Consider the following 56,332-nt stretch of genomic DNA (forward strand, 5'->3'; position numbering starts at 1 on the left):
GGCGCCGACCACATCGACGGTGCCAGCCACTGGCTCGACGGTCATTACGCCGACTCCGCCGACAGCTGGATGGCCGGCGACGGCCTTCACCCCGACGACACCGGGTACGCGCACCTGGCGGAGCAGATGGATGCCGCGCTGGGCGCCCTCGACCCACCCCTATGACGGCAGCGCTCGCGACGACCGCCGTCGACCGAGCGCCCAGACGCCCGTCGCCGCGACGAGAAGCAGGGCCAGGATGCCGACGACGTGCAGCAGGAGCGACGCGAGGCCGCGCTCAGGCAGGAGGAACCCGTAGGGAACCCACCCGTCGGTCGCGCCGCGCACGAGGACGACGGTGATCCAGAGCAGCGGATACGGGAACACCCACCACAGGCGCCGCCACGCGAGCCGGGGTCGGTCGCGAGCCGTCGCGACGTCCGCGACGACGAGCACGGGAAAGACGACGTGCAGCACCACACTCACCCAGGGCGGGGCCGACCCCGTTCCGGGCACCAGAGCGTTGTAGACGACGGCGACCACGATGAGACAGGCGGCGCCGATCGCCCACGCGAGCGTGAGCGCGGAGGGAACGGGGCGGTCCCTCAGGCCGAACGTTCCCACGGCGATCAGCACGAGCGCCGTGAGGATGCTGGTCTGATTCGTGAAGTATCCGAAGAAGTCGAAGGGGTTGGCATCTCCGGCCGCGATCCGCAACACGTCGGCGAAAAGCACCACGGCGATCACGACCGCGCCGACGGTGACGCGCAGCACGGCGCGCGCACGTCGAGGGGGGCCGGGGGACGGGGAGATCACACCGTGACGCTACCGCGAGAGACCCGGACGACCGCTCCGTCAGGCGCCGTTCGCGGTCCGCGCGCGGAACCACACGGTGAGCTCGCGCACGGCGCGGATGCTCGCGTTCTCGTCGTCCGCCTCGAGGTCGTCGAAGGTGTCGCGGAAGCCCTCGGGAGCGGGAACGGTGGGCACGCCGATCGGCTCGTACCCCATCGTCCACTCCGTGAAGCGGCGCTCATCGATGCGCTCCGACAGCAGCACACGGACGCCCGTGTGTCGCGGGTCGCGGCGGATCTTCGTCATGAGCTCGTCGACGGCATCCTGCGGCCCCTCGAGGACCTGGAAGAAGCGGCCGCGGCGATACAGCAGCATGCCGGTGAGGTCGTGCTCGTGATTGGACCGACGGCTCCACGAGAGGAGGTCGTTCAAGCGGTCGTCGTCGAAGGGCTCGGAGGCCGCGCTGACGTACGAGACGGAGACGAGGTCGGAGCTCATGAGGCCTTCCCGCCCTCGATCGAGCGAGGAGCGGGCACACGCACCTCTCGGAGGGTGATCTCGGAATCCTGCGGGGGCTGATCGTTGGTGACCGCAGCCATGGCGGCCGTCAGGGCTTCGAAACGACCGACGAGGCGCGAACGACCGTTGTAGGCGAGGAACGTCCCGCCGGGCTGGCGGTCGATGTAACCGAGGAACACGCCACTCTTACTGCCGACGTGGAAGCCGTCTTCGACGCGAGCCCACACGACTCCGGCGCCGGGGCGGTCATGAGACACCATGGTCGCCGCTCTTTCTGCCCGGGATGGAAACGGGCGAGATCGAAAGTACCCGGCCCCTCCGACATGCAGGCGCCCTTGACAGACCGCGCCCACGGAGCACGCCCCGGCCGCGCGATAGGCGGGGAGCCCCTTCTCCTCAGAGCAGCGCGGTGCGGATCTGCGCGGCATCGTCGGTGCCGCTCGCCTCGACGATCCGACCGCCCTCGATGCGGTACATCGCGAATGAGGCGATGTTCACGCGCCGACGGGTCGGGCCCGCGTGCGCGAACGCCCCCGTGTGCGCTCCCCCGCCCCGGAGGTGCACGGCCAGACGGTCGTCTTCGACGATCAGCTGAATGCGCTTCCACTGCCAATCGGGGAAGCCGCGCAGCAGCTCCGCCAGATCGGCGATCCACGCCTCGGCCCCCGCGGGCAGGTGCGCGCGGCGCACCGCGGGATGCAAGAATCCGCGGACGGCTTCGAGATCGTGCCGGTTGAGGGCGTCGAGGTAGTCGGCGAACCACTCGCGCGTCTCCCAGACCTCCACTCCCCCATTATCGGCGGGATGCCGGAGACCCGACCCGTTCGCCCGGAGCCCCGGCGATGTCGCTGAGGCGGCGGCGGCCGCGACGTCGGCTGGCCGGGGTGCCTCCCGAGCCCGTCGAGTGTCCACAACACCCGGGCGCTGCGAGAAATCGTCCGGGTGTTGTGGACAGTCGAGCGGGGGTCTTCGGCGCGGACGGCGCGGGGGCGACGCGCGCGGCGAGTCCGGCCCGAGGTGTCAGGCGTGCGGCACGCTGTGCACCGCGCTCAGCTGGTCGGCGAGACGCCGAGCCCCGCGCACCGCGATCGCGACGCTCGTCAGGGTCGGGTTCATCGTGTTGGCCGTGGGGATCAGCGCGTTGCCGCCCACGACCAGGTTGTCGAAGCCCCAGACGCGCGAGTACGGATCGGCGACCGAGGTGGCCGGGTCGGTGCCCGTGCGCATCGTCCCCATGAAGTGCAGGCTCGAGCCGAACGGCAGCAGGCGCGGCTCGGCGATGAAGGTTCCGAGCGCGCTCCCCGCCCGGCGCAGCCGCGCGGTGGCCTCGTCGATCTCGCGCTCCTCGTCGGCGTCGAGCGCGTAGTCGATCGTGAAGTTGGGGAGACCGCGGTAATCGAGTTCGTCGTCGCTGAAGGTCGCTCCGTCCTCGACCCGGGGGACCTTGCGCACGCCGTAGCCCATGTTCACGTACCCCCAGCGGTTGCCCGCGGCCGGGTGGTCGGTCGGCAGGGGAAACGGCGGGGTCTCGGCGTACATGATCTGAGCCGAGTACGGGTGGTCGGGCTCCGAGAAGGGGATGCGGTTGACCGCCGCGACCGGATCGGTGGGGTTCTTGGCTCGCCGCGCCAGCTCGCTGCGCAGCTCGTCGTCTGAGACGAGCTCGGCCATGCGGTCTCCGTCGAGCGCGACCGTGCTGATGACGACGTGATGCTCGGTGAGGTAACGGCCGAGGGCGGCGGGACGGATGCCGGAGGCGAAGAGCAACTGCGGCGATCGGAACGCGTCGGCCGCGACCACGACGGCATCCGCTTCGACGAACGTCTGCTCCCGGGTTCGCAGATCCTCGACGACGAGCCCGCGCACGTGCGCTCCGTCGTGCTCGATGCGGCGGACGAGCGTGAGATCGCGCAACTCGAAACGGGCCGCGGTGTCGGTGCCCTCGTCGAGGAGCGGTCCGAGAACCGTGTCGGCACCGGCCCACCGCATCGTGCCGTCGGGCTGGGGATCGCCCGCGACGGGCAGGGTGCTCACGCCGTACCCCTCGGGCAGCTCGTCGCCGAACTCACGCGAGAGGAGTTCGCGGATCGCGGCCCCCACGGGCGAGTCCGAGAACGCGGCGCTCTGCTTGTGCAGCAGCCCCTCGGCGGTGGAGATGAGATCCTCCCATTCGTCGTCGGGGATGAAGCCGAGTTTCTCGGTGAAGGCGGGGCGCGGGATCGCACAGGTCCAGTGGGCCCCCTGGCCGCCGACGTTCGTCGCGGCTGCGGCTGCCGGGAAGCTCGCGGCGTGGGCTGAACCCTCGCCGCCGAAGTCCAGCAGGTGCGTGCCCTGGCGCGCGGTGAACATCCCCTCGACGACCGCCCCCGCCGGGATCCCGAGCGACGCGCGGAACTCCCCGGCCTGGGGCCCCTGAGAGCGCTCACGAGCGCGCGCCTTCTCGTCGGGGTCGACGATGTTGCGGACGCTCTCGCCGGGACGTTCGGTGACCTGCGGGCCCGCCTCGAACATGACGACGCGGGCGCCGGGGAGCGCCTCCAGCAGCAGACGCGCATAGGCGGAGCCGATCGGGCCGCTACCGACGATCGCGACGGTGGGGGTGCCGCTCATGATTTCTCCTTCGTGCTTCACAGCGAGGGGCGGGTACTCAGGCAGGTTGGCGGTCGACCGGCTCGGCGACCGCCGGCGCCATCTCGTCCGACAGGCGCTCCGCGGGCAGGAACAGTGCGACGACCACGCCGCACGCGTAGACGAGCGCGAGCCCCAGGAAGATGGGCGCGAACACGTCGTGGTAGACGAGGCCGATCTCGTCCTGGACGGCTCCGGGGGTCGATCGCACCACCGCAGGTGTGAGGGTGGCGGCATCCAATCCCGCCGGAAGAGCGGCCGCGACCGAGAAGCCGATCACGCCTCCGACGAGCGCGGTTCCGACGGCGGCCCCGACCTGGCGCACGAGGTTCGTCGTCGCGGTGACCGCCCCGAGGTCGTCGAGAGACGCCGCGTTCTGCACGACCGCGAAGATCAGATTCGTGAAGGCCCCCGTGCCGATGCCGACCGCGGCCATGACCGCCATCGGCGCCCACAGCGGCACGCCCGCGGGAAGCACGGCCATCGTGAGCAGGCCGACCGCGGCGAGCGCGGTGCCCGCCACCGGGTAGAGCCGGTATCGACCCGACCGGCTGACGAGCCACCCCGTCAGCAGACTGCTGACGAGCATGCCGAGAACGGTCGCTATCGGGACGAGTCCCGAGACCGTCGCGGTGGTCCGGTACGCCATCTGCACGTAGGTCGGCATGTAGGCGACCACCGAGAACAGGCCGGCGCCGACGACGAGCGAGAGGCCGAGGCATACGAGGATCGTGCGGTTGCGCAGGATCCTCGGCGGCAGGATGGGGGCGTCGGCCCGGCGCTCGATGAGGACGAGGGCCAGGATGCCGGCAGCCGCCGCGACCGCGCACGCGATCGCCGCGGGGCGCAGGGCGTCGTCGCCGATCCACGTGACCGCGAGGATGAGAGCCAGGAGCGAGCCGGTGAACACGAGCGAGCCCGGCACGTCGAAACGGGGGTGGGCGCCGCCCGGGAGGCCCGGAACCGCCGTGAGCGCCAGGGCGAGCGCCACGACGCCCACCGGGATGTTGATCCAGAACACCCAGGGCCAACTCGCGTAGTCGGTGATGAGGCCGCCGACCACCGGACCGACGACGATCGCGACGGGGAAGGCCGCACCGATCACGGCCATGTAGCGCGGTCTCTGACGCGGGGTGGTGACCCGGGCGACGATGGTCTGCGACATGAGCTGCAGCCCGGCGGAGCCGAGCCCCTGCAAGACCCGCGCGGCGAGGAGCCAGCCGAGGTCGGGTGCGAATCCGCACGCGAGCGAAGCGACGAGGAAGAGGACCAGCGAGACGACGAAGACGCGTCTGGGGCCCAGGACGTCTCCGAGCTTGCCGAGGACGGGGAGCATCACGGTGGCGGCGAGGGTGTAGCCGACCATGATCCAGCTCATGTGCTCGAGCGCGCCGAGGTCGCCGGCGATCGTGGCCAGAGAGGTGGAGACGACCGTGTGATCGAGGGCACCGAGGAACGACACCGCGAGCAGGGCCGCGACGAGAACGCGCAAGCGCGTGGGGGAGAGAGTCATGCGTGGGGCGCCGTACGACCGGGCGATCGACGCGACCGTATGTGCCGCTCCGGCTCCCTCACCGGGCGAACGGACCCGAAGGGCCCCGACGTCGTGCCCATCATAGCCCACTTATGTCGAAAATCAACATTAGAGCAGGGCGCGACTGAGCACCGTGGCGGCGCCGGAGAGCGCCTGCCCACCGTCGACACCGATCTCGGCTCCGGTGATGAAAGCCGCGGCATCCGAGAGCAGGAAAACCACGACCCCCGCGAGCTCGTCGACCTCGCCCGCGCGACCGAGCGGGATGATCCGCTCGTTCGCCGCGCGGAAGGCGGGTGGAGCGCTGGCGGTCATGGCCGTGTCGACGAGTCCGGGGTGCACGAGATTGACGCGGATCCCGCGCGGCCCGAGCTCCGTCACGCACGCGTGCGTGAGGCCGCGGAGCGCCCACTTGCTCGCGGTGTACGCCGCCGTGTAGTGCCCCGTGAGTCCGGCGACCGAGCCGATGTTGACGATCGAGGAGCCGGCATCCATCGACGGCAGCAGAGCCTGGACGCCGAGCATGGCGCCCGTCACGTTCACCGCGAAGACGCGGTCCCAGTCGGCGCGCACGAGCGAGCCGATGCGGGCGCGATGGGTGATGCCCGCGTTGTTGACGAGACCGCGCACCCGGCGGCCCTCCAGTGAGGCGGCGAGCGCAGCCCAGCCCGCCTCGGACGACACGTCGAGACGGCGGTAGGCGATCGACCCCTCGGGGGCTGCCGCGAGAAGGTCGGCGGCCCCGTCGGCCAGGTCGACCGCGACGACCTCGGCACCCTGGCGGGCGAGGGCGAGGGCTTCGGCCGCCCCCTGGCCGCCCGCCGCGCCCGTGACGACGAAGAGGTTGCCGGTGACGCCGGACGTGCTCATCGCGACCGTGCCCGCGACCGCTCCCGCGCCCGGGCGACGGGCGGGGCCGCTACCCGCTCCCCCACGACGTTGACGACCTCGCCGACGCCCTCGATCGCCAGGCGCACCTCATCGCCCGGTTCGAGCGGGCGCGGGTCGAGGCCGCCGCGACGACCCCACAGCTCGCCGAGACAGCCGCCGTTGCCGACGGTCCCCGAGCCGAGCACGTCGCCCGGCACGACCACGGAATTGCGCGCGGCGTAGGCCACGAGCTCGGCGAACGGCCAGCCCATGTTCGACACGAGGTCGTGGCCGATCAGCTCGCCGTTGACGAACAGCTCCGCGCGCACGGCGAGGAAGCCGTCTTCGTCGACGAAGGGCTCCATCTCATCGGCCGTGACGATCCACGGCCCGAGGGTCATGGCGAAGTCCTTGCCCTTGGCGGGCCCCAGGCGCACCTTCATCTCGCGGGACTGCAGGTCGCGCGCCGACCAGTCGTTCATCACGGTGTAGCCGAAGATATGGGATGCCGCCGTCGCGGCATCCAGGTTCTCGCCGTCGGAACCCGGCACCGCTCCGATCACGACCGCCAGCTCGAGCTCGACGTCGAGGCGCTGTGTCTCGGGGATCGCGATGACGTCCCCCGTCGCCCGCACGGTGTGCGGGTTGGTGAAGTAGAACGTCGGCGCCTCGTACCACTCGGGCACGACCTCGCTCCTGCCGTCGACCGAGGCGCTCACGCCCTCGACGTGCTCCTCGAAGGCCACGAAATCGCGTATCGAGGCCGGCACGAGAGGGGCGAGCAGGTGCACCTCGGACAGCGACCTCGCGGCGGCGCGATCCCGACGTTCGAAGAGCGCCGACACCACCGACAGCCCCTGCGCCAAGACCTCGGCGACCCGCAGTCCGTCCGGGAACGGCACGACCGCGTCACCGTCGACGAAGCCCTCGCCCACGTCGGCGCCGTCTGTCCAGCGCGCGATCCTCACGCGTGCACCCGCGTGCGCAGCAGTTCGGCGGCGTTCCCGCCCAGGATGCCGGTCGTGTCGGCATCCGTCAGCCCCGCCCCGCGTACGAAGGCGACGGGCTCGTCCAGGCCCATGTCGAAGGGGAAGTCGCTCCCCAGCAGTACCCGGTCCGCTCCCGCCGCCTCGACGAGCCAGCGCAGCGCCCGCTCGTCGTGCACGACGGTGTCGAACCAGATCTTCGAAAGGTACGTCGACGGCGCATGCGCGCAGCCGTGCGCCTCGGGGCGCACCCTCCAGGCCCGGTCGCTCCGCCCGATCGCGGTCGGCAGATATCCGCCCCCGTGCGCGGCGATCAGACGGAGTCCCGGATGCCGGTCCAGCACGCCCGCGAAGATCAGGTGCGACAACGCGACGGCGTTCTCGGTGGGCTGGCCGACCGTGTTGGAGAGGTAGAACCGGTCGAGCCGCTCGTCGAGTGAGCAGCCGAAGGGGTGGAGGAACACCACGGCACGCAATTCGGCCGCCCGCGCCCAGAAGGGCTCGAGACGCTCGTCGCTGAGTTCGACCTCGCCCGCGAACGAGGAGATCTCCACGCCCGCGAGGCCCCGACCGAGCACGGCGTCGTCGAGAGCGTCGACCACGAGGTGCGGGTGCTGCAGGGGCACGGTGCCCAAGCCCACGAGCCGGTCGGGCGCCTGCGCGACGTGCTCCGCGATGAGACGGTTCGCCTCGCCGGTCGCCCAGGTCGCGAGTCCTTCGTTCGCCCACGGGTAGAAGTGGTTCGGAGAGGGGCTTACCCATTGCCGGTCGACGCCCTGCGCGTCCATCGCGGCCAGGCGAGCCTCGACCGAGGTCAGCTTCGGGAAGCGCTCGCCGATCATGCGCCCCGAGGCCTGCAGGCTCGGCAAGCCGTTCCGGCGCAGCTCCAGGTCGGCCGCGGCCTGCACGTCCTCGGGCACCCGACGCTCGACCTCGGCGTGCAGGCCGGGCATCAGGAGGTGGGCGTGGACGTCGGTGACCTCGGGCGCACCCTGCTGCGGGACGCTCATGCGCGGGCCGCCGTCAGCTGCGCGACACCGAACATCAGGCCGCCCATGTCGGCGTCGCGGACGCCGTCGAGCTGCCACTGACCGAGCTGCACCGAGGCGTCGACGATGGCTTTCGCCCGCGCCACTCGGCGTTCGTGGAACTCGTCCCACAGCGTCTGGTCCACGGCATCCCGGTTCACGAGCAGCTCGCTGAGGACCGCCGCGTCTTCCAGTCCCTGGGCCGCGCCCTGAGCGATCGTGGGAGGGCAGCTGTGGGCGGCATCGCCGATGACGACGGCGCGACCGCGATTCCACGGGGCATCGACGAGGTGGCGCGTGAACCACGTGTAGTTGGCGTCGGCGCCGGCCTCGATGTCGGCGCGGATGTGGTTCCACGGGCCGTCGTAGGCGCGCGACTGCTCGACCATGATGCGCCGCGCCTCCTCGGGCGAGGCGCTCGAGCGGTCCTGCGCCGCCTCGACGAGGAACGCATACATGGTGTCGTCACCCGTGGGGGTGTAGCCCGCGATGTACATCGGCCCGCCGTAGTACAGCTCGCTGCGGTCGACCTCGGGAGGCAGCGAGACGAACGTGCGCCAGATTCCCATGCCCGTCTGCTCGGGAGAGACGTGGATGCCGATCATCTCGCGCACCGCCGAGTGCAGGCCATCGGCGCCGACGAGCACATCGAAGGTGCCCGTGGGCAGACCGTCGACCTCGACGGCGACGGCGTCGTCGGTCTGCGAGACGCCCGTCACACGGGTGCCGAAGTGCACGCGCGCGCCGGAGCGCTCGGCCTCGGCGAGCAGGATGCGGGCGAGGTCGGGGCGGGACATGCCCATGGTGGAGGGGTAGTCGGGGCCTCCGGTCTTGAGGTCGGGGAGAGCCGCGACGACGGGCGCCCCGGGGCCGGGGGCGCGGAGGTTCAAGCCCTCGAATGCCTTTCCGGCGGCGGCGATCTCGTCCCAGACGCCGAGCTCGTCGAAAACGCGCAGGGCGTTGCCCTGCAGCGTGATGCCCGAGCCGTGCGTGGACAGCGCGGGCTGGGCGTCGTAGAGGTCGACCTCGACACCGGCCTTGGCGAGGAAGATGGCGGTGGCAAGGCCGGCGACGCCGGCTCCGGCGATCGCGACTTTCTGAACGGCGGTCATGTCAGAACCTCTCTGTTCTGGGACGGGTGAAGGAATTACAGCAGAGCGACGGGGTTCACCGGCGACCCGACGGCCCCGGTGATCGGCAACGGCGGGGCCGAGAGCAGGAACTGCCACCGACCCGCGGCCGCGCAGTGCGAGGCGAGCGCGTCGAGGTTCCACATCTCGCCGATCGTCAGACCCATGTTCGGGATCACGACCTGGTGCAGCGGTTGGAAGGCCGGCACGTCGAACTCGTTCGGACGCACCTCGAAGCCCCAGGTGTCGGTCGCGATCGCGGCGATCTCGGTGCGGTGCAGCCACCCGGCCGTGGTGAGCGAGAGTCCCGGTGCGGGGCCGCCCGCGTAGTCGCCCCAGCCCTCGCGGTGCGCGCGCGTGTAGTGGCCGGTGCGCACGAGCACGATGTCGCCTCGCTCGATCTCGACGCCCTCGGCGTCGGCGCAGGCCTCGAGGTCACCGACCGTGATCGCGTAGCCGTCAGCGAGTTCTCGGGTGTCGGGGGCGAGGTGACGGCCCAGGTCCAGCAGGACGCCCCGCGAGACGATCACGTCGGCCGCGTGTTCGATGCCGGTGACGAGATCGCCGTCGCTCGTGACGACGTCGCCCGCCCGGCGCCCGTTCCAGGCGTACCCGTGGTCGAAGATGTGACCGAGGCCGTCCCACTGCGTCGAGCACTGCAGGGGCATGGCGATGACGTCGTCGGCGCCGCCGATGCCGTGTGGGAAGCCCTGGTTGCCTCGCTCGGCATCCGTGCCCGTGTCGGTCATCGTGTGCACCGGGTTGGTGCGCCGGCGCCAGCCCTTCTGCGGCCCGTCGGTGTCGAAGCGCTGCGAGAGCGAGATCGAGACGCCGTCGCGCACGAGGGCCGCGGCCCGGCGACGCTTGTCGGCGTCGATGAAGTTGAGCGTGCCGAGCACGTCGTCCTCGCCCCAGCGGCCCCAGTTGCGGAACGCCTCGGCGCGCGCGGCGATCTCGGTCTCGGGATTCTGCCGGTCGAGGTCGGCCGGGTCCTCGGACGGGAGGGCCCCCGGAGCCGCGCCCGGTCGTCGCGCCGCGTCCGGTCCCTGAGCTGGTCGGAGGGTCACGACGCCGCCTCCCCCACGCACCGCACGACCTGCGTACCGAGCGCGCCGATGGTGCCCGTCATCACGTCGCCGTCGCGCAGGAACCTCTTCCAGTGCTGACCGTTGCCGGCGGGGCTGCCGGTCAGCAGCAGGTCGCCCGGGAGCAGGGGGTGCGTCTGCGAGGCCGCCGAGACGAGCGCCGGGACGTCGAAGAGAAGGTCGGAGGTGTTGGCATCCTGCATCACCTGCCCGTTCAGTTCGAGACGTACGTCGGTGTCGGCCGGGTCGACGAAACGCGCGGGCACGAGCAGAGGCCCGGTCGGCAGGAACCCGGGGGCGTTCTTCGCCCGGTACCAGTCCGTGCCGATCTCCTTCATGTCCTTTCGGAACACGAGATCGCGCGTCGTGATGTCGTTGACGATCGTGTACCCGGCGACGTGATCGAGAGCGTCCTCGCGCGAGACGCGGAACGCCTCGCGGCCGATCACGACGGCGAGCTCGAGCTCCCAGTCATGCACCTCGCTGTAGGCGGGAAGCACGAGCGGCACGTCGTCGCCGACGACGCACGCGGTGAGCCCGATGAAGAAGTACGGCTCGCCGCTGCGGGCGCGCTCGTCCATCATCTCGGCGGCGAAGGAGTGCGCCTCTTCGGGCGTGCGGTCGGTGTTCTGCGTCAGGCCCGCGGCCACGAGCTGAATGACGTGCTCGCGGTAGTTGGCGCCGGTCTGCAGCACCTGCCGCGGCTCGACGGGCGCCGTGAGAGTGACAGTCGAAAGCGGATGCCACTCCCCCGGCGCTTCGGTCAGGCCTTCGATTCGATCCCAGTCGGGGTCGGCGAGGAACGCGTTCAGACCGCCTCCCAGCTCGGCGTCGCTGAGCGGGCGGATGCGGTCGCCGACCACGAGGCCGACGCGCACGGCATCCCCGTCTCGGAAGCGCGCGAGCGCGAACGGTGCAGTCGTCATGATGGTTCTCACTTTCCCCGACCGGGATCGACCCTCAGCCCCGACCCTCGACGGCGTAGGGGTTGAGCAGGGCGTCCTTGATCTCGTCGGGCACGCCCTCTTCGGTGGCGCTGGGGCCGTCGGCCGGCGGGAACGACTCGGTCATCGACATGGGCATGCGGCCGTTGCGGTAGAAGTTGTTCGACCCCTGCGACGGCTTCCAGGTGTTGGCCTCCCAGTCGGGCACGTAGTTGCGGTAGCCGCCGGTGTTCAGCTCGATGCGCAGGCTCGAGGGCTCGCGGTAGTAGAGGAACGTCTGCTCGCCGATCCCGTGAATGTTGGGGCCGTACTCGATGGGGATGCCGTTCTCCATGAGCGTGTCGGCCGCGATGAGCAGTTCTTCGCGGGTGTCGACCCAGAAGGCGTAGTGGTTGATGCGGCCGGCGCGACTCGAGCCGTCGAGCACGACGCCGAGGTCGTGCGACTTCTCGTTGGTCGTGAGCACCGAGAACACCGAGATGGGGGCTTCGTCGAGCACGGTGCGCGCCATGAAGCGGAACCCGAGCGTGTCGACGTACCACTGCACGAACGCGTCGACGTCCTGCGTGGCGACGGTGACGTGGTCGAGCTGGCGCGGGGCTCCGGCGACGGGGCTGCGCTTCTCGGGGCGGTCGGGGAAGATCGAAGCCGTGTGCGGCTCGGCGCGGTGACGCTCGACGTCCCAGTGCAGGGTCATGTTGTGGCCGAACGGCCCGGTGAAGCGGAAGGCGCGGCCGATGCCGCGGCCCTCGAACCACTCGCCCTCGATACCGGCGGCCTGCACGCGCTTCGCGGCCTCCTCGAGGGCCTCGGCCGACGAGGTCCGCCACGCCATGGTCTCGAGCGAGGGCTCGTCGCCCTGGGCGACGACGACGGAGTACGCGTAGTAGTCGCCCCAGCAGCGGAGGTAGACACGGCCGTCTTCGCGGGCGACCTCGGTCAGCCCCACCTGATTGACGTAGAAGTCCACCGAGGCCTCGACATCAGGAGTCGTGATCGCGACGAACGACAGATGAGAGAGAAGCTTGATCATCTTCGATCCTTTCGGTGAATCGGGTCGTTCCGACTCTTCTTCCACTATCCGACCGAAGTCGATATCAGGGAATCCGATTCTGTGGATGCCGGGCATCGGCGTGAGTTATCCGCTGCTGTAGCGAGCGCGGACGGCTGGGGTGCCCTTCCGCGGACAGTCGGCCCCGCGTCCCACTTATGACGGTGCATGTCCCAGTTGTGGTCACTTGCGGAGCCGGCAACCGACCAAAAGTGGGACATGCTCCGGCGGGAGCGGGACATGACAGGCTCCGGCGGGAGCGGTCGCGCTCATCCGAGGAAGTGCGAGATGGCGGCATCGTCGGCCACCAGCTCCGCGAGGTCGCTCAGCGCCGTGCCCGACTCGACGGCCTCCAGAACCCGGCGTAGCGCGAGACGCTCGGGGGATTCCCGCCGAACGGGCCGGATGCAGCGACCGTCCTCGTCATCGAAGGCCACCTCGCACAGCGGCGATGTGCTGTCGACGCGCACCTCGACCCGTCGCGGCCCGAGCGCCGTGGCGACCAGAGCGCCGCCCACCCCGCCGCCGATCGCGCGGGTGACACTCAGGCCGACGCCGTCCGGACCGCGCAGGGACATCGTCGTCGCCGCCGCTGTGTCGGCGCGACCGACGACGCTCAGCGGGCCGCCGGCGAGCACCCGCGCCCACCCGATCGCGTCGCGGAGGAGGGCCGTGGCATCCGTTCGCCCTCCCCACGCGTCGACCACGATGTGACGAGGGGCGACCGCCTGCGCCGTCGCGTCGGCGAAGACGTCGGGCCGCAGGCGTCGACGGACGACCGCGACCGGAACGCCGATCACCCAGAGCCGCCCGAGGACGGCGGCCGGCAGCGGCTCGGGCTCGTCGACGATGAACGCCGCCGCATCGACCAGCCGTTCCCACCACGCGCCGCGCCCCGCGACGACGCGGACCCCGTCGACGCCGACGCCGAGTCGCACGCGGGGCGCGAGCTCGGCCACCGCGGCGCGGTAGGCGGGGATATCCGTGCGCACCTCGATCGCATTCACCGTCCGACCTCCGCTCGCTCGGCGCCATCCGGCCCGGCCTCCTCGCGCACCGCCCCCGCCCGAACGGCCGCGGCCGCTCCGTCGGCGATCGCCAGCACGAAGACCGCGTCCGCGCGCAACTCGTCGTACTCCATCGCGGCCTCTCCGCGCAGCAGCGCGGCGAGCGCGCGCCACTCCACCTCGTAGCCGTCGCGACGGTCGATCGGGTATACCGTGTGCACCCCCTGGGCATCGCGAACCGTCGTGCGCGCCCCGCCGACGTGCACGAACGGCGGGGGGAATTCGACCTCGACTCGGGCACCCGCGGTGACGACGCTGACGCGCCAGAGCGAATCGGCACCCTCGGGGAGCATCACGGTCGTGAACCGGACGAGCGCGCCGTTCGCTCGCAGCGCCAGATCGAACCCCACGGGCGCCACCGGCCGGGCCCACACCAGGTCGGGCGCGGCCGGCACGAGGTCGCGGACGAGCGGCAGGTCGTGCACCCCGAGCCCGGCCACGAGCTGTCGCACGATCGCCGCGCTCTGCTCGGGATCGTCGAGGTCGAGCGGCGGGCGGTGCACGGGCGCACCAGCGGGAAGCGGCTCGCCCATCGTCACCGCGTGATACCGGTCGTTCGGCGACAGGCAGAGCGTCACCGTCACCGCCGCGATCCGCCCGTCGAGCGCACTCAGGTGGTGCGTCGCCCGCGTCCATGCAGGGTCGAAGAGGTGGTTCGTGCCGACGACGAGCAGCGCACCGACCGCGGCGCACTCGGCGACGAGACGGTCGGCCTCGTCGGCGGTGTCGGCCAGGGGCTTCTCGCAGAAGATCGCCCGTCGCCCCGCAGCCAGAGCAGCACGCACGTGCTCGGTGTGCCGTGCGGGCGGGCTGCAGATCGCCACGACGTCGACCTCGGGATCGGCGAGCAGCTCTTCGACCCCCGACGACGCCCGCGCTCCGAAGCGCTCCGCGATCAGGGCGGCTCGACCGCTACCCGCGTCGCTGACGTGGACGAGCCGGAAGTCACCGTCGGTGCGGGCGAGGGTGGGGGCGTGCAGAGCCGCCACTCCCGGCCCCGCGCCGATGATGCCCACGCCCCACGTCATCCTGGCCCCCTCGCCACTTCGGTGTGAATCACGCTGAAGTTAGAGACAAATGAACCATAGATCTCGCGTTTCCGGCAGTGGGCGGCTTGTCCTGTGTGAGGATCGACCCATGGCGAACGTGTCCACCCTCCGCTTCGGCGCACAGACCGACGAAGTCACGAGCCTGTTGCGCATCGTCAACATGGTGCGATCGGGCGACGCGGTCACCCGACCCGAGATCGGCCGCGTGACCGGGCTCGGTCGAGGAGTCGTCGCGCAGCGCGTTGACCGGGCCGTCGAGATGGGCTTCCTCGAAGATGCGGAATACGCCCCGTCGTCGGGCGGACGTGCTCCGCGCACCCTGCGCTTCCGCGCCGAGCGGGGGCGCATCGTCGTCTGCGCCCTGGGCGGCCAGCACATCCACGTCGGCGTGACCGATCTCGACGGCACGATCCTCGACGAGGCCCACCGCGCCTGGAACATCGCCAGCGGCCCCGAAGAGACCCTCGACACGGCGACCGCCATGGTCGACGACCTGCTCGCGTCCGGTGACGGGACCCCCGTCTGGGCCATCGTGGTCGGCCTCCCCGGCCCCGTCGACTTCGAGACCGGAAGACCGGTCGCCCCGCCGATCATGCCCGGATGGAACGGCTTCGACGTGCGCGGGGCGTTCGAGCAGCGCTACGGCGCGCCCGTCTGGGTCGACAACGACGTCAACCTGCTCGCCGCCGGCGAGCGCGCGCGGCATCGCGACGAGGGCATCGATCTGATCTACTGCAAGGTCGGCACGGGCATCGGCGCGGGCCTCGTCTCGCACGGACGCCTGCACCGCGGCGCGAACGGCGCAGCGGGCGACATGGGCCACGTGCGCGTCCCCGGCGCCGAGCAGGTGTGCCGGTGCGGCAAGATCGGATGCCTCGAGGCCGTGGCCGGCGGGTGGGCCCTCGTGCGTGACGCGCACGAGGCGATCGAGCGGGGCGCCACCGGCGTCCTCGCCGACAGTGCGGCATCCGGGACCGACCTCACTCTCGAGAGCATCACTATTGCGGCCACCCGGGGCGACGCCCTGGCCACCTCCCTCGTGCAGACTTCGGCTCGACAGGTCGGCGAGGCGATCGCCGCCCTCGTGAACATGTTCAACCCGAGTCTCATCGTCATCGGTGGAGCCGTCGCCTCGACAGGCGAGCTGTTCCTCGCCGAGGTCCGCCACCGCGTCTACGAGCTCTCGCTCCCGCTCGCCACACGCGATCTGGTCATCCGCACCAGCGAGAGCGACGCCCGCGAACCGGTGCGCGGCGGCGTCGACCTCGCCCAGGAGCAGCTGTTCGAGGTGAGCCTGCCGCGCTGGTTCGCCGACGGCCGTCCGACGGTGGCGGCGGTGCACGGCCTCTTCGACTAACTTCTTTCTATTTCCGACATTAGTCGGTAGGTTGTGTGCGGAAGCGCTTCGTCCGAGGCGCCGCGACACGAGGACGTGTGCCCGCCATGACCCTTTCGGCTCTCCGCGACGATGCCCTGCGCGGCGTCGACGGCGCGACCCGACTGCGCCTCTCGCTGCCGTGGATCCGCTCGCTGCCCCTGTCGAGTCTGCTCGACCCGATCGTGCAGCTCGACGGCAGGGAGTTCGAGCCCGCGATCATCCTCGGCGAGCGTCGCCTCTCCCCCGATGCCCTGCCGGAGGAGGACGGCTGGTGGTACCTCCAAGACCGCGTCGTCCTCGAGATCCCGGATGCCGTGAGCCCCGGCATCCATCAGGTCTCGGTCTCGTTCCGCCTGGAGATCCCCTACCTGCCCGGCGGGCCCGATGCACCCCTGCGCCTGCCCTTCGCGTTCACCCGCACGCTCGACACGGACGCCGTCGCCGCCGGTGTCGCGCGTGCCGTCGGAGGGACCACATGAGCCTCCCCGTCGGCTGGCAGCTCACCGCCAGCGCCTTCAACCTCACCCCCGAGGTGATCCGCGCCGAGCGGACCGCCCCCGACCTCGCCCTCACCTTGGTCGAGCGGGGCGTGGCCACGGGCATCGAGATCGAGCTCGGCCAGATGTGGCGCGGGTTCCCCGACCCTCCGCACCCCGACGCCCGCGCCTTCCGCGACCAGCTCGCCGCGGCGGGCGGACGCGTCAGCATCGTGGGCGTCAGCATCGACGAGTTCGACCGCGGCCGTCGACGCGCGGATGCCGGGCGCCGGGCGTTCCTCGAGCCGCAGCTGCGCGCCGCAGCCGCGGTCGGCGCCACGGGCGTCCGTCTGCCGATCGGGCAGGCCGGGGCCATCCTCGACGATCTCGTCCCCCTGCTCGAAGAGCTCGACCTCGTGCTCTACGAGGAGGCGCAGGGCCACGAGACGCCCACCGCGCGCCCGGCGGCCTATGACCGGATCGCCCAGCTCGACACCCCGCACGTGCGGCTGCTGCTCGACATCAGCATGCTCATGCCCGCGCTCCCCGTGACCTACCTCGATCGGCTCGAGCGCGGTGGCATCCGCCCCGATCTGCTCCGACGACTGCGCGACGAGTGGCGCGACCCCGCGACCCAGGACGCGGTCGTCGACCTCCTGCGCTCCGGGCAGGTGCCCGGGCCCGTGCACACCCTCTTCATGAACCTGCTCGTGCGCTTCGGACGCGCGCGGGCTTCCGATCTGGCATCCGTCCTCCCTCTTCTCGGCGCCGTGCACCTGAAGTTCTGGGACCTCGACGACGCCGACGACCGGATCTCCGACCCCCTTCGCGACGTGGGCGCCGCCCTCGCCGCGACGGGCTTCACCGGCACGCTCTGCAGCGAGTGGGGCGGCCAGGAGTGGCTCGACGACGACCCGTGGGAGATGACGTCGCGTCATCTCTCGTTGGCCGCCGGCGCCCTCTCCGACCGTCACCCATCCGCATCCCTTCAGAGAGCGAGCACGCAATGATCGACCGACCCATCAAGTGGAGCTACATGGACCACTGGCGGGCCCAGGGCCCCGCCGGCCCCTACGACCAGTGGCAGTCCAAGCTGGCGATGAAGCGCTTCCTGCAGCAGGTCGCCGCCGTCGGCTTCGACGCGATCGACACCTTCGACTTCCGCATCTGGCAGATCTTCGAGCAGTACGGCTCGGTGGCGAACTACCAGGAGTTCGTGCAGGAGCAGGGCCTCGAGCGCATCGTCAACACGTTCCACGGCGTGTACTACTCACCCGATCGCTACGCCCCCGAAGTGCCGGCGACCCACGGCACGATTCTCGAAGACTTCCAGCGCACGCTCGACATGTGGTCGGGCATCCAGCTCGACAACATCATCGTCATGCCCGGATCCCGCTACTTCGACGAGGCCGGCGTGCCCGACGACGGGCTCAAGCACGCGGCCGACATCTGGGGCAAGGTCGGCGAGCTCACGCAGCAGTACGGCGTCAACCTCACCTGCCACCACGAGTTCTACGCCGGCATCCGCACGCGTGATCAGATCGACCGCTTCTATTCGTACGCCGATCCCCGCTACGTGAAGTTCTTCGTCGACACCGCCCAGCACTGCATCGCCGACGTCGACCCGGTCGACGTATACGAGAAGCACCACGAGCGCGTGACGGGCTTCCACTTCAAGGACACCCGCCACAAAGACGTCAACGACGACTATCGGATGTTCCCGGATGCCGAGGTGTCGGCGAAGACGACCGAGAAGTGGTTCTACGAGATGGGCACCGACGAGGGGCTGGTCGACTTCGAGGCCATGATGCGCTCGGTACGCGACAACGGCTACACCGGCTGGATCAGCGTTGAGCACGACAAGGCCGACAAGCTCGGCGGCGACTACGCCGAGAGCACCGCGATCTCGCGGTGGTACGCCAAGAACGTGCTCGACGGCATCTACAACGAGGAGGTCGCGCGATGAGCGACGTGCGCTGGGCCTACGCCATCAACCAGTGGGACACCAATATCGACTCGTTCGTGCGCACGCGCGAGCACGAGAGGGCCTTCAAGACGGCATCCATCAGCGGATTCCCGGGCGTCGAGCTGACCGCCGAGAGCTTCGGCGCGTGGGAACCGCTCGGCACTCCGCAGCAGCTCGCCGACCTCTACGGCTCGGTCGAGAAGTTCGGGGAGTTCCTCTCCTCGTGCGCGATCGAGGCCGTGAGCAGCTACGTCTACGACCCCGCCGTCGGGTTCGAGGTCGAGATGGGCCGCGGGCCCGACCCGCTCGACCCCGCCTCGGTCGAGCAGATCGTCCGCACCGCCCGGTGGTTCGCCGATGCTCTTCGCCGTCTCGGGGGCAGCGTGCTGGTCGTGCGCGCGGCGCCGTCGGCATGGCAGACGGGGGCCCTGTCCGCCGAGCAGATCGACGTGCTCGCGCGCCTGTGGAACGCCGTCGGAGAAGCGATCGCGGCGGACGGCATCGCGCTGGGCCTGCACGTCGACTTCCTCTCGGCGCTGCGGCTCGACGACGGCATCTCGCGCCTCCTCGAGGCGACGGATGCCGAGAAGGTCGGCCTCGCGATCGACACCGCCGAGCTCGCGATCGCGGGCATCGACCCGGTGGCTCTCTACCGCCGCCACGCCGACCGCGTCGTGCACGTGCAGCTGAAGGACGCCCGCGAGACGGTGGACGACGCCGAGGCGTCGACACCCCACGCGGAGCAGTTCATCCGCACCGAGGGCGGCGCGCGCAAGATCCTGCGCTGGTTCTACGAGCCGAGCGACGAACGCGCGCTGGTCGACTTCGAGGGCTTCGTGGGCGCCCTGGCCGAACACGGCTACCGCGGCTGGATCGTCGTGGAGTCCGACCAGAGCCCTCACCCCGCCGAGAGCACGATGGTCGCTGGCTGGTACGTGCAGAAGGTGCTGCGGCCGATCCTGGAGGGCGCCCGCGTCGCCGGCTGACCGGCGATACCCCACCGTCCGTGGATCCCGCGCGCCAGGCGTGCCGTCAGACGGAGTTCGCCCCCGACACGCCGCCGCGCTCGGCGGCAGCGCAGCGTGTCGGTCTTGCACTTCGCCTGACGGCACCCCGCCCGGGCGCACGGCACACGGGCGGCCGCAGTCGACGACGTGCGGGGGCTCTGCGACGAGACGCGGATCGGTCTGCCGCGTGGCATCCCCCGTTCTCGCGCACCCCGCCCGACGACACGTGCGTCAGCGCGGCTCCAGCCCTGCCGCGCGGTAGATCGCGTCGACCACCCGCATCGTTCCCACACCCCGACGCGCGTCGATGAGACTCTCCGACCCGTCGCCGAGCACCACCGCGAGGTGCTCGAGCTGGCGCGCATAGCTGTTCTCGGCGGGATCGGCGGACGACTGGCGCAGCACGGTGCCCTCGGTCGCTGTGACGGTGAGCGTCGCGCCCCACTGCGGAACGATCACACTCGTCGCAAGCAGCGATGCCTCGCTGCCGTCCACGCGCACCCACATCGCGCCGGTGTCGTCACCGAGGAACGAGGCGCGAAGGAGGGCCGGGATGCCACCGGGCAGCCGCAGTTCCGCGTCGGTCTGCAGGTCGATGCGCGGGTCGGCGTCGTACGGCTGCGCGACGGCGGACACGACCTGGGGCTCTCCGAACGCCGCGCGCAGCAGGTCGACGGCATAACAGCCGACGTCCATCACGGCGCCCCCGGCGAGGTCGCCGTCGAGGCGGATGTTGCCGGGCTGGACGACGAAGTGCGGGATGCTGAAGTCGATCTCGACGAGTCTCACCTCGCCGAGAATCCCCGACGCGATGGTCTCGAGAAGGTCGCGGATGAAGCCGTGCAGGCGGAAGTGGAACCCGACGAAGGCGCGGAGCCCCGCGGCATCCGCGGCATCGGCGATGGCCGCCGCGGTGGTGCCGTTGGCCGACAGCGGTTTCTCGCACAGCACATGCTTGCCGGCCGCAAGAGCACGAGAAGCCCACTCGGCGTGCACGATCGGCGGCAGCGCCAGGTAGATCAGGTCGATCCGCGGATCGGACAGCACCGCGTCGTAGTCGCCCCAGGCGGGCACGTCGAGTCGCTCGGCGAACGTGCGTGCCCGCTCGGGGTCACGCGCGCCGATGGCGACGACCTCGACGCCGTCGACACCGTGCGCCGGCTCGACCATCGCGCGCTCGGCGATGCCGCCCGCCCCGAGTATCCCGATCCCGATCATGCCTCGTCTCCCCTCACGCATAAACGCGATCCGCGCGCATAAACGCGGTGTGCCCGTGTTTCCGCGAGCGGATCGCGTTTATGCGTGTCGTGACCCCGGCCGGCGCCCCGCTCCCGGCCCGACCCGCGCGTGAGCCGCACCCGCGAGCGGGCCACCGGCGGGACGGGCATCGGTTCCGCGCCTCAGCCCTCGCCGTTGTAGTACGGCCAGGGGTTGATGCGACGGTCGCCACGGCGGTCGGGTCCGGTCAGCGTCACTTCGCCGGTCGCGGCCCACTCCACGCCCCGCGGGAACATGCGGATGAACTCGATGCGTCGGAACGTGTCGATGTCGTGGCCGATCGTGATCGTGAACGACCGCCCGGCGCCGTACTCGTTGATCCACGCGAGCGGCTGCTCGGTGTTGATCCCGGGCAGCGCTGCGATGCCCTCGGGCGGGATGTCGACCGGGTAGTGCGACATCGGCCACACCGGCGCCTTCTCGTACGCCTCGAGGTCGTCGAAGGTCGTCAGCAACACCTGGGCGCCCTCGTACATCTGCACGCCGACCAGGATGTCGTCGCCGGTGACGGTCCACGTCGCGTTGATGCCCTCGGTGATCGGATGCCGTGGCTCGGTCGTGTGCAGCTGCGCCTCGCCCCACGGGCGGGGGCGGAGGCCCGTCTCCCACGCGCTGAGCTTGGCGCCGCGCATGACGTTGTACTCCTCGGGGTAGCCCCAGCGGTCCTCTTGAGCTGCGGAACCGTGGAACCAGACGATGCCCTTGCCCTCGTCGTGCACGAACCGCAGGATCGCGGCATCCGTCTCCTCGCCGAAGCCGGTCGCCATGTCGTGGTACCCGTCGCGGCCCTCGAAGATGACGATGAGCACGTCGTACTTGTCGATCACGCTCGCCGGCAGTCCCCGCGGGTCCTCGACGACGCGGACCTTGAAGCGCCCGGTGTCTTCGAGCAGCGTCGTGATCCACTGGTTGTGGAGGCGGAAGCTGCGGTGGGCGTTGTCGTGCTCGATGGTCATGTGACCCGAAAGGATGAGAACGTTCAGCACGTCGGTCATGCGTCAGCCTTTCTGAGAGAACGCGGCGTCGAACAGCTGGTGCGGCGGGGTGATCCCGCCGAGTTTGCGTACGAACGCGAGGGCCTCTGGGCCGCCGACGAGGCGGTCCATCCCGGCGTCCTCCCACTCCACGCTCGTGGGTCCGTCGTAGCCGATCGCGTTGAGGGCGCGGAACAGCGGCTCCCACGGCACATCGCCGTGGCCGGTCGAGACGAAGGTCCAGCCGCGGCGCGGGTTGTCCCACGACAGGTGGGATCCGAGCACGCCGTTGCGGCCGTCGAGGTTCGTCGTCGATTCCTTGCAGTGCACGTGGAAGATGTGCTCGGCGAAGTCGAGCACGAACGCAACCGAGTCGAGCTGCTGCCAGACGAAGTGCGAGGGATCGAAGTTAAAGCCGAAGCTCCCCCGGTGCCCGATGGCCTCGAGCGTCTTCTTCGCCGTCCAGTAGTCGTACGCGATCTCGGAGGGGTGCACCTCGAGGGCGAAGCGCACGCCGACTTCCTCGAACACGTCGAGGATCGGATGCCACCGCTCGGCGAAGTCCGCGTATCCGCGTTCGATCATGGCGTCGGAGGCCGGCGGGAACATCGCCACGTACTTCCAGATGCTCGACCCCGTGAAGCCGGTCACGGTCTTCACCCCGAGCTTGGCGGCGAAGCGCGCCGTGTTCTTGAGGTCTTCGGCCGCACGCTGCCGCACACCCTCGGCATCCCCGTCTCCCCACACCCGGGGCGGCACGATGTCGTGGTGGCGCTCGTCGATCGGGTCGTCGCACACGGCCTGGCCGACGAGGTGGTTCGAGATCGTCCACACCTTCAGTCCGTTGCGCTCGAGGATGTCGAGGCGCGACTGCACGTACTCGGCGTCGTCCCAGCGCGAGACGTCGATGTGGTCGCCCCAGCAGGCGATCTCGAGGCCGTCGTAGCCCCACTCCCCCGCGAGGCGGGCGACCTCTTCGAAGGGCAGGTCGGCCCACTGGCCGGTGAACAGGGTGATCGGGCGAGCCATGACGGCGGTCCTTTCCGGGCGAGGAGCGGGAGTCAGAGAGCGGGGATGGGTGCGCCGACGCGGGTCCAGGCGGACTCGGCGGCGCTGCTGCGCTCGACGGCGTCGAGGACGCGCTGCACGCACAGGCCCTCATCGAACGAGGAGTGCGGGTCGGAACCGTCGGCGATCGCGTTGACGAGGTCGACGACCTGGTGGCTGAAGCCGTGCTCGTAACCGAGCAGGTGCCCCGCGGGCCACCACGCCGAGACGTAGGGATGCTGCGACTCGGTGACGAGGATCTGCGTGAACCCCTGCCGACCCTCGGGCGCCGTGCGGTCGTAGAAGCGCAGGCTGTTGAGGTCTTCGAGGTCGAATGCGAGCGCGCCACGATCGCCCGACACCTCGATGGTCAGAGCGTTCTTGCGGCCGGTCGCGAAGCGGGTGGCTTCGAACGAGGCCAGGGCGCCGTTCGCCAGGCGGCCGGTGAAGATCGCGACGTCATCGACGGTCACCGCGCCCTTCTCTGCGGCACCGGCACCCTTCGACAGCCCCATCGATCCGTCGGCGGGAAGGGGTCTCTCCTTCACGATCGTGTCGATCGTGCCCGAGACCCGCTCCACGCCCAGACCGGTGACGAACTGGGTCATGTCGATGATGTGCGCCCCGATGTCGCCGAGCGCGCCCGACCCGGCGTGCTCCTTCTGCAGGCGCCACGCGAGCGGCGTCTCGGGGTCGACGAGCCAGTCCTGCCGATAGGCCGCGCGCACCTGCTGCACCGTGCCGACCGCCCCCTCGGCGATCATGTCGCGCAGCAGCGTGACCGCGGGCACCCGACGGTAGGTGAACCCCACCATCGATCGGATGCCGCGGACCCGAGCCCGCGCGGCGGCTTCGGCCATCGCCTCGGCCTCGGCCACGGTGTTGGCCAGGGGCTTCTCGCACAGGACGTGCTTACCCGCGTCGAGGGCGGCGATCGCGATCTCGGCGTGGGATTCGCCGGGCGTCACGATGTCGACGATGTCGATGTCGTCACGCCCGACGATCTCGCGCCAATCGGTGGCCGACTCGGCCCAGCCCCATTTCGCGGCGGCGGAGGCCACGGCATCCGGATTCCGTCCGACGACCACCGCCATCTCGATCTCGCGCGGCAGGTCGAACATGCGCGGCGCCTGACGCCAGCCGACGGAGTGGGCGGCACCCATGAAGCCGTAGCCGATCATGGCGACGCGCAGAGGACGGGTCATGACAGCACCAGCTCTCGCTCGACCGGAACCCGGTTCGTGACGTACCGCCCGGGGCCGCCGTCGACCCCCGGCATGATCTGCATGTAGAGCAGCCGCATGGTCAGCACGACCTCGACGGTCACCGCCTCGCCCGCCGCGAGCGGGGCCTCGAGGTGGATCAGGACGTCGGGCCGGTCGGCGACGAACCACAGCGTCTCGGACTGCTCGGGCAGTTCCTCGACGCGGTACTCGCGACCCCCGAGCGAGAACCGCAGGTCGTCCTTCGGCACGGCGACACCGTTCACCGTCGCGGCGACGTCGTCGACGGCAGACAGCCAGAGGCTGCGGTACCAGGGCAGCTGCACCGAGACGGCGAGGCCGTCGTCGGTGCGACGGACGTCCTTCTCGGCGAAGAGCGAGTTGTGGGTGGCCATGGGGCTTGTCTCTCAGGCGTAGTTGTCGGAGAAGGTCTGGTGCGCGACGGGAGGCGCGGGCTCGAGCTTCTGCGTGGTCTCGGGGCTGTAGGGGTGGTTCGTGGAGGGCACCGGCTCGTCGGCCTTCGGCATGAAGACGGGCTTGCCGTCGTCGCCGAAGTACATGAGGTCGAGGTCGAACGCGCCCTGGTTCTTCAGGCCGAAGGCGACCCAGTTCTCCTCGAAGGGCGCCCGGGCGAGCTCGTAGCAGCGGAACTTCCAGAACTTCCACTCGCCGTCCTGCTTGAGGAAGTCGATCGCGTACTTGCACCACACCCAGTGGGCCCAGACCTTCTTGCCGAGCACTTCCTCGGGCGAGTACATGTCGGGGAACTCCTCCGCGACCTTCGGGTCGGTCAGCCCCGATTCGGTGCCCGCCATCATCCACACGCCGGTGGCGGTCTTGCCGTCGCCGGCGACCTCGATCACCGGGGTGTTGGTGGCGTGCAGGATGAGCTTGCCCTCGGGGTGGGGACGACCGCGGTGGTAGTCGGTGACGCTCTGCCAGGTCGTGTACTGACCGGCGTTGGTGTAGCGCGCGCGGATGCCCTCGGTGCCCTCCTTCACCCACAGCGGGATGATCTGCTCGTCCTCGAAGGCGTTGTGCAGGTACATGTAGCGGTTGAAGAGGTTCTCGACCTGCCCGCGGTCCTCGGCGCGCTGCGCGAGGGCGTGGGCGGCCTCGACCTGCTCGCGCAGGCGGGTGACCTCGGCGATGAGGTCGGAGACGGATGCCTCGGTGGTGGTGTTCGACATGGTCATTCCTTCGTTGTGGTGGTGGATTGCGCGGGCTGGCGCGCCGCGACGGTGTTCTCGATGGCTGTGCGCATGAGCGCGTGCTGCTTCTTCACGAGATCGACGGGATCGCTCTCGCCGAGGTCGCTGAAGGCGTGGCCCTCCCACTCGCTGGAGAGGTAGCCCTCGTATCCCCCGTCGACGAACTGCGTGACGATGCGGGGGATGTCCATGGCCGGTTCTTCGCCGTCGGCGCCGATGTCGTAGAACTTCGCGTGCACGTGGAAGATCTGCGGCATGATGTCGAGCCACTCCTCCGGCGGCACGAGACCGTGCATGTTGAAGGCCAGACGCGTGAACGGCCCGAAGCGCAGGGGGTCGACGCCCTCGCCCGTGAGGTAGTCCTCGAATCTCTGGTTGCGCACGTGCATGGGCGCGGGCTCGCGCCAGATCTCGTCCATGACCGGGAAGTGCTTCTCGTCCATGCCCATCTGGCCGAGCGTGCGCAGCAGGGTCGGGGAGAGCGAGTGCATGGTCGACGAGAAGTCGGCGGTGAAGCCGAGGCGGTCGCTCCCGAGTTCGTCGTAGACCTCGCGGATCTCGAGCACCTTGGAGTCGTTCGGCCCTGAGGGCGCGTGGATCTCGTACGCGAGTCTCTGGTCGTACTTCTCGGCGAGGGGCAGCAGACGGCGCAGCAGCTCCTTGCCGGCCGAGCGGATGACGACCGTCGTGAAGCCGAGGGTGTGCGCCGACTTCAGCTGACGGGCGAAGAAGTCGTGCTCCTCGTCGGGGGTCATGTCTCGGTCTGCGCGGCGGCCCATGTCGAGGTTGGTCCCCACGGCGCTCGCCTCGAGGCCGTACTTCTCGAGCGAGTCGAACCAGAGCTTCGTGAACTCGGCGTCGACGTCGGGGTACGAGCGCAGGAGCTGCGCGAAGTTGAACTCCACGCCCGGACCGATCCCCTGGTCGTGCACCTCGCGGATCAGCGTCTCAGGGGTGTAGACCCCCGCGGCGAACTCGCTCGTCATCGAGTAGAGGGTGGTACCGAGGCGGATGCCGGTTCCGGCGATGCCGTTCTGCATGACGGAGGTCCTTTCAGGCCCGCACGGCGTGCGACAGGTGGGCATCGAGGGCGCGGCGGGCCTCGACGGCATCCGTGATCATCCGGGAGCCGGCGGCCCCGGCGGCGGTGCGCTGGATGGCCTGCTCGCCGCGGATGATCTCGAAGGGGTTCTGCCAGTGGTTCCAGTGCCAGCCCTCGTACTCGCTCGACACCGCGCCGCTGTAGCCGTTCTCGACCAGCAGGGTGATGAGCTCGGCGACGGGAACCGACGGCTCGTTCCCGTTCTCGTCGATGCCGAAGAACTTGCCGTGCACGTGCTTCACCCACGGCATGATCTCGAGCCAGTCGTCGACGCGCGCGGGGCCGAACAGGCCGGTGCCGTTGATGCCGAAGTCGATGCCGAGGTCGGGGCGGCCGTGCTGATGAGCGAGGCCGATGAACCGACCGAAGCGCTGGCCGTGGTCGGCCTGGTCGGCGGGCGGGCCCTGCTCGTAGTACTCGTCCCACAGGGCGACGACGGCGGACAGCAGCTCCTCCGACGCTCCGCGGCGGCGATACGCCTCGATGAGCGAGGGGGCGAAGCCGGTGACGGTGGCGCCCCAGTCCATCGTGAACCCGAGGAAGGGCGAGCCGACCTTCTCGTACCGGTCACGGAGCGCGAGGATGCGCGGGTGCGAGGCGTACTGGTCGGCGTGCACCTCGAGGGCGAGCGTGACGCCGTACTCCTCGGCGATCGGGGCGAGAGCCTCCATCGAGTCGGGCGTGAGCGAGATCTGCACCCGCGCGATGGGGAACCCGAGCTTCGCGGCCGCTGCGATCTGCTTGCGCATGTAGGCGATCAGCTCGTCCTGGTCCATCAGCCGTTCGGGGCGCAGACCGATGTCTGCGTTCACCGCGAGAGAGGTGCGCACCAGGCCCACCTCGTCGATCAGATCGGAGAAGCGCCCGGCGAAGTGGTCGTCGATCTCGGGGAATCCGCGGAAGCTCGAGAAACCGATGATCTCGAGCCCCGGACCGAAGCCCTCGGCCGCGGTCTTGCGGATCAGCTGGTCGAGGTCGTACTCGCGGCCGTGGAACGCACGGGTGAAGCTGTAGAGCGTGACGCCCTGGATGGGCGTGCCGAGCTCGGTCATGCGCGGGCCTCCTCGACCTGGCGGACGGTCATGGTCTTGGTGTCGTGCTCCTCGATGTGGAGCACCTGGTCGTCGGCGATGATGATGTAGGGGATGAAGAGCTCGAGGTCGACGCGCACCTCGTGCTCCCCGGCATCCACCGTCAGATCTCCCGACAGCACGGCCGAGTCGGTGGGGAACCACCACTGCTCGGTGTTCGTCTTCATATCGACGAACGTGAACTCCTCGCCGTTCATCTGCCAGCGGAGCGAGGCAGCGGGGGCCTCGACGCCGTCGATGGTGAGCCTCGCGCCCGAGATGCACGATGCCGGCAGGGCGCGGTACCAGGGCAGCCGCACGTCCACCGATGTCCGCCCGTCGCGGGCGCTGAGGGTGCCCTGCTCGATGATGCGATCCGGGATCACGATGACCTCCTCGTCGGCGCGACAGGAGTCGCAGACCACTTTGTCATGATTTCTACACTCTAATGTCTGTTTCCTGCATAAGCAAGAGAACTCAGGCGGATGCCGACTTCGTCGCGACCTGCTCGCGAGCGAGAACGGCAGCGATCTTGCGTGCACCCCGCACGGCGAGCGCCACCGACGTCAACGTCGGGTTGCACGCCGTCGCGGTCGGGATCACGCCGTTGCCCGCGACGAAGAGATCGGGCACGCCCCATACCTCGCTGTCGATGTCGCACACGCTCGTTCCGTCGTCGTCGACGCCCATGCGCGTCGAGCCCTGGTAGTGCAGCGACGACCCGAGAGGAAGGGTGAACGGGCGATCGCCGACCGGGTCGCCAATGGCCTCGGCCAGGCGCACGATCTCCTGACGAGCCCGTTCCACCACCTCGCGATCGTGATCGGTGAGGCGGTAGTGGATGCGGGGAGCCGGCATCCCGTAGCCGTCGACGTGCTCCGCATCGAAGGCGACGCGGTCGTCGGCCCGCAGGTCTTTCGCGCAGAACAACCCGAGTCCCACGATCGAGCCCGGAACCACCGGGTCGTCGTCGGCCAGGGGGATCGGCGAGGCGTCGAGCTGCATGATCTGCCCGTGGAACGGCATGTCGTCGGTGAACGGGACCCAGCTCACCCCGCTGTACTCCGCCAGCCCCGCGGTGGGGTCGTCGGTGTCGAGCAGGGGCATGTTCCGCAGCCGCGAGGCGAACACCACCTGCGCCTGGTCGTTCAGGTACCGCCCGAGAGCCTCCGGGCGCACGCCCGACGCCCACAGCAGCTGCGGGGTGCGCAGCGCGTCGGCCGCGACCACCACGAAGCGCGCCGCGATGGTGTGCTCGTCGCCCGAACGTAGGTCGCGCGCGACGACGCCCGATGCGCGGCCGCCCTCCACGAGTACCCGCACAGCCAGGGTCTCGTCGAAGAGCGCGAAGCGCGGGTTCTCGCGCGTGACCTCTCCCAGCACGACGTCCGACCCCGACCAGACCAGGCGACCGTCGTCGCGCCGGTGGGCGGCCAGCGGCATCCGCTGCACCTTCGTCGCATCGACGCGGCCTTCGTCGACCGCGGCCGAGAGGCGCTCGCGCACGATCGCCCCGAAGGGCGCGGAGTCGAAGGCGTTCGTCGTGACACCCAGCAGACGATTGGCCTCGTCGAGGAGCTCGTCGAGGTCGGGAACGAAGGCGATGCGCTCGCTGTCGTTCGGACGCGGGCACGCGCCCGTCCAGTGCGCGGCCATGCCGCCCACGTTGCTCGACATCGCGACGACCGGGAGACCGTCCTCCCCCTCGAACGCGTAACCCTCCTCGAGCAGGAACGTGCCGGGGCGCGCCCCGCGCACGCCGGCCTTGGCGGCGCCGGGGCTGGCGACCTTCTCGCCGCGCTCGCCCGGGCCCTCCGAGGCCACCTGCGCGCGAGCCCGCTCGACCGGGTCGGCGATGTTCTTCACGTGCGCACCGGGAGGATTCGACACCGTCGGGCCGACCTCGAGCATCGCGATCGTCGCCTCCGGCGCGCGCTCAGACAGGATGCGCGCGTAGGCCGAGCCGGTCGGCCCGCTCCCGACGATGACGACGTCGACCGAGGTGGGGTACTGCCGGGTGCTCATGCGGCGCGCGCGATCTCGACGACGTGGGCGACGGATGCCGCCGACGCGGTGGTCGGGTAGTACTCGAGACCCACGGGGCCGTCGTAACCGCTGTCGCGCAGCAGTCGGAAGCGCTCGTTCCAGTCGAGCTCTCCCGTGCCGGGCTCGCCGCGACCGGGGGCGTCGGCCAGCTGCACATAGTGGATGAGGTCGCCGGCGTTCGCCAGCTCGGCCTCCATGTCCTCACCCTCGACGGCCGAGTGATAGATGTCGTAGAGCACGCCGAACTGCGGCGAGGCGACGCCACGGGCGACGTAGACCCCCTCGGCCGTGCGATCCAGCAACGAACCGGGGTGGTCGACCCGGACGTTCACGGGCTCGAGCACGAGACCGACGCCCGACCCCTCGATCTGGGCGATCGCCGTGGTGTAGATCTCGATGAGCTTGTCGAGCTGCACCTGCCGCTTCCACCCGCCGAAGCCGGTGCCGCTGCCCACGACGATGCGGGGGCATCCGAGGTCGTGGGCGATCGCCACGCCCTCGTCGAGCTTGCGGAAGAACTCGCTGTGGTCCCACGGCGGGATCATGAACTGCGTGCGGGGCTCCGCCAGCTGCGCCGTGAGCTGCACGCCGGTCTCTTCGAGCGCCGCCTTCAGTGCCGGCAGGTCCTTGGGCGTCGCCGGAGCGTCGACCCCCGTGGGACCCCACATCTCGACGGCGTCGAAGCCCGCGGCCGCCGCCGCGCGCACGCGGTCGTGATAACCGCCGGCCTCGGTGAAGAGGAGTTCGATGTTGGGAGCGAGTTGATACATGGGGTGTGTCCTTTCGACTGCGCGGCGCGACGATCGACGGATGCCGCGCTTCGCGGCATCCATCTGGGCAGGCTCAGCCCGGGAGAAGAGGGGCTCAGCCCTTCAGGCCGCCGGCGAAGCCCTGGATGAAGCGCTTCTGGGCGAAGAGGTAGAAGGCGAGGATCGGCACCATCGAGACGATGACGATCGCGAAGATCTGGTTCCACGCCGAGACCAGCGAGCCGATGTAGTAGTACATGGCGACCGGGAGGGTCTGGTTCGCGGAGCCGCCGAGGAAGATGAGCGATGTGAAGAAGTCGTTCCACACGATGAGTCCGGCGAGGATCGCCACGGTCCCGGTCGCGGGCGACATCAGCGGGAGCACGATCCGGAAGAAGATCTGGGTGCGGCTGGCGCCGTCGATCGTCGCGGCCTCCTCGTACTCGGTGCCGAGCCCGCGGAAAAAGCCCGCGTACAGGAAGATCGCGAGCGGCAGCAACATGCCGGTGTAGAGGACGATCATGCCCCAGGCCGAGCCGGTGAGCCCGAGCGAGCGCGCCCCGATGTACAGCGGCACGGTGCCCAGCTGCGTGGGCAGAACGATCGCCACGAGGAAGAGGTAGTAGACCACGCGGCTCCATCGACGCGTGCTGCGGGCGATCACGTAGCCGGTGAGCGAGCCGAGTAGAACCAGGAGCACGATGCTGCCTGCGGTGATGATGATGCTGTTGATCAGCCCCACCACGACGTTCGAGTTGCCGGTGGCGGTCAGCACCTTGAGGAAGTTGCCGAAGTCGGGTGCGGTCGGCGGCGCCAGTGTCGACGAGGTGATGACCTCGCGGTCCGATTTCAGCGAGGTCGTGACCAAGAAGTAGAACGGCAGCAGGAAGACGAGCGCGGCGACCCAGAAGAGGAACTCGCGGAGCCCCGTGAGCTTGGTGTAGCGGAACATGTCAGTTCTCCTCCGAACGGTCGGCGGTGACGCGCTGCTGGATGACCGCGAAGACCAGGATGATGAGGGTCAGCAGCAGCGCCAGGGCGGCGCCGTAGCCGAAGTTGCCGAGGGCGAACGACTGCTTGTAGACCTGCGTTGCGAGCGTCTCGGTCGCCGCGGCCGGACCGCCGCCGGTCAGCGCCATGATCTGATCGAACACGCGCAATCCGTTCACCAGCCCGAGGGTGGTCGCGATCGCGACGGCGGGGCGGATCGACGGGAGCGTCACGTGCCAGAAGCGCTGCCACAGGTTGGCGCCGTCGATGGCCGCGGCCTCTTCGATCTCGACCGGGACGGCGGCGAGGCCCGCCATGTAGATCACCATCGAGAAGCCGATGTTTTGCCACACCAGCACGATGAGGATCGTCCAGATCGCCCACGTGGGGTCGGCGATCCAGGCGCGGGCCATCGAGTCCAGGCCGATCCCCCGCAGCACGAGGTTGAGCGGTCCGTTGAAGTCGAAGATGAACTTCCAGATGTACGACGTCGCCAGCGGGCTGAGCACGACAGGCATGAAGAAGAGCGTGCGCAGGATGTACCGGCTCTTCAGCCCGCGATTGAGGCCGAGAGCGATCCCCAGCCCCAGGATGTTGCTGAGGATCACCGATCCGAAGGCGAGGAACAGCGTGTTCCACAGCGCCCCGATCTTCGTGGGGTCCTGGAAGATCCGCGTGAAGTTGTCGAGACCGATGAGCTGGAAGGCCCCGATGCCGGTCCAGTTCGTGAAGGCGAAGAAGCCACCGACACTCGTGGCGACGTAGTGGATGCCGACGACGAAGAGGATGCCGGGCAGAGCCCACCACCAGTAGCCGAACTTCAGCAGGCCCTTGCGGCGCGGGCGGGGCGCGGAGCGGCGGCGTCCGCCGCGACGTGGCAAGACCACGCGCTCGGTCTCGGTGGCGGCGATTTCGCCGGCTCGGAAGGTGGTGCTCATCGCGTCCTCGTCATCCTCGATGGGGTGCGGCTCCGCCGCCCGGGTCCAGGGGCCCGGGCGGCGGATTCACTCAGTTGCCCCAGGCCGCATCCATGTTCTTCAGCACCTGGTCGATGCTGCTCTGGCCCGTCAGCAGGCCCTGGACACCCGTCGACAGCGCGTCGTACACGGCCGGGTTCGGCCAGACGTTCGAGGGCAGGGTGGTGTAGGAACCGTTCGAGATGTCATCGACGACCTCGGAGTAGATCGTCTTGCTCAGGTCGAGATTCTTGTACTCCGAGATGGGGAGCAGACCCGAGGCCTCGTAGAACTTCTCCTGCGCGTCCGGGGTGGCGAGCCACTCGAGGAACTTCTTCGCCGCGTCCTTCTTCTGGGACTTCGCGTTGATGGATGCCGCGTAGTTCGAGCTGGCGAGCACGAAGGGCTTGCCACCGGTTGCGGGCGGGAAGGGCTGCACCTTGAAGTCGGCCTCCGCGGGAGCCGCGGCGGCGATCTCGACCGCCGAGCCCGAGGGGATGAAGCTGCCGACCGAGGTGCCCTGCGCGAGTCCGTTGGTGATGGCATCGAAGCCGCCGCCCTCGGCACCGGCCTGGAAGCAGCCCTTGTCCTTGAGGTCGATGATGGTCTGCAGCGTGTCCGCCCAGCCCTTGCTCTGGGCGAAGGTGGTCTTGCCCTCGGCGCGCTCGGTGTTGAAGTTCGGGTCCGATGCGTAGACGCGGGTCGCCGCGATGCCCTGAGCGGTGAGACCGGCGTTCGGGGCGGCGGCACCGGCGATGGCGATCATCGACTTGCCGTCGCCCGCGAGCTTCCCGCACTCGGCGTAAAAGTCGTTCATGGTGGTGGGCCAGCTCGTGATCCCGTTCATGCCGGCTGTGCCCATGCTGGCGACGACGGCACCGATGGTGAAGTCCAAGGGCTGGCCGTATGTCTTGCCGTCGAGCTCGAAGAGCGTGTCGCTCCCGGTCGGCACGAGCGAGGTCGCGGTGTCGCCGAGCGGTTCGAAGAACCCGGCCTGGGCGAGGGGGATCAGACCGCGCGAGTCACCGGCACCGGGTGCGGTGATGATGACGTCGGAAGCATTGCCCGCCTGCAGCTGCGTGCGGATGGTCTCCCCGTACTTGTCGTTCGGGGTCGGGTTCGAGGTGATGGTGACGCCGGGATTCGCCGCCATGTACTCCTTGGCGAGCGTCTCGTATGGGCTCTCGAGGTTGTTGGAGGTGGCGAAGGTGAATGTGAAGGAGTTCGAATCGCCCCCGGCGTCTCCCGAACCCGAGCCGGAGCACCCGGCGAGGACGAGAACGGCGGAGACGGGAAGAGCGAGGAGACCTGCGATCCGCGTGACGCGGCGATGCTGAGTCATGGCCAGCCTTTCTGACGACATTGTCGGCGAGCCCTTCGGTGGGAGCGCCTGTGCTGTGCGACTCAGTATCGGCGCGTTGCGCCTAAAACGCACATAAGTCTTCGCGATACAGCACATAAGGCGCGGAAGACCGTGATCATCGTTCGGGAGTATGGCGCCTAGCTGCGACATAGACGGCATTGATACGATCCGCGGACAGCTTTCCCGAGCGAAGGATCACGCCGTGGTGACCGATCATTCGGCGCTTTCGCGCCTCGACCTCAACCTCCTGGTGGCGCTCGACGCGCTGCTCACCGAGCGCAGCGTCACGCGCGCCGCCGAGAGTCTGCACCTGAGCCAGCCCGCGCTCAGCGCCTCTCTCGCGCGTCTTCGCACGCACTTCAACGACCAGATCCTCGCGCGTCGCGGCAACACCTACGAGCTCACGCCGTTCGCCGTCCGCCTGACCGATCACACGAGCACGGCCCTCGAAGCAGCCCGACGCGTCTTCGACAGCCAGGCATCGTGGTCTCCGGCGGAGTCGACGCGCGAGTTCTCGATCTACGGGTCCGACTACGGCTTCGTCACCGTCGGAACCGTCGTGTCGCAGCTCGCAGCGGAGCAAGCGCCGGGCGTTCGCTTCCGCTACATGCTGCACAACCCCGGGATCGTGGAAGACGCCGCGAACCGCCTGCGCTCGGCCGACGCCATGGTCATCCCCCACGGTCCCGTGTCGGAGCTGCCCTACCTCGACCTCTGGCAGGACGACTGGCTGGCGGTCGTGGCCGACGACAACGACGAGGTGGGCGAGTCGCTCACGATGCAGAACCTCGCCGACCTGCCGTGGGTGCTCACCTTCCAATCGCGGTCAGCCTTCACCTCGGCCGCGCGCCAGATCCAGCAGCTCGGGGTCGAACCGCACATCGAGGTGGTGCTGGAGAGCTTCCTCTCGGTGGGGCACTTCGTCAGCGGAACGCGGCGCGTGGGACTCGTGCAGTCCGCCCTCGCCCCCCACCTGCTGCGCATCGGCGGCATCCGCGTGGTGCCCCTGCCGTTCGCGGCGACGCCGATCGTCAGCGCCCTGTGGTGGCACCCTTCGCACAACCGCGATCCCGAGCACGAGTGGATGCGCGGCCTCTTCGCCGAGGCCGGCCGCGTGATCGCCGCGGGGCACGCCCCACAGTGAGACGGGCGGGGGCCGCCCGCATCACCGATCGTGATGGACGGCATCCACGACGGTCGAGGTGCGGTCGTTGTGTGCGCGCCCGGCCCGTCCCTAGCCTGAAATCAGAATCAACGTTCTGATTCGGTGAGGCGCGCACCCCCGCGGGCCCGGCCGTCCGCTCGAGGAGGAGCACCCATGTCGAACCCGTTGAGAATCCTGATCGTCGGCGCCGGCATCGGCGGCCTCACCACGGCATCCGCCCTCGCCCGGATCGGTGCGCACGTCGATGTCATCGACGACAAGCCCGAGATCAGCGTCGCCGGCGTCGGATTCGGCCTCCGCATCAACGGCCTGCGCGCGGTGCGCGAGATCGGACTGCTCGACGACGTCCTCGAGATCGGCCACCCCGCCCCGGGCATCGACAACTACGACGCCGACGGCACCCTGCTGAGCACCATGAGCTACGGCACCCGCGACGAGGGCCTGCCGGGGTGCGTGACGATGTCGCGCATGGCGTTCCTCGAGATGGCCGCGCGCCACGCCCTCGCCAACGGCGCCACGTTCCACATGAGCACGACCGTCGCCGACATCGCCCAGGATGCCGACAGGGCGACCGTGACGTTCAGCACCGGGGACAACGCCGACTACGACCTCGTGCTCGGCTTCGACGGGCTGAACTCCCAGATCCGCCGCGAGTACTTCGGCGAGAAGTACGCTCCGCGCCCGGTGGGCGGGGTCGCCTGGCGCGCGGGGCTCCCCAACCGCCGCAAGATCATGCAGCCGATCATCTGCCAGGGCTACGGCGGCAAGATCATGCTCACGCCCCTGTCGGAAGACACCATGTACATGGTGCTCACCGTGGCCGAGGAGGGCCGCCCGCGCTACGACGCGAGCAGGATGGCCGAGATCATGCACGATCGCGCCGCCTCGCTCACGCGCGGATCGGCCTTCCTCGCCGACGCCCTCGACGACGTCCGTCACGCCGAGAACGTCGCCTACACCCCGTACTCGACGGTGTGGGTGCCGTACCCGTGGTTCCGCGGGCGCATCATGATTCTGGGCGACGCCGCCCACACGATGACGCCCTACCTGGGATCGGGAGCGGCGATGAGCATCGAGGACGGCGTCGTGCTCGCCCAGGAGCTCGCGAAGGACCAGTCGCTGCTCGACGCCCAGCTCGAGTTCATGAAGCGCCGGCTGCCCCGGGTGCGCGCGGTGCACGAGCGTTCGATCGAGTCGATGCTCGAGGAGTTCGACTCGGTCACCGACGAGACCTACCGCGCGCGCATCGAGCACCTCCGTCACGACGAGCCGATCGCGAACGAGTACGCGAACCGCCTCCTGCGGATGCCCTACTGAGACCCCGAGGAGACACCCGTGTCGCACACCCCCGCCCGCACCCTCGTCGTGGACGCCGCCCGCGAGAGCACCTTCCGCTCGCTCAACGGCGTCGGCGGCGTGCCCGGCCCCGTCGCGGCCTACCCCGACTTCCCCGACATGACGCCCCTGTGGCGCGAGGCGGGGGTGACCCTCGTGCGCTCGTTCGACTGGGTCTCGCGCCTCGACACCCGCGACGACCCCACGAGCCTCTTCCCCGACTGGAGCGCCGACCCCGACGACCCGGCCAGCTACAACTTCGCCGCGACCGACGCGTGGGTCGACGCGGTTCACTCCATCGGCGCCGAGGTGCTGTTCACCGTGGCCAGCTCGATCCCGAAGAACAAGCTGCCCGCCGACGACGTCGAGGTGTACGGCCGGGTCGTCGAGCACATCGTCCGGCACTACTCCCAGGGGTGGGCGGGCGGCCCGGCGACGCCCGTGCGCCTCTACGAGTTCGGCGATCAGCCCGACTTCGGGCCGCTGCACTTCGCCGGGCGACCGGAGGAGTTCTACGCGATGTACCGCGCCTTCTGCGAGGCGGTGCACCGCGTCGACCCGTCCCTGACCGTCGGGGGCCCCTCGGTCGCCTTCTCGCTGGAGGCCGACTCGCCCTACCGCGAGGGCTTCCTGAAGTTCGTGCGTGAGAACGACCTGCCGCTGCACTTCTTCTCGTTCCTGTGGTTCACCGATGGCAGCCGCGATCCGATGGACTACCGCTACGTGGCGCGCGAGCTGCGCGCAGTGCTCGATGGTCACGGGTTCACCGACACCGACCTGACGCTCAGCTACTGGAACTACCTCGCGGTGCCCAGCAGCACCGCACCGGCGCCGGAGAAGGGCGCGTTCATGGCGGCCACGGCGATCGCGCTGCAGGACACGGTCATCGACCACGCGTTCTTCTTCCGCGCCGACACCGGCCGCGATCCGCACTACGGGTTCGTCGACCCGGGCGGGGTCGGCGACGTCGACGGGCGGCCCGACGAGCGCTCGCGCGCGCTCGTCCTCGCGGGTCGGGCGCTCACCGGGCGGCGGCTGGAGGCCACCGGGGGCGACGAGTCGGGGCTGGCGGTCGCCGCCGGGCGCGACGGTGACACCGTCCGCGTCCTCGTGACGAACTACGTCGCCCCCGACAGCGCCCTCGCGCCACGCGCCGAGGACCGTTTCACCTTTCGCATCCCCATCGGCGAGCAGCGCATCGAACTGGGGCTCACCCTCCCGCCGCAGCGCCCCGACCTGGCATCGGCGGGGGTGGAACGGGTGAGCCTCGACCTCCGAAACCTGCCCTGGGCGGATGCCACCGTGCAGGCCACCGTCACGTCGCTGTCCGGCGCGATCGAGGGCCCCTCCCCTGTCGCGGTGTCGGAGGAGGGGAGCCTGCGGATGGACCTCGCCCTGGAGCGGCAGTCCGTGTTCCTCGTGGAACTGACCGCCTGAGCCCGGAACCGGGGAGAGCGATGGCCACGAGGGACGGAGCGAGCGGGGTGTCCGAGCCAAAGCAGCAGCGAAGTCGCGACTCGTTCGCGAAGGTGCGCGCCGCCGTCCTCGCGCTGCTGCACGAGCGCGGCACCGGTCAGTTCTCGCTCGCCGAGGTCAGCGCGCGTGCCGAGGTGTCGATCGGCTCGATCTACGGCCGGGTCTCGGGCAAGGCCGAACTGCTGCGCCTGATCCAGGCGCAGGAGTTCGACCGCCTCGATGTCGAGACCGCCGAACGCGTCGCGGCCGCCGGCATCGGCGCGACGGACTTCGAGACGGCGACGGCCGAGATCGTCGCGGTCTACGCCGGCATCCTGCGCGAGAACCGCGACCTGCTCTCCCCCTTCTTCGTGATGGGGGTGGACGATGTCGAGATCCTCGCGCGCGGTCGACGCTCCGGCGACGCCGGGCAGGCCGTGTTCGTCCGCGCCCTTCTGACCGCGGCCTCCGCGCACGGCGTCCGGCTGACGGATGACGACGCCGTCTGGGCGTTCGAGGTCTTCTACAGCCTGTGCGTGCGATATCTCGGCCTCGGTGTGACGGCGACCGCGACGCCGCACGACGCCTATCGCTGGTCTGAGCTGCTCGAGCGGCTGATGCGCACGGTGTTCCTGACGCTGTCGACTGCCTGACCCTCGACTGCCCGACGAGCTGGGGGCGTCCGCATCCGGTCGCTCCGAATGAGAACGTCCCCAGATCCTCTCGAGGGGAGGGTCAGCCCACGGGCACCGTCCGCATCGCCGACCGGATGAGGTCGTGCTGACGACGCACGAGCAGCAGCGGGTCGACCTCGCCGAGCTCGGCGAACGCGTGCCCCTCCCACTCGCTCGACCAGAATCCGCGGTACCCGCTCTCGACGAACACGCGCACGAGCTCGGGATAGTCGATCGCGGGCTCCTGGCCGGCGTCGTCGATGTCGTAGAACTTCGCGTGCACGTGCAGGATCTGCGGCATGATGTCGGCCCACTCCCGGGGGTCGACGTGCCCGTGCATGTTGAAGGCCAGGTGCGCGAAGGCGCCCAGCCGGCCCGGGTCGAAGTCCCGCCCGCGGAGGTACGCGATGAACTCCTGCTGACGCGCCTGCATCGTGGCATCCGTCGCCCAGATGTCCTGCAGACGCTGGACCGCCTCGTCGTCGAGACCCGCCCGGCGAACGGCCCGCAGCAGCGTCGGCGACATCGCGTGCATGGTCGACGAGAAGTCGGCGACGAAGCCCAGCAGCGGGGAGTCGAGCTCGGCGTACGTCTCGCGCACGCGCAGGATCGGCTCGGCGTTCGGGCCCATCGGCGCGTGGATCTCGTAGGCGAGCTTCAACTCGAGCCGCTCCGCGATCGGCAGCAGACGGCGCAGCAGCTCGGGCTTGGCGCTCTGGATGCGCACGAGCGGAAAGCCGAGCTTCTTCGCCCCCTCGAACATCAGCGTCGAAAAGGCGAACTCCTCGTCGGGCGTCATGTCGCGATCGCGACGGCGGCCCATGTCGAGGTTGGCGCCGAACGAGCTCTCCACGAAGCCGTGCCGGTCGAACGCCGCGCGCCACGTGCGCACGAACTCGTCGCCCACGACGGGGTAGGTCGGCACCATCTGGGATGCCACGATCTCGATGCCCGGACCGATGCCGAGTTCGGCGACCCGGTCGAGCAGGCCGTCGAAGCCGAAGTACCCCGCGCGGAACTCCGCGCTGGCCGAGTACAGCGTCAGCCCCAACTGGAACGGGTCGTCCTCGGCCGCGGGCGGCGGGGGCGTGACATCCGATACGAGCGCTGGGATTTCGGCATCCGCGCCGACGACCGTGAGGGTCTTCACGTCGTGCACGACGTTCGGCACGTACATGCCGGGCCCGCCGTCCTGGCCGGGCGCGATCTGCATGTAGGGCAGGCGCAGCTCACCGTGCAACACGACGTCGTGCGTCTCACCGAGCGCCACGGGGTGGTCACGGCGAGCGACGAGAAGCGGGTGCTCCTGCAGGAACCACAGGCGCTCGCTCTGCTCGGGTAGCTCGTCGAGGCGGTAGGAGGTGTCGCCGAACTCGACGCGGAGGTCGGCGGCATCCATCTCCTCCCCGTCGACGGTGAGCGCGAGAGTCGTCACTGATGAGAGCCACAGGCTGCGATACCAGGGGATCGTCAGCCGCAGCGCGAGCCCGTCGGGGTGCGCGCGCAGGCTGTCGTCGTGGATGAGTCCGTTGGGCATGGCGGGTTCCTCAGAGCCCGTCGGCGAGCTGGCGGATCAGCGAGTGCTGGCGGCGCACCTGCTCGATCGAGCGCCACGGTTCGCGCTCGCCCTCGTACTCGCTCGAGAGGTAGCCGGTGTAGCCCGCGTCTTTCAGGGCCTTCAGCACCGGCTCCCACGGGATCTGCTGGTCGTGCAGGTTCTCGTCGATGTCGTGGAACTTCGCCTGGATGAACACGACGTTCTCGATCACGTCGAAGACGTCGTTCGGATCGACGTGGATGCCGTCGAGGAACGCCGGACGCTGGCCCGGCAGCTCGCCGGGCTTCAGCGGGATGGGGCGGTCCTGGAAGATGCCGGTGTCAAGCAGCAGGCCGAAGTGCTTCGTGCCGGTGCGGCGGATGAGCGCGATGTAATCGTCGACGACCTCGTGCTTGATGGGGGTCGGCGAGTGGATCTCGGGGCAGATGATCACGTCGAGCTCTTCGGCGAGCGGAAGGGATGCCTCGACGACCTCGGTCCAGATCGGGTGCGGAATCAGGTCGCTCGAGACGACGCCGATCTTGGGTCGCACGAAGCGGAAGCCGAGGCGCTTGGCCAGGCGCAGGTCGCGCTGCAGAGCCGCGGCGCCCTCCTCGACGGTCATGTCGCGACCGTTCGGGCCGCTGGAGTGCAGGCGGGTGTCGATCCACGAGCCCATGTTGGTCGGCTCCAGGCCGTACTTCTGCAGGAGCGCGAACCACTGCTCGACCCACTCGTCCGAGGGGTGCGGGTAGTTCGGCACGTGCGCCTCGCCGAGGATCTCGATCCCCGTCGCGCCGAGGTCGGCGATCGAGGCCATGGCGGTCTCGAGGTCCATGACCGTGCCGTAGTCGGTCATGTAGCTGTAGAGCGAGACGCCGTAGCGGAAGGGGGCACCGGATGCCTCGGGGGCGAGCGTGACGTGCTTGGTGACCCGATAGGTGCTCGGCTGGTGCTCCTGGGGGATGTACGACATCCGCAGCCGCAGCTCGATCGACAGCTCGTGCACGCCGTCGGGGAGACCGCCGGCCAGGGGCACGAAGATCACGGCCGCGTCCTCGAGCGGCCAGCGGACGCCGTCGCCGTCCCACAGCTCGGCGAGCGAGTACTGCTGTCCTTGGAGCGTCCACAGCGGTACGTCGGGGGCGACGTCGACCAGGCCCGGGATGCTGACGCCGATCCCGTCGATCAGCGAGGCCGCCATGCCGCGGTACGACGGCATCCTGACGCGGAACTGGAAGCCGGTGATCTCGCCGCCCTCGCGGACGTTACGGAATCCGACGGACTGGATGAGGTCTCTTTCGAGAAGCATCGTCGCTCACTCTCTGTGGGGTTCGCCTTCGACGCTACCCGCTTATGCCGGATTCAGACATAAGCGTTTCTGATGCCCCGCATCAGGTCCGGGCGTCACCGGAACAGGGGATGCCACGAGAACAGGCCGATTCGCTCCGAATCGGCCTGTCCCGGTGGCATCCCCTGTCTTCATGACCCGGTGGGCCTGCACCGCCGCTCCCGGCGCGCGGGCCGGCCGGTCAGTCCCCGGCGGCGCTCCCCGGCTCTGCCGCGAACACCTCCGACGCGATGCGGAACGCCGAGTTGGCCGCCGGCACACCGGAGTAGATCGCCGACTGCAGGATGACCTCGCGGATCTCGTCGATCGTCAGGCCGTTGCGCAGCGCCGCGCGCAGGTGCATCGCGAGCTCCTCGTGATGACCGTGCGCGATGAGCGAGCTGAGCACCGCGATCGAGCGCGAGCGGCGGTCGAGGCCGGGCCGTGACCAGACGTCTCCCCACGCGACGCGCGTGATGAAGTCCTGCCAGTCGGCGGTGAGGTCGGTGGTCGCGGCGATGGAGCGGTCGACGTGCGCGTCGCTGAGCACGGCGCGGCGCACGGTCATGCCCTGGTCGTGGCGTTCCTGATCGGTGGGCATCAGGCGTCCTTTCGGGAGAGGGAGGCGAAGAACGACCGCAGCAGCGCCGCCACGGCCTCGGGCTGCTCGGCGGGCGGGAGATGGCCGGCGTCGTCGATGCGCGCGACACGGCCGTCCGCCACCCCCTCGGCGATCTCGACCGCCTTGGCCTGGGGGGCGACCTGGTCGAAGGCTCCCCACGCGGCGAGCACCGGCACCGTGATCTCGCCCAGCGTCGCGCGCACGTCGTACGCGGCGAGCGCCTCGCAGCAGCGGGCGTAGCTGTCGTCGTCGGCATCCTGCAGCGCGTGCAGCAGGCGCCCGCTCAGTTCGGGGCGGCGGGCCATCGACTCGGGGGCGAACCAGCGCTGGGCCGAGCCGACGATGAGGCTCGACGTGCTCTGCGCGCGCGCCTGGGCGGCGCGATCCGTCCACGATGCGGGGTCGCCGAGGACGGCTCCGGATGCCACGATCGCGGCGCCGCGCAGGCGGGCGCCATGACGCCGCGCGAGTTCGAGGCCTGTCGCCCCGCCGAGGGACACCCCGGCGTAGAGGAACGTGTCATCGGGGACGGCGGTGGCCACGGCATCCGCGAGATCCGCGACGGTGAACGGCTCGCGCGCGATCGGCCCCGCTCCATGCCCGGGGAGGTCCCACGCGGCGACGCGGTAGTCGTCGGCGAGCAGGGGCACGACGTCGTCCCAGAGGATGGTCGAGGTGCCGAGCGAGGGCCCGAGCACCACGAGGGGCGCGTCGGCGGGTCCGACCGGCTCGGTCAGCGAAACGAGGCTCATGCGTCGACCCCCCTGCTCTGTGCCGTGCCGCCGCCCGCGTGGCCCGTGCCGCGCGCGAGGCGGGGGGCGAGGCCGAGGTAACGAGCCGGGTCGAGCAGCGCGTCGACGTCGAGACCGGCCGCCTCGGGCAGCGCGCGCAGACGCGGGGCGAGGTCGTCGTCGCCATCGAGCAGGGCCGCGAAGCGCTCGGCACCGATGAGCGGCACGAGCACTCCCCGCAGGCGCTCGCTGACGATGCGTCCGCCGGTCAGGCCGACGGTGGCGGCGGCCGCGGCCGCGTCGACGCGCAGGTGCGCCAGCAACGACGACCCGTGCGCCGACGCACCGACCGCGAGGCGGAGCAGCTCGCGCAGCGTCGGCCACTCGGAGTGCCAGGCGCCGTCGGGGCGCTCGTCGACCGCGAGGGCCGAGGCCAGGTGCAGGGTCGCACCCAGGTGCGGCGCGCGCAGGGCGGCCGAGCGGATGAGCACCGCCTCGGCGGGGTTCTGCTTCTGGGGCATCGCCGACGATCCCCCGCCCACGCCCTCCGAGACCTCTCCGATCTCGGTGCGGCTGAGCGTCGCGACGTCGGCGGCCATCTTGCCGAGCGCGTCGATGGCCTGGACCAGGGCGTCTCCGATCTCCGTCACGGGCCAGCGCGCCACGTGCCAGGGTGCGTCCGGGGCGTCGAGTTCGAGGGCCCGGGCGAAGGCCGCGGGAAGGGCGTCGGCGGCATCCGTCGATCCGGTGATCTCGACGAACGACGCGAGCGTCCCTCCCGCACCCGCGAGCTGCGCGGGGAAGACGAGGGCATCCAGCCGCACGACGGCGCGCTCGAGTCCGCGCGCCCAGGTCGCGGCGCGCGCACCGATCGTGGTGGGCACGGCGTGCTGGGTGAGGGTACGGGCCGCGGACACCTCGTCGGCGTGCGCGGTGGCGAGCTGTCGGGCCCAGACGGCCGCGTTCGCGACCGAACGACGCGTCTGCTCGACCGCGCGCCGCGCGACCACCATCAGCGCGGTGTCGAGGATGTCCTGGCTCGTCACCCCGCGGTGGATCCACGCTCGGTGCTCCGCGAGCACCTGCGCCTTCAGCGCGCCGACGAGCGGGATCACGGGATTGCCCCCGGCGACTGCGTTGCGCACGAGGGCGTCGACGTCGATCCCGCGCGCGGACGCGCCGCCCTTCTCGTCGATCCCGAAGACGTGGTCGATCTCGACCCGCGCCCCGCGCGGGGCGGCCCCCACCTCGACGTACGCCGCGACCAGCGCGCACTCGACGCGGATCATCGTGGACAGCACGAACCCGTCCGACAGCAGCGCGTCGTGACCGACGCTCACCGGCGAGAGCAGCCCGAAGTCGATGCGCGGAAGGGGGTCAGAAGGCAAGGAACACCGTCTCGTTCTCGCCCTGCAGTCGGATGTCGTGCGACAGGTACCCGTCGGGCGTCCGGGTCGCGACGAGGCTAGCGCGCTCCGCCTCGTCGAGCGACGACAGCAGCGGATCCGCGGCGAGAGCGTCCGGGTCGGCGGGCGAATAGATGCGGGTGTGCAGCTTGTCGGGCAGGCCGCGCGCGAACACGATCGCGGCGAAGAATCCCGCGCGCCCCCGGATGCCGCCCGGCTCCCGCGTCCAGAACGTGTAGCGCCCCTCGTCGTCGGTGAAGGCGCGGCCGAACCCGGTGAAGGTGTGGTCGTCTCGGCGGAAAGCGCCTCGTGCACGCGGCACCGAGCCGTCGGCATCCGCTCCGAAGATCTCGATGAGGGCGTCGGGGATCGGCGCTCCCGCTCCGTCGAGGATGGTGCCGCTCAGCACGATCGCCCCGGGCGAGTGCGGGAAGACGACCTGATGCTGCTTGTCGAACTCGAGGCCGTAGGCGAAGAACGGCCCGACCGTCTGGCCGGGGGTGGCGCGGTGCGTCTTGGCGGGGATCACTCGTCGCCCTCCTGCTCGAAGTAGGTCTGATCCGGCCCGTCGACCACGATGTCGAAGCGGTAGCCCGTCGCCCACTCGGGCGAGGTCAGTTCGTGGTCGTAGACGCCCACGAGCGCGTCACGGTCCTTCTGCCGGTGGATGGAGTTGTAGATCGGGTCGAGCGCGAAGAGCGGGTCGCCCGGGAAATACATCTGCGTCACCAGCCGCTGCGTGAACGACGACCCGAACACCGAGAAGTGGATGTGCGCCGGACGCCACGCATTGCGGTGGTTCTTCCACGGGTACGGGCCGGGCTTGATCGTCGTGAAGCGGTACTCGCCGTTCTCGTTCGTGACCGTGCGGCCCGCTCCCGTGAAGTTCGGGTCGAGGGGGGCGGGGTGCTGGTCGCGCTGGTGGATGTAGCGACCGGCCGAGTTCGCCTGCCAGATCTCGATGAGCTGGTTCGCCACCGGGCGCCCCCACGAGTCGATCAGGCGGCCCTGCACCGTCATGCGCTCGCCCAGCGGCTCTCCCGCGTGCTGCAGCGTGAGGTCCGACTCGATCGCCGCGACGTCGCGCTGGCCGAACGCGGGCGAGAACAGCTCGACGGTCTCGGGGTCGACGAGCTTCGGATTCTTCGTCGGATGCCGCAGCACACTCGACCGGTACGCCGGGAAGTCGTGCGCGGTCGCTGCGACGCGCTCCCCCGCGGCGTCGAGGGCGTCGAGCTCGGCGTGACGGGCGTGGATCTCGCGGACGATCTCGTCTTGCGTGGCCTGGTCGGGTGCGGCCAGCAGCGATTCGGGGGCGGCGGCGGGAGGTTTCGACATGGGTCTCCTTCGACGAGACAATGCTCCGGCACCGGCCCCCGCGGTGGCGCGCGGTTCCCGCTGAATGGGAATCATGGCATCCTGGCCCCATGGCGAACTCCCCCTCGGGCGACTCGGTCACCGACCGCCTGGTGCGGATCCTCGAGACCTTCACCCCCACGCGCACCGCGCAGACCACGTCCGACATCGGACGCCGGGCGGGTCTGCCGAGCTCGTCGGCGCACCGGATCGTGAACGAGCTGGTGGATGCCGGTTTGCTCGAGCGCGACGAGGAGCGCCGCGTCCGCGTGGGCATGCGCCTCTGGGAGCTGGCGACGCGTTCCTCGCACGCCCTGCGTCTGCGCCAGGCGGCCCTGCCGTCGATGGAGCGCGTGCAGATGCGCGTGCGCGAGCACACCCAGCTGGCGATCCTCGAGCAGGAGGAAGCCCTCTTCCTCGAGCGACTCAGCGCCCCCGACTCGGGCGCGAACGTCACGCGCGTGGCCGGGCGCCTTCCCCTGCACGCCTCCTCGTCCGGGCTCGTCCTGCTCGCCTTCGGCCCCCACGATCTGCAGGAGCGCGTGCTCGCCGGCCCCCTGCGCGCCGTCACCCCCGAGACGATCGTCGACCCGGCCGCCCTGCGCCGCGTGCTCGCCGAGATCCGCGGCCTCGGGCGGGTCATCGCCCCCGGCTCCGTCGACAGCGTCTCCACGGGGGTGGCCGTGCCCGTGCGCGACGAGACGGGTGCGGTGATCGCGGCCCTGTCGGTGGTGCTCCCCCGTGACGCCGAGACGCAGTTCGCCCTGGTCGAGCTCCACCGCGCCGCCCGCGACACCGAGCGCGCACTGGGCTATCGCCGCTGAACGTCGCCGTTCTTCTCCCGCGGAGTCGTCCTCCGACGCCGACGGGGGGCGCGCGGCGGGATCGGCTCCGCGCCCCTGCGCCACATCCCGTTCAACGGGAACCGAACGGCGAGCGAGCCGGGCGGCGGGCACCATCGACACAACCACCGTCGAAGGAGACGCCATGACCACCACCGTCCGCACCCGCGTCGCCATCGTCGGCGCCGGCCCCGCGGGGCTCCTGCTCTCGCACCTGCTCGACCGGGCGGGCATCGAGTCCGTCGTCGTCGACCAGCGTTCGCGCGACGACATCGAGAGCACGATCCGGGCCGGCATCCTCGAGCAGGGCACCGTCGAACTGCTCGACACCCTCGGTCCTGTCTCGCGCGCGCGCACGGCGGGCCACCGACACGACGGCATCGAACTGCGGTTCGAGGGCGAGGGGCACCGCATCGACTTCGCGGCATCCGTCGGTCGAGCCGTCTGGCTCTATCCCCAGCACGAGGTGTTGAAAGACCTCATCGCCGCGCGGCTCGATCGGGGGCAGGATCTGCGCTTCGGCGTCACGGCCGAGCGCATCGACGACGCCGGCACCGACCGCCCGCGCGTCATCGCCCGCGACGCCGACGGGCAGCCCCTCGAGATCGAGGCCGACGTCGTCGTGGGCTCCGACGGTTCACGCAGCGTCGCGCGCGCCACCGTCACCGGGTCGAGCAAGGGCGGCTACTTCCGCGAGTACCCCTTCGCCTGGTTCGGCATCCTCTGCGAGGCCCCGCCGAGCAGCGAGGAGCTCATCTACAGCAACTCCCCCGACGGCTTCGCCCTCGTCAGCCAGCGTTCCGACACCGTGCAGCGCATGTACTTCCAGTGCGACCCCGACACCGACACCGCCGCCTACAGCGAGGCGCAACTGTGGGACGAGCTGCAGAAGCGCGTGCCCGGCACGGAGCTGAAGCAGGGTCCGATCTTCCAGCGCGACGTGCTGCGCTTCCGCAGTTTCGTCGCGCACGAGCTGCGCCGCGGCCGCGTCGCCCTCGTCGGCGATGCTGCGCACACCGTGCCGCCCACCGGAGCCAAGGGCATGAACCTCGCGATCGCCGACGTGCGCCTGCTCGCCGCCGCCCTCGAGGCGCTGCTGCTCGAGAACGACGAGCGTCTGCTCGACGCGTACCCCGCGGCCGCCAGCCGCCGCATCTGGAAGGCCCAGCACTTCTCGTGGTGGATGACCAGCCTGCTGCACGTGGCCCCGGATGCCACCGACTTCGACCGCCGACGCCAGATCGGCGAACTGCGCACCGTCGTGGAGTCGGAGCACGGCCGCGCTTACCTCGCCGAGGCCTACTGCGGCTGGCCCTCCGACGCCTGACCCGCCGCCCGAGCCGAACCCCGAACCCCGCCCCGTGCCCGGGCGCCCCACCCCCTCTCGAGTGTCCAAAACACCCGGACCAGAATCGAAAACGTCCGGGTGTTTCGGACACTCAACGAAGGTGAACACGCCCCCATGAACGAGCGCGGCGTCCGAGCCGGAGCCCGAACGCCGCGCGGAGCCCGCGGGCTCAGTCCTTCGTGTCGCGCGCCTTCTTCTCGCGCGGCTGCGGGAACGGGCTCGGAACCACCGGCACCGTGCCCGTGTAGCCCTCGCGCTCGGCGGCGAGTTCCGCGATGCGCTTACGGCAGGCGAACCAGCCGATCGTGATGGCGAGGCTCGCCAGCACCGCCACCAGCAGCGTCGCCGGAGAGTCGACGAACACCAGCACGAGGACGACCGCGAGGAAGACGAGCGTGGCGTACCCCGTATAGGGCGCCCAGAACAGCCGGAACTTCGGGCGCACGAGCTCGCCGCGGTCGGCGAGGCGCTTGAACTTCATCTGGCAGAGGATGATCGTCGCCCAGGTGACCAGGATGCCGACAGCCGCGACGTTCAGCACGGTCTCGAACGCGTCGCTGGGGTTGACGTAGTTGATGGCGACGCCGAGCAATGCGACGACCGCGGTGATCGCGATACCGCCGTAGGGGACGCCCGCCTTGTTCATGCGCGCGGCGAACTTCGGCGCCGATCCCGCGACCGCCATCGAGCGCAAAATGCGGCCGGTGGAATACAACCCCGCGTTCAGCGACGACAGCGCAGCGGTGAGCACGACGAGATTCATGATCACGTCGACGCCCGGCACGCCGATCGACCCGAAGAAGGTGACGAACGGGCTCTCGTCCTTCGTGTACGCCGTGTACGGCAGCAGCAGGGCGAGCAACAGCACCGAGCCGACGTAGAAGATCGCGACGCGGAAGATGACCGAGTTGATCGCCCGCGGCATGACCTTCTCGGGGTTCTTCGTCTCGCCGGCGGCGGTGCCGACCAGCTCGATCGAGGCGTACGCGAACACCACGCCCTGCATGAGGATGATCGCGGGCAGGATGCCGTTGGGGAAGAACCCGCCGTTGTCGGCGATCAGCGAGAACCCGGTGGGGGCGCCCGTGGGGGTGCCGAAGACGACGAAGTAGATGCCCACGAGCAGGAACGCCACGAGGGCGGCGACCTTGATGAGAGCGAACCAGAATTCCAGCTCGCCGAACACCTTCACCGACACCAGGTTGACGGCCAGCACGGTGACGAGCGCGGCGAGCGCCCACACCCACTGCGGAACCGCAGCGATCCACGGCACGTACTTGCCGAAGAAGTTCATGTAGAGCGCGGCGGCGGTGATGTCGACCATCGTGGTCGTCGCCCAGTTGATCCAGTAGAACCAGCCCGAGACGAAGGCCGCCTTCTCGCCGAAGAATTCGCGCGCGTACGACACGAACGACCCCGAGGTCGGCCGGTGGAGCACCAGCTCGCCGAGCGCGCGCAGGATGAAGAAGGCGAACACACCGCAGACGGCGTACGAGAGCACGATCGCGGGGCCGGCCTGGGCCAGTCGACCGCCGGCGCCCAGGAACAGGCCCGTTCCGATCGCACCGCCGATCGCGATCATCTGAACCTGACGCGACGTGAGCCGCTTGTGGTACCCGCTGTCCTCGAGCTGAACGGTCGAGGTGGTGCGGGGAGGCTCTGCGGCGTCGCTCGAGCGGGGGGAGGAGTCGGTCACGTTCCCATCGTGCGAATTGCGCAGCGTCTGTCCAGCAAGCGCGCCGCAGTGTCGGCATCCCGGAGCGGATGCCGCGCCCCTGCGGAACGGCTCAGAGCCAGTGCTTGCGCTTGAACGCGAACCACAGACCGACCGAGGTGGCCGCCATGAGCGCGAGGGCCATGGGGTATCCGAAGGTCCAGTCGAGTTCGGGCATGTTCTTGAAGTTCATGCCGTAGATGCCGCCCACGAGCGACGGTGCGAAGAGGATCGCCGCCCAGCCCGAGATCTTCTTGACCTCTTCGTTCTGCTTCAACGAGGTCTCGGTCTGACGCTGCGTCACGAGCGTCGCGTTGACGGTGAGGGCATTGTCGAGGATCGCCCGGAGGGCGTTCAGCTTCTCGCACTGGCGCAGCACGTGGTCGAGCACGTCGCGCAACGATCGCTGGAGCTCGATGTCGACGCCGTACTTGTCGGCGCCGCGGAGCAGCGCCTCGAGCATGTCGCGCAGGGGCTCGGCCGCCCGCTGGAAGTGGATGACCTCTCGAGCGAGTTCGTAGATGCGCTGCGTCAGATCGGCGCCGCCCTCGCCGAAGAGCTGATCCTCGATCTCGTCGACATCGTTCTGCAGGCCGCGGGCGACGGGGTCGTATTGGTCGACGACCTCGTCGAGGATCGCGTAGAGCACCGCCTCGGGCCCCCGCGCGAGCAGGTCGGGGTTCTTCTCGAGCCGCTTGCGCACGGCCGCCAGATCGGGGACCTCCGCGTGCCGCACCGTGACGACGTAGTCGGGGCCGATGAACACGTGCAGCTCGCCGAACTCGACGGTCTCGGTCTCGTCGATGTAGCGCGCGGGGCGCAGCACCGCGAAGAGGTTGCCCCCGTACCGCTCGAGCTTCGCGCGCTGGTGCCCGGCGAGGGCGTCCTCGACGGCGAGGGGGTGCAGCGAGAACTCGGCGGCGACGCGCTCGAGCTCCTCGGGCTCGGGGCGCAGCAGCCCGATCCACGCCATCCCGCCGTGCGCCTCCATGTACTCGAAGGTCTGGTCGAGGCTCGCGGGGTTCTCGATCCGGTGTCCGTCGACGTACACGGCGCTGTCGATGATGGGCATGGTTCCGTTGTACCCCGCCCGGCTATGACGCGAGCCCCGGCGACGCGCGATCCTTACGCGATGTATACGGCCCGTTCCTCGGCCCGCTCATTTCTTGGGGTCGTTGCCCCAGTTCATCAGCGAGTACCGCCAGTCGGTGTCGGTGATGTCGCCCTCCGGCTTCTGCGCGCTGTGCCGCTTGATGTACCCCACGACCTTCCGCATGTGCGCGTAGTCGTCGTCGGTGAGATCCGCCTTCTTCTTCTCGAGGATGCGCACGATGTGGCGCCCGCTCTCGTGCCCGGTCGACTCGCCGCCGTCCTTCTTCTGTCCGACGGATTTGGATTCGTCCGTGTCGAGCCACTTCTTCAGCTCGCTCGCGGTCATGTTGACCGCCTCGTCGAAGTCCTTCTTGGTCTGCTGCTGGTCGTCGCTCATGTCGTCATCCTCACTACCGAGGGGAGGCGGGACCGACCCCTTGCATCCGCCCGGGGGACGTGGCGGTCGCTCACCGAACGGAATCGCTCACGGCTGGGCGCCCGAAGATGGCCCGCCAGACGCCCCACGCACTCTGCGAGAAGTCGCGTGATTCGCACCATTTCCTGTGGCGACCCCCACTTCGCTGTATCGAAACCGTCACTTCGTTTGCGTGCTGACCGGAGACGTCCACCCCAAATAGGAGTACTTGAGTGAATACGTCGTTCCCGAGGGAATAGTGCAGTACGAGCCTCTTCGGGAAGAGCCGCTCGGACAAACCAGGGTTGGATAGACCCATTCGGCGTACTGTTTCGTGGAGTTGCTCGGCGTGGGGTCCTGGCCTGTTCCGCGCTGGTAGTCATCGTCCAACCCCCAGGCCAGGACATTGCTCTTCGCGCTGTCTTGCTGGGTCGTGATGGCAAACACATTGTAGAAGCCGATTGTCACGCTCTGCACGGGGAGGTTCCCGGTCATTTGATTGCGAATGGGGTAGCGCTGGGTTTGTTGTGTGCCGTCTCCCAGCAGGGAGCTCGTGCCCTCATTACTACCCCAACACCACAGCTGTTGGTTGTTCAGAATCGCGCACGCGGTGTGCTGTCCGGCCGCGATCGCGACGGCTGGTGCCGGCAGAGAAAGTTGTTCGAAATATCCTCGACCAGGCGTGACGTCGTCGAACATGCTTCCGGTAATCCATACCCTGCCGGAGTTGTCGACGGCGAGTGAGAAGGCCAGGCCCGCTCGAATATCTGTGAACGGGGGGAGCCACGAGCCGTCCTTGTCCCTGCTGATCCGAGTGGGCCTGTCATAGCCGTTGGTCGCGCCGTCGCCGAGACGACCATCTTTACCGTAACCCCATACCCAGAGGTCACCGTAATTGTCAATCGCCAGCGTGTGGAGATCTCCCGCCGCGACCGACTTGTATGTTCCAGAGACCTTGACGGGGATGTTTTGATCGACTCCCGAGCCGATTCCGAGCTGGCCTCTACCGTTCCGGCCCCACGCGTAAACGTCTCCCGCGGTGGTTACGGCGAACGCGTCGAAGGAGCGCGGGGCAAGGTGACTGAGTGACGAAATCACTACATTCGAAGGCAGGTTGACCTTCGTGGGAGTTTTTTTCAGCGTCAACGTCCCGTCTCCGAGTTGGCCGTAGTCGTTCCGACCCCAGGCGTACACGGTGCCATCCTGAAGGAGCGCAAGCGAGAATTCGTAACCCGCTTCTACCTGGACAGCGGTACCGGGGAGTGTGACCTTCGTCGGGAAGCTGTACTTGACCGTATCTTCGTATGCGCGTTGGCCCGCATTGTTCGAACCCCATGAATAGACCCTCCCATCCTCGGTGAGCCCGAGTGTGTGGGTAAAGCCGGACGATACCTGCTTGTATTTGAGGGCCGTTTGTTGAGCACCTGGGTCCGTATAGGACGTACCGCTGCCACTGTAGACCGTTTCGTAGCCCTGGTTCGGGTATGCGCGACTGAGGGTGTAAGTGACACCAGAGGATACGTTGTTGGACACCGCCCAGGACTGGTTGGTCGCCGACGACCACGAGATGCTGTCCGAGTTGTTCCCCCCGACGACGCTCAGCCCTTCGGGGCTCGAGAGAGTTGCCGAAGACAGAGCGTTCCCTTTTATCGAATTCGCTGCCGTGAAGTACGCGCCCGTCGAACCTCCCGCACCCACGCCGAGGCTGAGCAACGCGAGAACGGACAGCAGCGCCTTCGCCCTACGGAAGGAACGACGTCCAGTGCTTTTCATTGATTCTCTCCGGGTGTGTGACATGTCTCCACTGACTCCCGCCGCGAAAATGTGCGCTGGGGCTCGACAGTGTGGCGAGGCGGTAAGGTGCGACGCTCGATACCCCCACCGGCTCGCTGGGGAGTGCGTCCTCGGGTGAGGCCGTTTGCCCCGTTCAGGTTGCGAGACACTTCCGCACAGCCAGCCTCGGATCCCGCACTCCCGGGGGTACATATAACTCAGAAGGAACGGGACGGAGCGAAACGGTACGGATAGGACTGATTCACCGTATCGCGCCCACCGTAGAGAAGCAAGTCACGCACGACATTGCCCGCGCCAGAGTCGCCCGTCAGTGTCGACGACGAGCCGCCGCCTCCCTCGCCCGGGCCGCGGCGAACAGGAACGCGGTGAATGCGGCTCAGCCGACGGGCTCACTCAGCGGCTCTTCGGCGTCCGGCCCCGGATGCCGTGCCCCGGCGCTGCGACGCGCGGCGGCGAGCACCGCCCCGATGCTGGCCGTGATGACGAGCGCGATCCCGACGAGCTCGAGCCACGAAAGGTGTTGGCCGAGCAGGAGGAACCCGGCGAGAGAAGCGGTGGCGGGCCCGAGGCTCATGAGGATCGCGAACGCCGAGGCCGCGAGTCGGCGGAGCGCGATGAGTTCGAGGGCGTACGGGATCGTCGACGACAGCAGCGCGACCGCGGCACCGAGGGCGAGGATGTCGAGGCGCAGCAGCGCGGATCCTGCCTGGGCGATTCCGAACGGCAGGGCGATGACGGCCCCCACGGCCATGGCGAGCGCGAGGCCGTCGAGCCGCGGGAACTCCCGACCCACCCGCGCCGAGGCGAGGATGTACAGCGCCCAGCTCACCGCGGCACCCAGGGCGAAGAGCACCCCGAGGGGGTCGAGGCGATCCCATCCGCCCGCGCCGAGCGCGACCACGCCGCCGAGCGCGAGACCCGCCCACACCCACCGAGCCGCCCCGGTCGCGGTGAGGATCGACAGCGTGAGCGGCCCCAACACCTCGATGGTCACCGTCACGCCGAGGGGCAGCCGTTCGAGGGCGAGATAGAAGAGCCCGTTCATGGATGCCAGCACGAGGCCGAACCCCACGACGGCGCGCCATGCGGAGCCGGTGTGTCCGCGCAGGCGCGGGCGCGCGATGACCAGCAGCAGCACGGCCGAGAACAGCAGCCGCAGCATGACGATGCCGAGCGGCCCGGTGTGCGGGAACAGCATCACCGCGAACGAGGCGCCGACCTCTTGGCAGGCCAGGCCGACGAGCACGAGCGAGGCGGCCGACCCCTGCCCGCCGCGCGCGGTCATCGCCGGGTCATCCGGCGGGAGCGGCGCAGATGGCCTTGCTGTTGATGTTGTCGCGCATCTGCTCGGCGGTCCACGGCAGCCCCGCCTGGGGTGCGGTCTGTCCCTGGGCGGCGGGGGCCTTCGAGGCGATGGCTGCGAGCTCCCATGCCAGCCACGCACCGGTGGTCTTGTCACCGCCGGAGTTGTTCAGGACGACGGCGACCGACATCCCGGTCGTGGGGTCGGCGAACGCGCCCACCAGGTATCCGGGCATCGATCCGTATTGCCCGATCAGCGAACCGGCCTGGAAGGCACCGCCCGCGGAGGTGAACCACGTGGGCTGATCCCCCCCGACGGGCACGGGGGCGGCGAAACGGTCGTTCCCGGCGGGAAGGAGCGCGCCGGTGGCGAGCGCCTGGGCGTACCGCCCGAGGTCGGTGATGTTCGTCACAGCTCCCGCGGCGGCGCCGCCGTAGCTCGACGACATCTCGGTGTAGTCGCGCGGCTCGGTGCAGTTCCACGCACCCTCGGCGTTCTGCTGTGACCAGTAGCCCTGCAGCGAGGCGTCGGCGGGATCGGCGGGGGCGGAATCGGGGAGCCCGGTCGCATCGAGTCCGAGCGGCTCGGTCACCCGCTCCGCGATGAGCTGCGCAATCGGTTCATTGGCCGCACGCTCGGCGGCGAGACCGGCGATCACGAAATCCGTCGCCGAATCCGCGAAGGCGACACCCGGGGCGTTGGTGCGCGGGCTGGCGATGCCGTAGGTCATCAGCTCGCGCGGGTTCCAGACGCGCTCGGGGTTATTCGCCACCTGGCCGTCGAGCACCGAGGTGTAGGACGCGAGACCGGACGTCCCGTCGCAGAGCTGGCGCAGGGTGATCTTGTCGTACCCGGGGAGGTTGCTGACCCAGGTGGTGACGGGATCGCTCATCGAGAGCGTGCCGTCGGCCGCGAGGCGGTACAGCACATCGCACGTCATCGCGCCGGTCACGTCGCCCGCGCGGAACCCGAGGTCTGCGGTGACCTCTGCGCCGCCGGGACCCTGCGTTCCCAGACCCGATACCCACGTACCGCTCCAGGGCGCCCACACGCCGACGATCGCGCCGGTGGACCCGGTCGCGGTCATGGCCGAGGTGACGGCCTCTTGCAGTTCGGTCACGGTCGCCTCGGGCAGCGGCGCGTCGACCTGGGCCGGGATGTTGATCGACACCGAGCCCTGCGGCGAGCAGCCGCTCAGCGCGACGGCGAGAACGCTCGCTCCCGCGATCGCGATGGCCGCGGAACGACGCCATGCCCGCATGTGAAACCCCCAGCATTTCCGCGCGCGACGAAGCGCCCGCTTCAAAGATTCAAACACATGGCACCTGAACGAAAGCGGCGCTTGCATCCTCGTCACCATCACGTCTGCATCACGGCGGACCGGACGACAGCACTTTCCCGGGAAATGAGGGTTAGGTAAACCTAACTCTGTGCGTATGATGGCGGCATGAACGCCGTCGTCCCGTTCTCGACCGCTCTGCGCGAGCGTTCCAGCGACGCGCACTCGCCCCACGAGTGCGACGGGTTCATGACCGACCTCCTCACCGGAGCCGGCACGCGCGATGACTACATCGCCCTCATCGCCCAGCATTGGTTCATCTACGCCGCGCTCGAAGAGGCGGCGGGTCGCATGCGCAGCGACCCCGTGGCATCCGTGTTCCTCCAGGGGCGCCACTCCCGCCTTCCCGCCCTCGAGGCAGACCTCGCCTTCCTCCTCGGCGACGATTGGCGCGCGCGGATCACCCCGCTGCCGACCACGCAGGCCTACGTCTCGCGCATCCGCCGCGTGGCCGCCACCTGGCCCGGCGGCTTCGTGGCCCACCACTACACGCGCCTGCTCGGCGACCTGTCGGGCGGCCCCTCGATCGGCCGGCTCATGAAACGGCGGTTCGGCTTCGAAACGAACGGCATCGGCTTCCTGCTGTTCGGCGACATCGCCGACCCGAAGGCATTCAAGACCGTGTATCGCGAGCAGCTCGACGCCGCCCCCTGGGACGATCGCGAGAAGGAGCGCGTGATCGCCGAGGTGCTCGTGGCCTACCGTTTCACCACCGAGCTGTTCGCCGACCTCACTCGCGCCAAGGCCCACCAGGTCGCGTGATCCGGGGCGGCACCCGCCCCGCTCAGGCCTGCGCGGCCGCCTGTCGGCTCATCCACGCCTGTTTCATGAACCGGCGCACGTCCTCGTCGACGCGGATGTCGCTCGGCTTGAGCGCGCGCGTGAGGTACAGCCCGTCGAGCGAGGTCAAGCGGCTGAGCGCGACGTAGGTCTGCCCGGGGGCGAAGGCTCCCGCGCCCAGGTCGACGACCGCACGATCGTAGGTCTTGCCCTGCGACTTGTGGATGGTCACGGCCCACGCCAGCCGCAGGGGGAACTGCGTGAACTCGGCGACGATCTCGCGCGAGAGGTTCTTCGTCCCCGGATCGTAGGCGTAACGGTACCTCTCCCAGACGGCCGGTTCGACGTCGTGCTGGATGCCGTCGACCTCGACGCGCACGCTGTCACCGGCGATGCGGGTCACGGTGCCGATCGTGCCGTTGACCCAGCGCGGAGCCTCGCCGAACTGCGCCGCGTCGTTGCGAAGGAACATCACCTGCGCGCCGACCTTGAGCGTGAGTTCCATCTCGGCGGGGTAGTTGGCCTCGCCGCGACCGAAGTCGCCCGAGATCTCGGCGTTGGCCGTCTGCGTGCGGCCGATCAACTCGTCGAGG

At 69.7% G+C, this 56,332-nt stretch carries 56 protein-coding genes (2 of these 56 only partly in view); 13 read left to right on the forward strand and 43 right to left on the reverse strand.

Annotated features, from left to right (window positions below):
- Positions 1–165 carry the end of an SGNH/GDSL hydrolase family protein gene (locus tag NE358_RS15910; RefSeq protein WP_289940051.1) on the forward strand. The gene continues 525 nt to the left of window position 1, outside the view, so the window shows 165 of its 690 coding nt (coding positions 526–690); its start codon lies off the left edge, out of view; it ends in the stop codon at positions 163–165.
- Here NE358_RS15910 and NE358_RS15915 read toward each other — a convergent pair.
- From NE358_RS15915 to NE358_RS15985, 15 genes are all read right to left on the reverse strand, one after another.
- Positions 160–795 carry a Pr6Pr family membrane protein gene (locus NE358_RS15915; protein WP_289940052.1) on the reverse strand — a complete coding sequence of 212 codons (636 nt, stop codon included), beginning with the start codon at positions 793–795 and terminating at the stop codon, positions 160–162. The two genes, NE358_RS15910 and NE358_RS15915, sit on opposite strands and share 6 nt — an antisense overlap.
- Before the next feature lie 39 nt (positions 796–834).
- The gene (locus tag NE358_RS15920) at positions 835–1,272 is read right to left on the reverse strand and encodes a BLUF domain-containing protein (protein WP_289940054.1); all 438 of its coding nucleotides are present in this window, start codon (positions 1,270–1,272) and stop codon (positions 835–837) included.
- Positions 1,269–1,553, reverse strand: coding sequence for a hypothetical protein (locus tag NE358_RS15925; protein ID WP_174799699.1), 285 nt, complete (start codon positions 1,551–1,553; stop codon positions 1,269–1,271). Before NE358_RS15925 ends, NE358_RS15920 begins: the two co-directional genes overlap by 4 nt.
- Positions 1,554–1,689: 136 nt before the next feature.
- Positions 1,690–2,079, reverse strand: coding sequence for an ester cyclase (locus NE358_RS15930; RefSeq protein ID WP_289940057.1), 390 nt, complete (start codon positions 2,077–2,079; stop codon positions 1,690–1,692).
- Between the two features lie 234 nt (positions 2,080–2,313).
- Complete coding sequence (locus NE358_RS15935) at positions 2,314–3,903, reverse strand: GMC oxidoreductase (protein WP_116239544.1); 1,590 nt, start codon at positions 3,901–3,903, stop codon at positions 2,314–2,316.
- A gap of 37 nt (positions 3,904–3,940) precedes the next feature.
- A complete protein-coding gene (locus tag NE358_RS15940) occupies positions 3,941–5,434 on the reverse strand; it encodes an MDR family MFS transporter (RefSeq protein ID WP_289940059.1) in 1,494 nt (497 codons plus the stop codon).
- Between the two features lie 129 nt (positions 5,435–5,563).
- Positions 5,564–6,325, reverse strand: coding sequence for an SDR family NAD(P)-dependent oxidoreductase (locus NE358_RS15945; protein ID WP_289940061.1), 762 nt, complete (start codon positions 6,323–6,325; stop codon positions 5,564–5,566).
- Entirely contained in the window at positions 6,322–7,293 is a 972-nt protein-coding gene (locus NE358_RS15950; RefSeq protein ID WP_289940062.1) for a fumarylacetoacetate hydrolase family protein, read from the reverse strand. Before NE358_RS15950 ends, NE358_RS15945 begins: the two co-directional genes overlap by 4 nt.
- On the reverse strand, positions 7,290–8,321 hold the full coding sequence (locus NE358_RS15955; RefSeq protein WP_103207843.1) for an amidohydrolase family protein: 1,032 nt from the start codon (positions 8,319–8,321) through the stop codon (positions 7,290–7,292). Before NE358_RS15955 ends, NE358_RS15950 begins: the two co-directional genes overlap by 4 nt.
- A complete protein-coding gene (locus tag NE358_RS15960; RefSeq protein ID WP_289940064.1) occupies positions 8,318–9,451 on the reverse strand; it encodes an FAD-dependent monooxygenase in 1,134 nt (377 codons plus the stop codon). Before NE358_RS15960 ends, NE358_RS15955 begins: the two co-directional genes overlap by 4 nt.
- A gap of 35 nt (positions 9,452–9,486) precedes the next feature.
- Positions 9,487–10,536, reverse strand: coding sequence for a cyclase family protein (locus NE358_RS15965; protein ID WP_499318067.1), 1,050 nt, complete (start codon positions 10,534–10,536; stop codon positions 9,487–9,489).
- The gene (locus tag NE358_RS15970; RefSeq protein WP_289940065.1) at positions 10,533–11,480 is read right to left on the reverse strand and encodes a fumarylacetoacetate hydrolase family protein; all 948 of its coding nucleotides are present in this window, start codon (positions 11,478–11,480) and stop codon (positions 10,533–10,535) included. The genes NE358_RS15965 and NE358_RS15970 overlap by 4 nt, the downstream gene beginning before the upstream one ends.
- Before the next feature lie 34 nt (positions 11,481–11,514).
- Complete coding sequence (locus tag NE358_RS15975; protein WP_289940066.1) at positions 11,515–12,531, reverse strand: VOC family protein; 1,017 nt, start codon at positions 12,529–12,531, stop codon at positions 11,515–11,517.
- A gap of 287 nt (positions 12,532–12,818) precedes the next feature.
- Positions 12,819–13,541 carry a hypothetical protein gene (locus tag NE358_RS15980; RefSeq protein ID WP_289940067.1) on the reverse strand — a complete coding sequence of 241 codons (723 nt, stop codon included), beginning with the start codon at positions 13,539–13,541 and terminating at the stop codon, positions 12,819–12,821.
- Positions 13,542–13,552: 11 nt separating this feature from the next.
- Entirely contained in the window at positions 13,553–14,644 is a 1,092-nt protein-coding gene (locus NE358_RS15985) for a Gfo/Idh/MocA family protein (RefSeq protein WP_141378041.1), read from the reverse strand.
- Positions 14,645–14,753: 109 nt separating this feature from the next.
- Here NE358_RS15985 and NE358_RS15990 point away from each other — a divergent pair, with 109 nt between their 5' ends.
- The 5 genes from NE358_RS15990 to NE358_RS16010 all read left to right on the forward strand — a co-directional run bounded on the left by NE358_RS15990 (position 14,754) and on the right by NE358_RS16010 (position 19,471).
- Positions 14,754–16,022: an ROK family protein gene (locus NE358_RS15990; RefSeq protein ID WP_103207830.1), complete on the forward strand. Its 1,269-nt coding sequence runs from the start codon at positions 14,754–14,756 to the stop codon at positions 16,020–16,022.
- Positions 16,023–16,108: 86 nt separating this feature from the next.
- The gene (locus NE358_RS15995) at positions 16,109–16,522 is read left to right on the forward strand and encodes a hypothetical protein (RefSeq protein ID WP_103207827.1); all 414 of its coding nucleotides are present in this window, start codon (positions 16,109–16,111) and stop codon (positions 16,520–16,522) included.
- Positions 16,519–17,529: a restriction endonuclease subunit R gene (locus tag NE358_RS16000; RefSeq protein WP_289940071.1), complete on the forward strand. Its 1,011-nt coding sequence runs from the start codon at positions 16,519–16,521 to the stop codon at positions 17,527–17,529. The genes NE358_RS15995 and NE358_RS16000 overlap by 4 nt, the downstream gene beginning before the upstream one ends.
- Positions 17,526–18,485: a sugar phosphate isomerase/epimerase family protein gene (locus NE358_RS16005; RefSeq protein WP_289940072.1), complete on the forward strand. Its 960-nt coding sequence runs from the start codon at positions 17,526–17,528 to the stop codon at positions 18,483–18,485. The genes NE358_RS16000 and NE358_RS16005 overlap by 4 nt, the downstream gene beginning before the upstream one ends.
- Positions 18,482–19,471: a sugar phosphate isomerase/epimerase family protein gene (locus tag NE358_RS16010; RefSeq protein WP_116239554.1), complete on the forward strand. Its 990-nt coding sequence runs from the start codon at positions 18,482–18,484 to the stop codon at positions 19,469–19,471. The genes NE358_RS16005 and NE358_RS16010 overlap by 4 nt, the downstream gene beginning before the upstream one ends.
- A gap of 252 nt (positions 19,472–19,723) precedes the next feature.
- Here the strand turns inward: NE358_RS16010 and NE358_RS16015 are convergent, their stop codons facing one another.
- The 14 genes from NE358_RS16015 to NE358_RS16080 form a co-directional block, all read right to left on the reverse strand.
- On the reverse strand, positions 19,724–20,710 hold the full coding sequence (locus NE358_RS16015; protein WP_289940073.1) for a Gfo/Idh/MocA family protein: 987 nt from the start codon (positions 20,708–20,710) through the stop codon (positions 19,724–19,726).
- 182 nt (positions 20,711–20,892) lie between these two features.
- On the reverse strand, positions 20,893–21,765 hold the full coding sequence (locus tag NE358_RS16020) for a ThuA domain-containing protein (protein WP_141378036.1): 873 nt from the start codon (positions 21,763–21,765) through the stop codon (positions 20,893–20,895).
- A gap of 3 nt (positions 21,766–21,768) precedes the next feature.
- Positions 21,769–22,773, reverse strand: coding sequence for a sugar phosphate isomerase/epimerase family protein (locus tag NE358_RS16025; RefSeq protein ID WP_289940074.1), 1,005 nt, complete (start codon positions 22,771–22,773; stop codon positions 21,769–21,771).
- Between the two features lie 32 nt (positions 22,774–22,805).
- Positions 22,806–23,996 (reverse strand): Gfo/Idh/MocA family protein, encoded by a 1,191-nt coding sequence (locus NE358_RS16030; protein ID WP_180993423.1) that lies wholly within the window; start codon positions 23,994–23,996, stop codon positions 22,806–22,808.
- Entirely contained in the window at positions 23,993–24,409 is a 417-nt protein-coding gene (locus NE358_RS16035) for a C-glycoside deglycosidase beta subunit domain-containing protein (protein WP_116239556.1), read from the reverse strand. The genes NE358_RS16030 and NE358_RS16035 overlap by 4 nt, the downstream gene beginning before the upstream one ends.
- 12 nt (positions 24,410–24,421) lie before the next feature.
- Positions 24,422–25,204, reverse strand: a complete 783-nt coding sequence (locus tag NE358_RS16040; protein ID WP_103208568.1) for a nuclear transport factor 2 family protein — start codon at positions 25,202–25,204, stop codon at positions 24,422–24,424.
- Positions 25,205–25,206: 2 nt separating this feature from the next.
- Positions 25,207–26,265 (reverse strand): sugar phosphate isomerase/epimerase family protein, encoded by a 1,059-nt coding sequence (locus NE358_RS16045; RefSeq protein ID WP_289940098.1) that lies wholly within the window; start codon positions 26,263–26,265, stop codon positions 25,207–25,209.
- A 13-nt stretch (positions 26,266–26,278) separates the two neighbouring features.
- Positions 26,279–27,379 carry a sugar phosphate isomerase/epimerase family protein gene (locus NE358_RS16050; RefSeq protein WP_289940099.1) on the reverse strand — a complete coding sequence of 367 codons (1,101 nt, stop codon included), beginning with the start codon at positions 27,377–27,379 and terminating at the stop codon, positions 26,279–26,281.
- Positions 27,376–27,783 (reverse strand): C-glycoside deglycosidase beta subunit domain-containing protein, encoded by a 408-nt coding sequence (locus tag NE358_RS16055; protein ID WP_116239719.1) that lies wholly within the window; start codon positions 27,781–27,783, stop codon positions 27,376–27,378. The genes NE358_RS16050 and NE358_RS16055 overlap by 4 nt, the downstream gene beginning before the upstream one ends.
- A gap of 91 nt (positions 27,784–27,874) precedes the next feature.
- Positions 27,875–29,422, reverse strand: coding sequence for a c-glycoside 3-oxidase CarA (gene carA, locus NE358_RS16060; RefSeq protein ID WP_289940100.1), 1,548 nt, complete (start codon positions 29,420–29,422; stop codon positions 27,875–27,877).
- Positions 29,419–30,213, reverse strand: coding sequence for a TIM barrel protein (locus NE358_RS16065; RefSeq protein ID WP_103207807.1), 795 nt, complete (start codon positions 30,211–30,213; stop codon positions 29,419–29,421). Before NE358_RS16065 ends, carA begins: the two co-directional genes overlap by 4 nt.
- Before the next feature lie 94 nt (positions 30,214–30,307).
- A complete protein-coding gene (locus NE358_RS16070) occupies positions 30,308–31,144 on the reverse strand; it encodes a carbohydrate ABC transporter permease (protein ID WP_103207805.1) in 837 nt (278 codons plus the stop codon).
- Position 31,145: 1 nt separating this feature from the next.
- The gene (locus NE358_RS16075; RefSeq protein ID WP_103207803.1) at positions 31,146–32,120 is read right to left on the reverse strand and encodes a carbohydrate ABC transporter permease; all 975 of its coding nucleotides are present in this window, start codon (positions 32,118–32,120) and stop codon (positions 31,146–31,148) included.
- Positions 32,121–32,190: 70 nt separating this feature from the next.
- Positions 32,191–33,480: an ABC transporter substrate-binding protein gene (locus tag NE358_RS16080; RefSeq protein ID WP_289940106.1), complete on the reverse strand. Its 1,290-nt coding sequence runs from the start codon at positions 33,478–33,480 to the stop codon at positions 32,191–32,193.
- Positions 33,481–33,703: 223 nt separating this feature from the next.
- Between NE358_RS16080 and NE358_RS16085 the strand changes: the two genes are divergently transcribed.
- From NE358_RS16085 to NE358_RS16100, 4 genes are all read left to right on the forward strand, one after another.
- Positions 33,704–34,645, forward strand: coding sequence for a LysR family transcriptional regulator (locus NE358_RS16085; protein ID WP_499318073.1), 942 nt, complete (start codon positions 33,704–33,706; stop codon positions 34,643–34,645).
- Positions 34,646–34,819: 174 nt separating this feature from the next.
- Positions 34,820–35,983 carry an FAD-dependent monooxygenase gene (locus NE358_RS16090; protein WP_289940107.1) on the forward strand — a complete coding sequence of 388 codons (1,164 nt, stop codon included), beginning with the start codon at positions 34,820–34,822 and terminating at the stop codon, positions 35,981–35,983.
- Positions 35,984–36,001: 18 nt separating this feature from the next.
- Positions 36,002–37,438, forward strand: coding sequence for a GH39 family glycosyl hydrolase (locus tag NE358_RS16095; RefSeq protein ID WP_289940109.1), 1,437 nt, complete (start codon positions 36,002–36,004; stop codon positions 37,436–37,438).
- 47 nt (positions 37,439–37,485) lie between these two features.
- Entirely contained in the window at positions 37,486–38,109 is a 624-nt protein-coding gene (locus NE358_RS16100) for a TetR/AcrR family transcriptional regulator (RefSeq protein WP_170210705.1), read from the forward strand.
- An 82-nt stretch (positions 38,110–38,191) separates the two neighbouring features.
- On the opposite strand, the gene NE358_RS16105 is transcribed toward NE358_RS16100, so the two are convergent.
- The 7 genes from NE358_RS16105 to pcaH form a co-directional block, all read right to left on the reverse strand.
- Positions 38,192–39,667: a C-glycoside deglycosidase beta subunit domain-containing protein gene (locus tag NE358_RS16105; protein ID WP_289940116.1), complete on the reverse strand. Its 1,476-nt coding sequence runs from the start codon at positions 39,665–39,667 to the stop codon at positions 38,192–38,194.
- Positions 39,668–39,677: 10 nt separating this feature from the next.
- Positions 39,678–40,979 (reverse strand): C-glycoside deglycosidase beta subunit domain-containing protein, encoded by a 1,302-nt coding sequence (locus NE358_RS16110; protein ID WP_141378027.1) that lies wholly within the window; start codon positions 40,977–40,979, stop codon positions 39,678–39,680.
- Positions 40,980–41,199: 220 nt separating this feature from the next.
- On the reverse strand, positions 41,200–41,598 hold the full coding sequence (gene pcaC / locus NE358_RS16115) for a 4-carboxymuconolactone decarboxylase (protein WP_289940119.1): 399 nt from the start codon (positions 41,596–41,598) through the stop codon (positions 41,200–41,202).
- On the reverse strand, positions 41,598–42,371 hold the full coding sequence (locus tag NE358_RS16120) for an alpha/beta fold hydrolase (protein ID WP_289940121.1): 774 nt from the start codon (positions 42,369–42,371) through the stop codon (positions 41,598–41,600). Before NE358_RS16120 ends, pcaC begins: the two co-directional genes overlap by 1 nt.
- Complete coding sequence (locus NE358_RS16125; RefSeq protein ID WP_289940122.1) at positions 42,368–43,738, reverse strand: lyase family protein; 1,371 nt, start codon at positions 43,736–43,738, stop codon at positions 42,368–42,370. The genes NE358_RS16120 and NE358_RS16125 overlap by 4 nt, the downstream gene beginning before the upstream one ends.
- Positions 43,728–44,285, reverse strand: coding sequence for a protocatechuate 3,4-dioxygenase subunit alpha (pcaG, locus tag NE358_RS16130; protein WP_174799697.1), 558 nt, complete (start codon positions 44,283–44,285; stop codon positions 43,728–43,730). The genes NE358_RS16125 and pcaG overlap by 11 nt, the downstream gene beginning before the upstream one ends.
- Positions 44,282–45,094: a protocatechuate 3,4-dioxygenase subunit beta gene (gene pcaH / locus NE358_RS16135; RefSeq protein ID WP_289940129.1), complete on the reverse strand. Its 813-nt coding sequence runs from the start codon at positions 45,092–45,094 to the stop codon at positions 44,282–44,284. The genes pcaG and pcaH overlap by 4 nt, the downstream gene beginning before the upstream one ends.
- A gap of 89 nt (positions 45,095–45,183) precedes the next feature.
- Here pcaH and NE358_RS16140 point away from each other — a divergent pair, with 89 nt between their 5' ends.
- The gene (locus tag NE358_RS16140; protein ID WP_103207777.1) at positions 45,184–45,936 is read left to right on the forward strand and encodes an IclR family transcriptional regulator; all 753 of its coding nucleotides are present in this window, start codon (positions 45,184–45,186) and stop codon (positions 45,934–45,936) included.
- 163 nt (positions 45,937–46,099) lie between these two features.
- Positions 46,100–47,281 carry a 4-hydroxybenzoate 3-monooxygenase gene (locus tag NE358_RS16145; RefSeq protein WP_289940130.1) on the forward strand — a complete coding sequence of 394 codons (1,182 nt, stop codon included), beginning with the start codon at positions 46,100–46,102 and terminating at the stop codon, positions 47,279–47,281.
- Positions 47,282–47,471: 190 nt separating this feature from the next.
- On the opposite strand, the gene NE358_RS16150 is transcribed toward NE358_RS16145, so the two are convergent.
- From NE358_RS16150 to NE358_RS16175, 6 genes are all read right to left on the reverse strand, one after another.
- Complete coding sequence (locus NE358_RS16150; RefSeq protein WP_289940131.1) at positions 47,472–48,998, reverse strand: amino acid permease; 1,527 nt, start codon at positions 48,996–48,998, stop codon at positions 47,472–47,474.
- Between the two features lie 91 nt (positions 48,999–49,089).
- Positions 49,090–50,088, reverse strand: coding sequence for a magnesium/cobalt transporter CorA (gene corA, locus NE358_RS16155; RefSeq protein ID WP_103207771.1), 999 nt, complete (start codon positions 50,086–50,088; stop codon positions 49,090–49,092).
- Positions 50,089–50,175: 87 nt separating this feature from the next.
- Positions 50,176–50,505 carry a DUF3140 domain-containing protein gene (locus NE358_RS16160; protein WP_289940132.1) on the reverse strand — a complete coding sequence of 110 codons (330 nt, stop codon included), beginning with the start codon at positions 50,503–50,505 and terminating at the stop codon, positions 50,176–50,178.
- A gap of 198 nt (positions 50,506–50,703) precedes the next feature.
- Positions 50,704–52,296, reverse strand: coding sequence for an RCC1 domain-containing protein (locus NE358_RS16165; protein WP_170210704.1), 1,593 nt, complete (start codon positions 52,294–52,296; stop codon positions 50,704–50,706).
- Positions 52,297–52,693: 397 nt separating this feature from the next.
- Positions 52,694–53,602: an EamA family transporter gene (locus NE358_RS16170; protein WP_289940133.1), complete on the reverse strand. Its 909-nt coding sequence runs from the start codon at positions 53,600–53,602 to the stop codon at positions 52,694–52,696.
- Between the two features lie 7 nt (positions 53,603–53,609).
- A complete protein-coding gene (locus NE358_RS16175; protein WP_103207763.1) occupies positions 53,610–54,881 on the reverse strand; it encodes a serine hydrolase domain-containing protein in 1,272 nt (423 codons plus the stop codon).
- A 186-nt stretch (positions 54,882–55,067) separates the two neighbouring features.
- On the opposite strand from NE358_RS16175, the gene NE358_RS16180 reads away from it, so the two are divergent.
- On the forward strand, positions 55,068–55,721 hold the full coding sequence (locus tag NE358_RS16180) for a biliverdin-producing heme oxygenase (RefSeq protein ID WP_103207760.1): 654 nt from the start codon (positions 55,068–55,070) through the stop codon (positions 55,719–55,721).
- Positions 55,722–55,743: 22 nt separating this feature from the next.
- Here NE358_RS16180 and NE358_RS16185 read toward each other — a convergent pair whose 3' ends face one another.
- Positions 55,744–56,332 carry the 3' end of an ATP-dependent DNA helicase gene (locus NE358_RS16185; protein WP_103207758.1) on the reverse strand. It continues 785 nt past the right edge of the window, so only the last 589 of its 1,374 coding nucleotides appear in the window; its start codon lies off the right edge, out of view; its stop codon occupies positions 55,744–55,746.

The organism is Sphingomonas sp. G5, assembly GCF_052660795.1.

Excerpts from the sequence above, each read along its gene's own strand:
- NE358_RS15935 (WP_116239544.1), bottom strand. The coding sequence starts at position 3,903 with ATGAGCGGCACCCCCACCGTCGCGATCGTCGGTAGCGGCCCGATCGGC.
- NE358_RS16145 (WP_289940130.1), top strand. The coding sequence starts at position 46,100 with ATGACCACCACCGTCCGCACCCGCGTCGCCATCGTCGGCGCCGGCCCC.
- NE358_RS16000 (WP_289940071.1), top strand. The coding sequence starts at position 16,519 with ATGAGCCTCCCCGTCGGCTGGCAGCTCACCGCCAGCGCCTTCAACCTC.
- NE358_RS15940 (WP_289940059.1), bottom strand. The coding sequence starts at position 5,434 with ATGACTCTCTCCCCCACGCGCTTGCGCGTTCTCGTCGCGGCCCTGCTC.
- NE358_RS16005 (WP_289940072.1), top strand. The coding sequence starts at position 17,526 with ATGATCGACCGACCCATCAAGTGGAGCTACATGGACCACTGGCGGGCC.
- NE358_RS16015 (WP_289940073.1), bottom strand. The coding sequence starts at position 20,710 with ATGATCGGGATCGGGATACTCGGGGCGGGCGGCATCGCCGAGCGCGCG.
- NE358_RS16175 (WP_103207763.1), bottom strand. The coding sequence starts at position 54,881 with ATGCGGGCATGGCGTCGTTCCGCGGCCATCGCGATCGCGGGAGCGAGC.
- pcaH (WP_289940129.1), bottom strand. The coding sequence starts at position 45,094 with ATGTCGAAACCTCCCGCCGCCGCCCCCGAATCGCTGCTGGCCGCACCC.
- NE358_RS16050 (WP_289940099.1), bottom strand. The coding sequence starts at position 27,379 with ATGACCGAGCTCGGCACGCCCATCCAGGGCGTCACGCTCTACAGCTTC.
- NE358_RS16120 (WP_289940121.1), bottom strand. The coding sequence starts at position 42,371 with ATGAGCCTCGTTTCGCTGACCGAGCCGGTCGGACCCGCCGACGCGCCC.
- NE358_RS15945 (WP_289940061.1), bottom strand. The coding sequence starts at position 6,325 with ATGAGCACGTCCGGCGTCACCGGCAACCTCTTCGTCGTCACGGGCGCG.
- NE358_RS16065 (WP_103207807.1), bottom strand. The coding sequence starts at position 30,213 with ATGTATCAACTCGCTCCCAACATCGAACTCCTCTTCACCGAGGCCGGC.
- NE358_RS16180 (WP_103207760.1), top strand. The coding sequence starts at position 55,068 with ATGAACGCCGTCGTCCCGTTCTCGACCGCTCTGCGCGAGCGTTCCAGC.
- NE358_RS16110 (WP_141378027.1), bottom strand. The coding sequence starts at position 40,979 with ATGCTTCTCGAAAGAGACCTCATCCAGTCCGTCGGATTCCGTAACGTC.
- NE358_RS16165 (WP_170210704.1), bottom strand. The coding sequence starts at position 52,296 with ATGAAAAGCACTGGACGTCGTTCCTTCCGTAGGGCGAAGGCGCTGCTG.
- NE358_RS16040 (WP_103208568.1), bottom strand. The coding sequence starts at position 25,204 with ATGTCGAACACCACCACCGAGGCATCCGTCTCCGACCTCATCGCCGAG.
- NE358_RS16080 (WP_289940106.1), bottom strand. The coding sequence starts at position 33,480 with ATGACTCAGCATCGCCGCGTCACGCGGATCGCAGGTCTCCTCGCTCTT.
- NE358_RS16035 (WP_116239556.1), bottom strand. The coding sequence starts at position 24,409 with ATGGCCACCCACAACTCGCTCTTCGCCGAGAAGGACGTCCGTCGCACC.
- NE358_RS16105 (WP_289940116.1), bottom strand. The coding sequence starts at position 39,667 with ATGCCCAACGGACTCATCCACGACGACAGCCTGCGCGCGCACCCCGAC.
- NE358_RS15995 (WP_103207827.1), top strand. The coding sequence starts at position 16,109 with ATGACCCTTTCGGCTCTCCGCGACGATGCCCTGCGCGGCGTCGACGGC.
- NE358_RS16140 (WP_103207777.1), top strand. The coding sequence starts at position 45,184 with ATGGCGAACTCCCCCTCGGGCGACTCGGTCACCGACCGCCTGGTGCGG.
- NE358_RS15970 (WP_289940065.1), bottom strand. The coding sequence starts at position 11,480 with ATGACGACTGCACCGTTCGCGCTCGCGCGCTTCCGAGACGGGGATGCC.
- NE358_RS15925 (WP_174799699.1), bottom strand. The coding sequence starts at position 1,553 with ATGGTGTCTCATGACCGCCCCGGCGCCGGAGTCGTGTGGGCTCGCGTC.
- NE358_RS15975 (WP_289940066.1), bottom strand. The coding sequence starts at position 12,531 with ATGATCAAGCTTCTCTCTCATCTGTCGTTCGTCGCGATCACGACTCCT.
- NE358_RS15985 (WP_141378041.1), bottom strand. The coding sequence starts at position 14,644 with ATGACGTGGGGCGTGGGCATCATCGGCGCGGGGCCGGGAGTGGCGGCT.
- pcaC (WP_289940119.1), bottom strand. The coding sequence starts at position 41,598 with ATGCCCACCGATCAGGAACGCCACGACCAGGGCATGACCGTGCGCCGC.
- NE358_RS16025 (WP_289940074.1), bottom strand. The coding sequence starts at position 22,773 with ATGGCTCGCCCGATCACCCTGTTCACCGGCCAGTGGGCCGACCTGCCC.
- NE358_RS16170 (WP_289940133.1), bottom strand. The coding sequence starts at position 53,602 with ATGACCGCGCGCGGCGGGCAGGGGTCGGCCGCCTCGCTCGTGCTCGTC.
- NE358_RS16010 (WP_116239554.1), top strand. The coding sequence starts at position 18,482 with ATGAGCGACGTGCGCTGGGCCTACGCCATCAACCAGTGGGACACCAAT.
- NE358_RS16160 (WP_289940132.1), bottom strand. The coding sequence starts at position 50,505 with ATGAGCGACGACCAGCAGCAGACCAAGAAGGACTTCGACGAGGCGGTC.
- NE358_RS15920 (WP_289940054.1), bottom strand. The coding sequence starts at position 1,272 with ATGAGCTCCGACCTCGTCTCCGTCTCGTACGTCAGCGCGGCCTCCGAG.
- NE358_RS16020 (WP_141378036.1), bottom strand. The coding sequence starts at position 21,765 with ATGACCGACGTGCTGAACGTTCTCATCCTTTCGGGTCACATGACCATC.
- NE358_RS15955 (WP_103207843.1), bottom strand. The coding sequence starts at position 8,321 with ATGAGCGTCCCGCAGCAGGGTGCGCCCGAGGTCACCGACGTCCACGCC.
- NE358_RS16090 (WP_289940107.1), top strand. The coding sequence starts at position 34,820 with ATGTCGAACCCGTTGAGAATCCTGATCGTCGGCGCCGGCATCGGCGGC.
- NE358_RS15990 (WP_103207830.1), top strand. The coding sequence starts at position 14,754 with ATGGCGAACGTGTCCACCCTCCGCTTCGGCGCACAGACCGACGAAGTC.
- carA (WP_289940100.1), bottom strand. The coding sequence starts at position 29,422 with ATGAGCACCCGGCAGTACCCCACCTCGGTCGACGTCGTCATCGTCGGG.
- NE358_RS16075 (WP_103207803.1), bottom strand. The coding sequence starts at position 32,120 with ATGAGCACCACCTTCCGAGCCGGCGAAATCGCCGCCACCGAGACCGAG.
- NE358_RS15960 (WP_289940064.1), bottom strand. The coding sequence starts at position 9,451 with ATGACCGCCGTTCAGAAAGTCGCGATCGCCGGAGCCGGCGTCGCCGGC.
- corA (WP_103207771.1), bottom strand. The coding sequence starts at position 50,088 with ATGCCCATCATCGACAGCGCCGTGTACGTCGACGGACACCGGATCGAG.
- NE358_RS16045 (WP_289940098.1), bottom strand. The coding sequence starts at position 26,265 with ATGCAGAACGGCATCGCCGGAACCGGCATCCGCCTCGGTACCACCCTC.
- NE358_RS16030 (WP_180993423.1), bottom strand. The coding sequence starts at position 23,996 with ATGACCCGTCCTCTGCGCGTCGCCATGATCGGCTACGGCTTCATGGGT.
- NE358_RS16070 (WP_103207805.1), bottom strand. The coding sequence starts at position 31,144 with ATGTTCCGCTACACCAAGCTCACGGGGCTCCGCGAGTTCCTCTTCTGG.